General features: G+C 50.8%; 57 protein-coding genes, 1 other RNA gene and 2 pseudogenes (1 of these 60 cut by a window edge). 23 read left to right on the forward strand and 37 right to left on the reverse strand.

Annotated features, from left to right (window positions below):
• Positions 1-149: 149 nt before the first annotated feature.
• The 9 genes from ABVM99_RS06730 to ABVM99_RS06770 form a co-directional block, all read right to left on the reverse strand.
• Positions 150-998, reverse strand: a complete 849-nt coding sequence (locus ABVM99_RS06730; RefSeq protein ID WP_001650757.1) for a hypothetical protein — start codon at positions 996-998, stop codon at positions 150-152.
• An 87-nt stretch (positions 999-1,085) separates the two neighbouring features.
• Entirely contained in the window at positions 1,086-2,747 is a 1,662-nt protein-coding gene (locus tag ABVM99_RS06735) for a terminase large subunit (RefSeq protein WP_001650758.1), read from the reverse strand.
• On the reverse strand, positions 2,731-3,087 hold the full coding sequence (locus tag ABVM99_RS06740) for a phage terminase small subunit P27 family (RefSeq protein ID WP_001137908.1): 357 nt from the start codon (positions 3,085-3,087) through the stop codon (positions 2,731-2,733). The genes ABVM99_RS06735 and ABVM99_RS06740 overlap by 17 nt, the downstream gene beginning before the upstream one ends.
• 140 nt (positions 3,088-3,227) lie before the next feature.
• Positions 3,228-3,671 carry an HNH endonuclease signature motif containing protein gene (locus ABVM99_RS06745; protein WP_023165946.1) on the reverse strand — a complete coding sequence of 148 codons (444 nt, stop codon included), beginning with the start codon at positions 3,669-3,671 and terminating at the stop codon, positions 3,228-3,230.
• Positions 3,672-3,962, reverse strand: a complete 291-nt coding sequence (locus tag ABVM99_RS06750) for a head-tail connector protein (RefSeq protein ID WP_001650759.1) — start codon at positions 3,960-3,962, stop codon at positions 3,672-3,674. It abuts the gene before it with no gap.
• Positions 3,955-4,293 carry a phage head closure protein gene (locus ABVM99_RS06755; protein WP_001201223.1) on the reverse strand — a complete coding sequence of 113 codons (339 nt, stop codon included), beginning with the start codon at positions 4,291-4,293 and terminating at the stop codon, positions 3,955-3,957. The genes ABVM99_RS06750 and ABVM99_RS06755 overlap by 8 nt, the downstream gene beginning before the upstream one ends.
• Positions 4,290-5,519 carry a phage portal protein gene (locus ABVM99_RS06760; protein WP_023195108.1) on the reverse strand — a complete coding sequence of 410 codons (1,230 nt, stop codon included), beginning with the start codon at positions 5,517-5,519 and terminating at the stop codon, positions 4,290-4,292. The genes ABVM99_RS06755 and ABVM99_RS06760 overlap by 4 nt, the downstream gene beginning before the upstream one ends.
• 1 nt (position 5,520) lies before the next feature.
• On the reverse strand, positions 5,521-6,081 hold the full coding sequence (locus tag ABVM99_RS06765; protein ID WP_023195107.1) for an HK97 family phage prohead protease: 561 nt from the start codon (positions 6,079-6,081) through the stop codon (positions 5,521-5,523).
• 44 nt (positions 6,082-6,125) lie between these two features.
• Positions 6,126-7,280: a phage major capsid protein gene (locus tag ABVM99_RS06770; protein ID WP_001650762.1), complete on the reverse strand. Its 1,155-nt coding sequence runs from the start codon at positions 7,278-7,280 to the stop codon at positions 6,126-6,128.
• A 273-nt stretch (positions 7,281-7,553) separates the two neighbouring features.
• Between ABVM99_RS06770 and ABVM99_RS06775 the strand changes: the two genes are divergently transcribed.
• Positions 7,554-8,027 (forward strand): hypothetical protein, encoded by a 474-nt coding sequence (locus tag ABVM99_RS06775; protein WP_000138190.1) that lies wholly within the window; start codon positions 7,554-7,556, stop codon positions 8,025-8,027.
• A 36-nt stretch (positions 8,028-8,063) separates the two neighbouring features.
• Here the strand turns inward: ABVM99_RS06775 and ABVM99_RS06780 are convergent, their stop codons facing one another.
• The 12 genes and pseudogenes from ABVM99_RS06780 to ABVM99_RS06835 all read right to left on the reverse strand — a co-directional run bounded on the left by ABVM99_RS06780 (position 8,064) and on the right by ABVM99_RS06835 (position 16,519).
• Positions 8,064-8,324, reverse strand: coding sequence for a hypothetical protein (locus ABVM99_RS06780; RefSeq protein WP_001123052.1), 261 nt, complete (start codon positions 8,322-8,324; stop codon positions 8,064-8,066).
• 566 nt (positions 8,325-8,890) lie between these two features.
• A complete protein-coding gene (locus ABVM99_RS06785; protein ID WP_000365968.1) occupies positions 8,891-9,382 on the reverse strand; it encodes a hypothetical protein in 492 nt (163 codons plus the stop codon).
• Between the two features lie 438 nt (positions 9,383-9,820).
• Positions 9,821-11,240, reverse strand: a pseudogene (locus ABVM99_RS06790) (helicase RepA family protein).
• A complete protein-coding gene (locus ABVM99_RS06795; protein WP_000727198.1) occupies positions 11,237-11,536 on the reverse strand; it encodes a DUF4222 domain-containing protein in 300 nt (99 codons plus the stop codon). Before ABVM99_RS06795 ends, ABVM99_RS06790 begins: the two are co-directional and overlap by 4 nt.
• A gap of 4 nt (positions 11,537-11,540) precedes the next feature.
• Positions 11,541-11,765: a hypothetical protein gene (locus ABVM99_RS06800; RefSeq protein WP_001133617.1), complete on the reverse strand. Its 225-nt coding sequence runs from the start codon at positions 11,763-11,765 to the stop codon at positions 11,541-11,543.
• Entirely contained in the window at positions 11,758-11,976 is a 219-nt protein-coding gene (locus ABVM99_RS06805; protein ID WP_001284750.1) for a hypothetical protein, read from the reverse strand. The genes ABVM99_RS06800 and ABVM99_RS06805 overlap by 8 nt, the downstream gene beginning before the upstream one ends.
• Positions 11,969-12,217: a host cell division inhibitor Icd-like protein gene (locus tag ABVM99_RS06810; RefSeq protein ID WP_000764070.1), complete on the reverse strand. Its 249-nt coding sequence runs from the start codon at positions 12,215-12,217 to the stop codon at positions 11,969-11,971. Before ABVM99_RS06810 ends, ABVM99_RS06805 begins: the two co-directional genes overlap by 8 nt.
• A 10-nt stretch (positions 12,218-12,227) precedes the next feature.
• Positions 12,228-13,067: a hypothetical protein gene (locus ABVM99_RS06815; protein WP_001650766.1), complete on the reverse strand. Its 840-nt coding sequence runs from the start codon at positions 13,065-13,067 to the stop codon at positions 12,228-12,230.
• A 10-nt stretch (positions 13,068-13,077) separates the two neighbouring features.
• A pseudogene (locus tag ABVM99_RS06820) lies at positions 13,078-13,284 on the reverse strand (helix-turn-helix domain-containing protein).
• Positions 13,285-13,342: 58 nt separating this feature from the next.
• Positions 13,343-14,026 carry a hypothetical protein gene (locus ABVM99_RS06825; protein ID WP_023195105.1) on the reverse strand — a complete coding sequence of 228 codons (684 nt, stop codon included), beginning with the start codon at positions 14,024-14,026 and terminating at the stop codon, positions 13,343-13,345.
• Positions 14,023-15,447, reverse strand: a complete 1,425-nt coding sequence (locus tag ABVM99_RS06830) for an integrase family protein (RefSeq protein ID WP_001650768.1) — start codon at positions 15,445-15,447, stop codon at positions 14,023-14,025. The genes ABVM99_RS06825 and ABVM99_RS06830 overlap by 4 nt, the downstream gene beginning before the upstream one ends.
• A gap of 304 nt (positions 15,448-15,751) precedes the next feature.
• On the reverse strand, positions 15,752-16,519 hold the full coding sequence (locus tag ABVM99_RS06835; RefSeq protein WP_001650769.1) for a siderophore-interacting protein: 768 nt from the start codon (positions 16,517-16,519) through the stop codon (positions 15,752-15,754).
• 231 nt (positions 16,520-16,750) lie between these two features.
• On the opposite strand from ABVM99_RS06835, the gene ABVM99_RS06840 reads away from it, so the two are divergent.
• Positions 16,751-17,398 (forward strand): PadR family transcriptional regulator, encoded by a 648-nt coding sequence (locus ABVM99_RS06840; protein ID WP_000983434.1) that lies wholly within the window; start codon positions 16,751-16,753, stop codon positions 17,396-17,398.
• On the opposite strand, the gene ABVM99_RS06845 is transcribed toward ABVM99_RS06840, so the two are convergent.
• Together ABVM99_RS06845 and ABVM99_RS06850 are read right to left on the reverse strand one after the other, a co-directional pair.
• On the reverse strand, positions 17,395-18,963 hold the full coding sequence (locus ABVM99_RS06845; protein WP_023195103.1) for a methyl-accepting chemotaxis protein: 1,569 nt from the start codon (positions 18,961-18,963) through the stop codon (positions 17,395-17,397). The genes ABVM99_RS06840 and ABVM99_RS06845 overlap by 4 nt on opposite strands.
• A gap of 386 nt (positions 18,964-19,349) precedes the next feature.
• Positions 19,350-20,870 (reverse strand): PAS domain-containing methyl-accepting chemotaxis protein, encoded by a 1,521-nt coding sequence (locus ABVM99_RS06850; RefSeq protein ID WP_001582503.1) that lies wholly within the window; start codon positions 20,868-20,870, stop codon positions 19,350-19,352.
• Positions 20,871-21,299: 429 nt separating this feature from the next.
• Between ABVM99_RS06850 and ygjG the strand changes: the two genes are divergently transcribed.
• Both ygjG and ABVM99_RS06860 read left to right on the forward strand, forming a co-directional pair.
• Entirely contained in the window at positions 21,300-22,679 is a 1,380-nt protein-coding gene (ygjG, locus tag ABVM99_RS06855; protein ID WP_001520281.1) for a putrescine aminotransferase, read from the forward strand.
• Between the two features lie 170 nt (positions 22,680-22,849).
• Complete coding sequence (locus tag ABVM99_RS06860) at positions 22,850-24,868, forward strand: NADPH-dependent 2,4-dienoyl-CoA reductase (protein ID WP_023195102.1); 2,019 nt, start codon at positions 22,850-22,852, stop codon at positions 24,866-24,868.
• Positions 24,869-24,948: 80 nt separating this feature from the next.
• On the opposite strand, the gene rlmG is transcribed toward ABVM99_RS06860, so the two are convergent.
• On the reverse strand, positions 24,949-26,085 hold the full coding sequence (rlmG, locus tag ABVM99_RS06865) for a 23S rRNA (guanine(1835)-N(2))-methyltransferase RlmG (RefSeq protein ID WP_000019989.1): 1,137 nt from the start codon (positions 26,083-26,085) through the stop codon (positions 24,949-24,951).
• 85 nt (positions 26,086-26,170) lie between these two features.
• Between rlmG and ABVM99_RS06870 the strand changes: the two genes are divergently transcribed.
• The 14 genes from ABVM99_RS06870 to ABVM99_RS06935 all read left to right on the forward strand — a co-directional run bounded on the left by ABVM99_RS06870 (position 26,171) and on the right by ABVM99_RS06935 (position 36,575).
• On the forward strand, positions 26,171-26,668 hold the full coding sequence (locus tag ABVM99_RS06870; protein ID WP_000202969.1) for a M48 family metallopeptidase: 498 nt from the start codon (positions 26,171-26,173) through the stop codon (positions 26,666-26,668).
• A 151-nt stretch (positions 26,669-26,819) separates the two neighbouring features.
• Positions 26,820-27,512: a vancomycin high temperature exclusion protein gene (locus ABVM99_RS06875; RefSeq protein ID WP_000951045.1), complete on the forward strand. Its 693-nt coding sequence runs from the start codon at positions 26,820-26,822 to the stop codon at positions 27,510-27,512.
• A gap of 88 nt (positions 27,513-27,600) precedes the next feature.
• Positions 27,601-28,599: a Gfo/Idh/MocA family protein gene (locus tag ABVM99_RS06880; RefSeq protein ID WP_023195101.1), complete on the forward strand. Its 999-nt coding sequence runs from the start codon at positions 27,601-27,603 to the stop codon at positions 28,597-28,599.
• 269 nt (positions 28,600-28,868) lie between these two features.
• A complete protein-coding gene (locus ABVM99_RS06885; RefSeq protein WP_001098833.1) occupies positions 28,869-29,837 on the forward strand; it encodes a TerC family protein in 969 nt (322 codons plus the stop codon).
• A gap of 254 nt (positions 29,838-30,091) precedes the next feature.
• Positions 30,092-31,336 (forward strand): serine/threonine transporter SstT, encoded by a 1,245-nt coding sequence (sstT, locus tag ABVM99_RS06890; RefSeq protein WP_000235363.1) that lies wholly within the window; start codon positions 30,092-30,094, stop codon positions 31,334-31,336.
• A 449-nt stretch (positions 31,337-31,785) separates the two neighbouring features.
• The gene (gene yqjA, locus ABVM99_RS06895) at positions 31,786-32,448 is read left to right on the forward strand and encodes a DedA family general envelope maintenance protein YqjA (RefSeq protein WP_000422143.1); all 663 of its coding nucleotides are present in this window, start codon (positions 31,786-31,788) and stop codon (positions 32,446-32,448) included.
• A 3-nt stretch (positions 32,449-32,451) separates the two neighbouring features.
• Positions 32,452-32,835, forward strand: a complete 384-nt coding sequence (mzrA, locus tag ABVM99_RS06900) for an EnvZ/OmpR regulon moderator MzrA (RefSeq protein WP_000917516.1) — start codon at positions 32,452-32,454, stop codon at positions 32,833-32,835.
• Positions 32,836-32,979: 144 nt separating this feature from the next.
• On the forward strand, positions 32,980-33,348 hold the full coding sequence (locus ABVM99_RS06905) for a DUF1090 domain-containing protein (protein ID WP_000877297.1): 369 nt from the start codon (positions 32,980-32,982) through the stop codon (positions 33,346-33,348).
• A gap of 41 nt (positions 33,349-33,389) precedes the next feature.
• Complete coding sequence (locus ABVM99_RS06910) at positions 33,390-33,695, forward strand: YqjD family protein (protein ID WP_000031219.1); 306 nt, start codon at positions 33,390-33,392, stop codon at positions 33,693-33,695.
• 2 nt (positions 33,696-33,697) lie between these two features.
• Positions 33,698-34,096, forward strand: a complete 399-nt coding sequence (locus ABVM99_RS06915) for a phage holin family protein (RefSeq protein ID WP_000785626.1) — start codon at positions 33,698-33,700, stop codon at positions 34,094-34,096.
• Positions 34,093-34,392 (forward strand): YqjK-like family protein, encoded by a 300-nt coding sequence (locus ABVM99_RS06920; protein WP_000095496.1) that lies wholly within the window; start codon positions 34,093-34,095, stop codon positions 34,390-34,392. The genes ABVM99_RS06915 and ABVM99_RS06920 overlap by 4 nt, the downstream gene beginning before the upstream one ends.
• A gap of 247 nt (positions 34,393-34,639) precedes the next feature.
• Positions 34,640-35,032 carry a DoxX family protein gene (locus ABVM99_RS06925; RefSeq protein WP_001592732.1) on the forward strand — a complete coding sequence of 131 codons (393 nt, stop codon included), beginning with the start codon at positions 34,640-34,642 and terminating at the stop codon, positions 35,030-35,032.
• A 67-nt stretch (positions 35,033-35,099) separates the two neighbouring features.
• Positions 35,100-36,086 carry a glutathione S-transferase family protein gene (locus tag ABVM99_RS06930; protein WP_000531162.1) on the forward strand — a complete coding sequence of 329 codons (987 nt, stop codon included), beginning with the start codon at positions 35,100-35,102 and terminating at the stop codon, positions 36,084-36,086.
• Positions 36,087-36,209: 123 nt separating this feature from the next.
• Complete coding sequence (locus ABVM99_RS06935) at positions 36,210-36,575, forward strand: DUF805 domain-containing protein (protein ID WP_000384139.1); 366 nt, start codon at positions 36,210-36,212, stop codon at positions 36,573-36,575.
• Positions 36,576-36,613: 38 nt separating this feature from the next.
• Here ABVM99_RS06935 and yhaJ read toward each other — a convergent pair whose 3' ends face one another.
• A complete protein-coding gene (gene yhaJ, locus ABVM99_RS06940) occupies positions 36,614-37,510 on the reverse strand; it encodes a DNA-binding transcriptional regulator YhaJ (RefSeq protein WP_001041026.1) in 897 nt (298 codons plus the stop codon).
• Between the two features lie 104 nt (positions 37,511-37,614).
• On the opposite strand from yhaJ, the gene ABVM99_RS06945 reads away from it, so the two are divergent.
• Together ABVM99_RS06945 and ABVM99_RS06950 are read left to right on the forward strand one after the other, a co-directional pair.
• Positions 37,615-38,316: a pirin family protein gene (locus ABVM99_RS06945; RefSeq protein WP_000633555.1), complete on the forward strand. Its 702-nt coding sequence runs from the start codon at positions 37,615-37,617 to the stop codon at positions 38,314-38,316.
• A gap of 23 nt (positions 38,317-38,339) precedes the next feature.
• Positions 38,340-38,504 carry a hypothetical protein gene (locus tag ABVM99_RS06950; RefSeq protein WP_000039326.1) on the forward strand — a complete coding sequence of 55 codons (165 nt, stop codon included), beginning with the start codon at positions 38,340-38,342 and terminating at the stop codon, positions 38,502-38,504.
• Between the two features lie 112 nt (positions 38,505-38,616).
• Here the strand turns inward: ABVM99_RS06950 and ABVM99_RS06955 are convergent, their stop codons facing one another.
• The 8 genes from ABVM99_RS06955 to tdcA all read right to left on the reverse strand — a co-directional run bounded on the left by ABVM99_RS06955 (position 38,617) and on the right by tdcA (position 50,013).
• On the reverse strand, positions 38,617-39,927 hold the full coding sequence (locus ABVM99_RS06955; RefSeq protein ID WP_000463070.1) for a serine dehydratase subunit alpha family protein: 1,311 nt from the start codon (positions 39,925-39,927) through the stop codon (positions 38,617-38,619).
• Positions 39,928-39,952: 25 nt separating this feature from the next.
• Entirely contained in the window at positions 39,953-41,284 is a 1,332-nt protein-coding gene (locus ABVM99_RS06960; protein WP_000443189.1) for an amino acid permease, read from the reverse strand.
• A 314-nt stretch (positions 41,285-41,598) separates the two neighbouring features.
• Entirely contained in the window at positions 41,599-42,963 is a 1,365-nt protein-coding gene (gene tdcG, locus ABVM99_RS06965) for an L-serine ammonia-lyase (RefSeq protein WP_000622083.1), read from the reverse strand.
• Positions 42,964-43,032: 69 nt separating this feature from the next.
• Positions 43,033-45,327: a formate C-acetyltransferase gene (pflB, locus tag ABVM99_RS06970; protein WP_000867326.1), complete on the reverse strand. Its 2,295-nt coding sequence runs from the start codon at positions 45,325-45,327 to the stop codon at positions 43,033-43,035.
• 33 nt (positions 45,328-45,360) lie between these two features.
• Positions 45,361-46,569, reverse strand: coding sequence for a propionate kinase (tdcD, locus tag ABVM99_RS06975; RefSeq protein ID WP_023195100.1), 1,209 nt, complete (start codon positions 46,567-46,569; stop codon positions 45,361-45,363).
• Positions 46,570-46,635: 66 nt separating this feature from the next.
• Complete coding sequence (gene tdcC / locus ABVM99_RS06980) at positions 46,636-47,967, reverse strand: threonine/serine transporter TdcC (protein ID WP_023195099.1); 1,332 nt, start codon at positions 47,965-47,967, stop codon at positions 46,636-46,638.
• Positions 47,968-47,987: 20 nt separating this feature from the next.
• Positions 47,988-48,977, reverse strand: coding sequence for a bifunctional threonine ammonia-lyase/L-serine ammonia-lyase TdcB (gene tdcB / locus ABVM99_RS06985; RefSeq protein WP_000548368.1), 990 nt, complete (start codon positions 48,975-48,977; stop codon positions 47,988-47,990).
• 97 nt (positions 48,978-49,074) lie between these two features.
• Complete coding sequence (gene tdcA, locus ABVM99_RS06990) at positions 49,075-50,013, reverse strand: transcriptional regulator TdcA (protein ID WP_001094907.1); 939 nt, start codon at positions 50,011-50,013, stop codon at positions 49,075-49,077.
• A 598-nt stretch (positions 50,014-50,611) separates the two neighbouring features.
• On the opposite strand from tdcA, the gene ABVM99_RS06995 reads away from it, so the two are divergent.
• Positions 50,612-50,815 carry a hypothetical protein gene (locus tag ABVM99_RS06995; protein WP_136059008.1) on the forward strand — a complete coding sequence of 68 codons (204 nt, stop codon included), beginning with the start codon at positions 50,612-50,614 and terminating at the stop codon, positions 50,813-50,815.
• Between the two features lie 484 nt (positions 50,816-51,299).
• Here ABVM99_RS06995 and rnpB read toward each other — a convergent pair.
• From rnpB to garL, 4 genes are all read right to left on the reverse strand, one after another.
• An RNA gene (gene rnpB / locus ABVM99_RS07000) (RNase P RNA component class A) lies at positions 51,300-51,674 on the reverse strand.
• Positions 51,675-51,706: 32 nt separating this feature from the next.
• Complete coding sequence (gene garK / locus ABVM99_RS07005; RefSeq protein WP_023195678.1) at positions 51,707-52,852, reverse strand: glycerate 2-kinase; 1,146 nt, start codon at positions 52,850-52,852, stop codon at positions 51,707-51,709.
• A 97-nt stretch (positions 52,853-52,949) separates the two neighbouring features.
• A complete protein-coding gene (garR, locus tag ABVM99_RS07010) occupies positions 52,950-53,840 on the reverse strand; it encodes a 2-hydroxy-3-oxopropionate reductase (RefSeq protein WP_000178106.1) in 891 nt (296 codons plus the stop codon).
• 25 nt (positions 53,841-53,865) lie between these two features.
• The gene (garL, locus tag ABVM99_RS07015) at positions 53,866-54,636 is read right to left on the reverse strand and encodes a 2-dehydro-3-deoxyglucarate aldolase (RefSeq protein WP_023195677.1); all 771 of its coding nucleotides are present in this window, start codon (positions 54,634-54,636) and stop codon (positions 53,866-53,868) included.
• A 529-nt stretch (positions 54,637-55,165) separates the two neighbouring features.
• On the opposite strand from garL, the gene garD reads away from it, so the two are divergent.
• A complete protein-coding gene (gene garD, locus ABVM99_RS07020) occupies positions 55,166-56,737 on the forward strand; it encodes a galactarate dehydratase (RefSeq protein ID WP_023195676.1) in 1,572 nt (523 codons plus the stop codon).
• Positions 56,738-56,994: 257 nt separating this feature from the next.
• On the forward strand, positions 56,995-57,671 hold the 5' portion of the coding sequence (locus tag ABVM99_RS07025) for a tagatose bisphosphate family class II aldolase (RefSeq protein WP_023195675.1). Its footprint extends 178 nt past the window's final position; the window shows 677 of its 855 coding nt (coding positions 1-677); the start codon lies at positions 56,995-56,997; its stop codon lies off the right edge, out of view.

The raw sequence follows: 57,671 nt of genomic DNA on the forward strand, positions 1-57,671 counted from the left end.
TATGCTTGCCTTGAGTGGCTTGCTAATGACGCTAAGCAATATTGGTCTAAGCCCATTTGTTGCTCTGCCAGTTAGTGTTGCTCTTGTCTATGTATTACGTAAGTAACAGCGTAACAAGCCCGGCCCGGCGAAAGCCGGGCCACCCACTCTTAGAGTGCTTCATCCTCACTTAACATTTCTGGCGCTAAATCCAAAAGTTCAGAGACTTCACTTAATCGCTTCTTAGAAAACATCCAAGCTTTCCCACCCCAACGAACAGTTATCCATTTTCCGCTCAGTTCTTTAAGTTGTTCCGCATAATCATTTGTGTCTCCTACCACTACAAACGCCTTTTCGGTGTAATCAATTAAGCGGATCTCATTAGAGCTAGTAGTTTTTTTTACCTTAGCTTTTGGGCTCGAAGTAGCAAGCGTAGAGCTATCGGCATCAAATTTCTTATCTTCGTGACTTTTCGCTGCCTTGACAGCTTTCACATCCACCACTGTGTTAACTGAAACTTCTCGCAAAACGATTGTTAACTGACGCGATAGCTTCATTTTAAGCTCATCAACATTCGTATATTGCTCTTGTATCCCTTTGTCTCTGATGCTTTTTTTAAATTCTTTTAATTTCTCAAGCTGTTGTGTATCAATAAGATCGAGATCCACTTGTTTTTTTGAATAGTAAAGCATCACTGGTTTTTGTTGTTTCAAAAACCACTTAATCTCCTCAACGGTGCCACTTTCTTCAACACCTGTTGGAGACCCTAAACGAGTCCAAAAAGCACCAATTAACATATCGCAGTTTCTAACCACCTGATTGTTAATGATGCCCTGCGGCCTATCCCCCATTGTTGGAGCACTGTGGGACTCCCACCTTACTGGTAACAATACAAAACCAGTCGTTTGTGAATTTAAGGCATTCCATTCATAAAGACTCTCTGTAATAGCTTCCCTTTCTTCAGGTACATCTGATGGAGATGCAATTAGCACATTCAACACAGTTGCCGAAAATGACATTTTAATTTCCTCATCGTTCTAAATATGCAGTAACGAGTAACGTTTTTACATTCATGCTTTTACGTTTAAATTAACATCAAAAGCATTCTATATACCATTGAACTTCAACAATCTTTCTTTGTGAAACATGCTCATATCAAAAGCGAATTCTTCATGCTCTGCCTGGAAAGTACCGAACGCCATCAACGCTGCGACCGCAGGATCGATCTTGTTACCGGATTTCTTTTTGTTAGGTTTTATGTTGGCGTTAGCGTCGGACTCCATCACCACGTTACCCATAGCCCAGGACAGAACCGGATCGCCACGATGGCGTAATACCTTACGGTTAACGAACACCTCAAAAGATTTAGCAACCGGGCTGAACCGCAGATAAGTTTGCTGGAAAGGCTCCACATCGAGCCCCGCCCCCTGTAACTGGGTACGCAAATGCGTCGCGTTCCACGTATCAAAGCCCACCAGCCGGATACTGAATTTTTCAGCATCTCGCAGGATATCATCACGGATGCGGTCATAGTCGATACAGTCGCCGGGCGTGGTGCGTATCCAGCCCGCGTTCACCCACTGGCGATAGATGGTGCGGTTTTTGTTAGCGACGTTAAGCAGCTGCGCTTCCGGCAGATAATGACGGGTAAGAAGTCGGATCTCCCTGTCGAACGGGAAAGCGTAACTTACACTGGTAATATCGCTGGTTGAGGACAGATCAAACCCGGCGTAACACTCCATTCCGGCCAGATCTTCTTCAGCATAATCGAGTGCACAGGCATCCCATGCCCCGGCCCCCATCCACGGCGTGGATCCCTGACACCAGATATTGAAACGTTTGGTCAGCATTTCCACCCACTGCGACGGTATGCTACGAGCTTTCTGGATGGTGGATTCCAGTTTCGCGGCGTCAACGGACACATGCAGGTTAGGGTTAGCCTTGCTCCACATTTCCGGCTGTTCAACCTCGCTTTCGTCGTCCAACTCGTAGATCAGGACAAACAGAGAATCGTTGCTCTCTTCCCCGGCCAGAATCTGGCAGCAGTAGTCATAATGCTGTTTACAGGCGGAAACGACGTTACTCCCGGCAGTAGTGATGGCGAACAAAATCGCCTCAGGACGTGCGCCCATACCCAGCTCAAGCGCGGAATAAACTCCGTTATCCGGATGAAGGTGGTATTCATCGACAATCGCCAGGCTTGGGTTAGTCCCTTCAATAGTGGCCGCTTTTGCCGCCAGCGGTTTTAACAGGCTGTTGCTCTTCGGGAAAATGATCTTGTGCGCCTGAATATTGACGCGCTTTTTCAGCGGTTTTGACAGCAGGCACATCTGGCGGGCATCGTCGAACACGATACGGGCCTGATCCCGACTCACCGCCGCCGTGTAAATATCCTGCTGGCCTTTTTCCATTACCAGGAACCAGTTAGCCAGCATGGCGGCCACAGTGGATTTGGCATTCTTGCGCGGCACTTCGATAAAGGCGCTGCTGTACTTTCTGCGACCTGTCTCCCTGACCTTAAAGCCCAGCAGATTAGCGAAGGCGAATTGCTGCCACGGTTCCAGCGCGATTGGCTGGCCGCGCAACGGACCTTTGACGTGAGGGCAAAGTCGCGAGAACGCGATAAACCGCTCTACTGTCGCCGTATCAAACTCATAACGGAGATCATTCAGGTCTGAAAAGTACCTTTCGACGGCCTGTTTTACCCGCTTACAGGCCGGAATTTCGCCAGATTTAATAGCGCTGGCGTAATCATTCCATACGGTCAAGTTCGTCTTCCTCTTCAGTTTCAGGCGGGTTACGGCGACGGCTCACCGGATCAAAGCCCAGCAACGACGACATTTTTATGAGAATTTTTTCGGCATCAGCCTTTGCGCTCAGTGCCGGGTTCCGGCTCTCACCGCCCTGGCTGTTCACAATGCTGAATCCCCGTGTGGCAAGGTCTTCCACAGCTTTGCGGTACATCGAATAGTTGACGCAATAAAGCTCAAGGTTGTTCCAGTCGGCAGGCGTCAGATCACCACGTTCCGCCAGTTGCTTCGCCTTTGCTTTCCACTGCTGCGCCGCGATTTCATCAAGGTAAGCGGGCGGTTTCGGTGGTCTTGGCATAAATCACTATTTTCCTTTTCGTTTTATTTTCAAAAAAATCACTGTGCATAAAAATTTGAGGGAGCGGGTGGTTCCTCGCCGGGAGGGGGTTGTCTTTGAAACCTCCCCCACCCCGTTCACGCTGACTCATGTATTCCTGTTCACTCATGAGCAACCTCATAGACCCAGTCGTTGCGGCGCTGCGCTGCTTCTTCCTGTTCCCGGAACATTCCGGCTTTACGCTGCTGCTTAGTTAGCGGGTCCGTTGTGGCTGTCTTGCGACCATGACAGGCAGCACATAACGGCTGGTGGTTACTGGATGGCCAGAACAACACATCACCTTCGCCCTCAATAGGTATGATGTGATCAACGATAGTTGCCTGCTTATAGACGCCAGCACTATGGCAGTGGGCGCACAGCGGATTAGTCTTCAGAAAGAGGAGCCGGTATTCTCCCCATCGGTTGGAGTAACCGCGTTCTGTGCGTGTGCCTCGTCGGCTATCACTCTGCCGTTGTGCATTCCGTTTGTGTTCATCACATTTGCCGGACTTTACCCGTTTATTACATCCGGGCTCTGTACAGCGTCGTAAAGGTTGCCATGGCATTTAATACACTCCAGGTTCCCGGTAGTAGTTCCACAATGACGAAGTGCTAAAGGGAAGCTCGGACGTTTTTTCCGCCGCTATTTCCCGGTGCTCATACCAGTGACCGACCAGTAGCAGACACCCGACCTTCAGCGCAGGATTAAACTCGAGTCCGTCATCAAAACGCCTGCCGATATGTTTCTGGCAAATCTCCAGCGCGGCGACGATATACCCGTTTATCAGGGCGTTCTCATCATCCCCGTCGATGCGGCAATGCAGTTTTACTTCTTCCAGAGTTATTAATTCAGCCATTGGCCACGCCTCCTTTACAAAGGAGCTCAAGACTGGTGCGGTCGTTATCCGGGAGGGCCGCCTCTATACCGTAAATATCACCACTGACTGCGGGTGACAGATATTTCACCCTGTGTCCCTGCTTAACATCACTGCGATAGCGTATCCATATTCTGACTGTGGCCTCAGAGGACCACGAACCGGTAGCCAGAAGCTCCCGGCCAGAGATACCTTTTACCTCAGCCCAGATCGTGGCGTAGTCCACCCAGCGTTTTATCGGTTCTCCCAATGGCCCCTGACTTTGTTCATAGCGCTGCAGCGTTATACGATGTTTTAATCCTCCGGCTCTCATTCGCTACCCTCCTTACTTTTATTGTTATTTACTTCGATCTGCTGCTTCCATGCCTGGCTGAATTCGTCCCCACCTTCACGCGGTGGCATCCCCTCACGTTCGCGGGCTTCATTCGGATTCATAATCCCGTTTTTAATACCGCGTTCGTAAGTGGCGTAGCGTTCGGTTGGTGTAGCGCGGAGAAGGTCAGCAGAATCGAACTCAACCTGGTAACGGGTACCGGATGCAGGACGGGCCACCAGCAAAGCGGATTTGATTTGTTGTTCGAAATTCGCCAGCCAGGGACGCATGGTCATAGTGAGAAATGCGCGGCTCGCTTCGCTGAAGTTGCTGTAGGTACTGTTGCTGTATTCCTGAAGAAAGATCGGAGAAACATTAAACATACGGGCAATGTCTTCAATGGAAAAACGCCGGGAAGCCAGCCATTCAGCATCCTGATTACTCATGCCCAATTTTTCGTAATCCATTCCTCCTTCAAGAATGGGCGTTTTCCCGGCATTTCGTGCACCCTTGTACCGCTCCAGTGCATCCAGGGCTTTTTTACCGTTCACGCCGTCAAGCCAGTCTTTTGCTTTGACAATGCCCGCCGCCATCATGCCCTCTTTCATGATGTTAGCGCCGTGGCGCTGCTGGGCCAGTCCAAGGCCCAGCGCTTCCCGGCAGATGGTTATCGGTGAGCGCCCCAGAAAACCATCGTCCGTGGCATAACGCAGATGCAGAATCTCTTCCTGAAGATAAGTACGGGTGATTCCGCTAAAGGGTTCAGTAATAGTGTATTTGTAACGGTGTCCGGACAGACGCTCCGGAACTACGGTCCCCGGTGCATATGGATGCAATGATTCAGGCTGTCCATCACGGCCCCAGCGGATCACCGCATAAGCGTTACCGTTCAGCAGACAGTGCCGCATCATCGTGCGTTTAAACTGGTACGGTGTCTGACAGTCGTTCGGCTGCTCATTCAGCAGATAATCAACCGGGTGATTACTCAGCCACTCCCGCGCCTCACGCCCTTTATCATTCGTTACCCGGTAGAGATAACAGGGCATGGTTGCCACTGCTTCACTGATGACCGATACGGCGTTCATGACAGCCGGCAGAGATTCCGCCGTCCCCGCAGATACATATTCGCCGGATCCGGTATTAGGTATGCCCACCATCGCCAGCCATTCATCGATGGCCATGCTGCGTTGTTCTGCCTTACGGCTGAAAGGCCAGAGAGTCCACATATCAGATCTCCACCAGTTCGGCCCAGCGTCGGCGGTTATCGCCATCGCGGCGTAACTCAGGATACTGGGAATAAAGCGAGCGGTGTGCAATTTCCACACCGGACTCCGGGTAAGCAGGCAGAGAAGTGATCGTAATTTCTCGCAGTTCAGCAGCGGTGACGATACGCAGATAAGGCGACTGGGTAATATCCCAGTTCTCTTTCAACGCCCGGAATCCAAACGACATGCCTTCTATATCGCCCCGTTCCACCAGCTCCAGCACATCATTACCTAACTGAGTATTAGGTGGTGTTAGTTCAAATCGCAGACCCGTATCATCTTCCGACAGTATCAGCGTGCCGGATCTGGTACGCCCCAGCAGTTGGGTATAGTCATGTTCAAATAAACAGCGCACATCATTACCGGATGCGAGATAGCCAGCAAATGCTCCCGGCGTAAACTGTTCGCGGAATTCGTCACAGATAATTTCTGACAGGCTGTTCCAGCGCACCGCATAGCCCACCAGCCTGCGCTCTTTGGCGATAAGTTCAGAGGTGCGGATTTCAAAATTAACGGTATCCATAACGGACTCCATAAAGACCAGAAAGGGGCCGAAGCCCCTGTGAATTATTTGGTGGAGGAAGCAGAGATTTCGAGCAGCTTGATGGCGCCGGAATCAACCACACCACCGCCCAGGTATTTATCCGTATGAATTTTGATAAAGCCCGGTTCGGTGATGTTATCCGGGCGGGTGCGGGTGCCTGTCTCATGGTCAACGATGAAATAGCCACGTTTAAAGTCGCCAATACCGATCAGGTCGTCCGGCATGGTTTCGAGATATTCAACCGGGAGGCCCAGCAGCGTATCTGGATCACCTGCCTGTAAACGGTCGCGCCAGATGTAATCCCCGTTACCGTTTTTCAGTTTCTGAACGGAGGCCGCCGTGGTGGAGTTCGTTACCCATACGGCATTTTTGCGGTACTTCGCACGAAGTTTAAATTTCAGGTCAATCAGAAAATCCGCATTAAGTACACTCACGGTGACCTTCTGGATTGTGCCGAACGGACGCGTTTTGTCACCGTCCGGGCTGAGTGGGTAAGAGAGAAAACCCTTCGCTTTTTTCACGCCGTCTCCGGATGCCAGATCCGCTTCTTCGGTATCGACGAAAGCATCGCCAATTTCAGAGGACAGCCAGCCCATGATATCCACACCAGAAAAATCGATAATTTCCTGCGTGGTCTTCGGATAGGTGTAAACCGGGAACAGGCGGATACTGACTTCTTCCAGTTTCGGCGTAGTTGTCTCACCACGGGCTTTTCCTTCCTCGCCGTGGTTCACCCCCGCTCCGCCCACAGAGACAAGCTGTTTAAACTCGTTACTGCCGATTTTTTTCACGGTGCAGATTTTGCGCATAACGGACTCATCGTTAAGCTGCTGCATAATCTGTTTGTTAAGTTCAGGAATAACGGTATAGCCACCGTCCTCCGGAATGCTGGTAGACAGGCTGCGGGCTTCCCCGGTCAGAATGTAGGTACGTAGTTCGTCGTTGCTTACGCCGTTTTCGTTCACCGGGTGGCCTGGCTGGTTACGTTCTTCGCTGGCTATGGCTTCGTAGCGACTGATTTCAGTATCGAGTGTCCCGGCGCGGATGCGGAGTTCGTCAAACTGCGTGCCTTCCTCATCGGTCAGGCTGCGTTTTTCGCTGTCGGCTTTTTCAAGCAGGTTACGCATCTGCGTTTTGATTTCGGTTTTTTGCTGACGTAATTCGAGTAATTTCTTCATGGAGTGGTTTCCGTAACAATTAACGTTGAGACGTGAAACCAGCGCTTTAAGGGATGTCCACCCGGAGAGAAAACCGCGGATCTGCCGGAAGAACCGGGTGGACAGTGGCGGCTCACGTCTGAGGGCCACTCTTCAAGATATGGATCAAATTATCGTTGTAAATGATGTATTTTTACTCCGAACAGTCTTGAAAGATGACGCACAAATAATTTACAAAACAAGCGAGTAAAATTATTATGCGAGACGGAAACCATTAAATTAATAAGGGATTTTATGACTGAAAATGACGTTATGGGTGCCTTGTTCGCTCAGCAAAGGATACAGATTCTTCACATTGGCAAGCATCATGATGAATTTAGCGACGCATATCTCCACGCCTGGGAGTCCGGCGTTTACCCATTGATGAGCGATACCGATGGCAGCGTCCCCCGTAAACCTCACGAGTTTTATGCTCAGTATTTCACCGCATCAAAAGAGAAAGTAGAGTTTCTGTTAAAGCGTCTTGATGATGCTTGGCGTAAAAATGAAGGGCTCACATTTTATGACCTGGAGGATGAATTAGGCGTTCGAGGCTACAGCTCTAAAGGATGGAATAGAGGTGATTTAATCGATATTTGCCGATATCTGTACCTTGACGGTTGCTACGATAATGAGTTTTGGTCTGCGCTAGTTGAGAACGGGAAATGCCCGAGCGAGGCGCTTAGTCTAACTTCAAAATTTCAAAGAGAAGTTGATATCGACTTCTGACTGATTACAGGCCTGGCACTAGTCCAGGCCTGTTGTTTACTTCTCGCTCATCCACATCGGGGGATCTGGTAACAGAGCCCTGTATCCTTCCAAATGCTCAAGTAAGGCATCAAGTTGTTCTGTATTTGTGACGATACGTTCCCCAGAAAGGGTATGCATAATGAAACCGTGCGGATCGTCCCAAAAAAAAGCTTCTTGTTCTAATGCCTCCCGGTAATCAGCAGTAGGCATTGTGTCCAAACTGGTTAGATTAAACTTTTCCATATGTTCAATACGTTCTTCATTTGTGATTGGCATGTCTCGACTCCAGACCTATAAAATTAAATAAATATCCCTTAAACCACTAACCTTTCTGATTTTGAAAATTAACCAATAAATTCAATGCATTAAAAAACAAAGCAAACTTTAAAGTATGCGATACTGTCTATTATATCAATTGACTGATAAGTGGTTGATTATTTAGCTAAGTAGATCCGCTAGATAATTTATCTTATAGAAGGATGTTTTGAATACAAAAAACCCGACCGAAGTCGGGTTGATTTCAAAGCAACTAACACTTAGCAGTTGCACACGGGGATAGCAAATACCTTCGCCCGTTTAGGATAACTCAGGGTCCCGTCAGGGTTGCGTTTGTAGGGTCTAAATATGACCTCACAAGCGTTACCACATTTTGGACAGATTCCGTTAGCCATAAACATTACCTGTTTTTATGTACAAGCTGTAATCCTATCCAGCCTTGTAACTACGCAGGTTAACCGCTATTCTTAAGTTCTCACGCTTAAAGAGCTGCGGTTAATCTGCACTCTGGAAGAAAATCCATTTTCTTCCCCCTAAAGCCCTGCTACCAAGCAGGGCTTTTTTGTTTAGTCGTTTGCTGGTTGTGAAACCGCAAAGGACTCAATAATGGTACTGATCCTTCTCGCCTCGTCTTTGGTCAAATCACGAGGAAGATTACCAATGATTACGGTAAGTTCGTCACGAAGAGGAATCGGCAGTTCAAAGGTTTTGACTAAAGTATTCTGCAAACTGACCGGCGATGATTGGCTGTTTTTCACAGGCGATCTACGCTGCTTCACTGTCACATCTTCGCCTTTCTCATACGCAATAAATTTTGCGACAGCTCCGTTAAAGCGGCTGATGTAGGATTTTTGCGTATCCTCAGCAATACCATTGGCCATAACGTAAGTGTTAATAATGCCGGTCGTATCCCACTTATCTGCAGGTACACTGTCAGAAAGGGACTCTTTAACCAAATAGCAAACGCTACGGACGTTACCTGCAGTACTTGGCGACGCGCCAGTTATGTCAGCATATTGGTCGATAAAACTGTAAAAGTTAGCCTTGGACAAGTCCATAATTCTAACCTCCTTAAGCAGATAGAACTCAACTTGTAAGGATAATGGCACAACATTTCTCATTGCGCAAGATCACAACACACAAGATCTTTAAAAGATCTGTAGAATTAGCATAGTATTGTGAATTGGAGTGATGAGGAGTGAATAGCGATAATGTAGTACGAACAAGCTGAATCAAAGTGTACATAGTACCTTTGCTCGCTTACGTTCTAAAATCCAAATCACCCTTGCCGCTCTTTGCGCATTTCACGCCGCATTTTCTTTTGCCGCATGTGAGTGCGGCAAGCAATATGGGTTAAAATGGCACAAACCCAGTGCTCATGCGGAGTTAAGGACATATCAACTTACCGCCGCACTTTTTCCAGGTATATATGAAAGAAGTGCGGCAACAGCACAGATTTTAAATAATTAGCGCACCAACCGCATTTGCTGCCGCAATTATTCGCCTGAGAGTAGTGTAATCACGCCTTGATAATCGACCTCTATTAGCCCATCGCGGATCAGTTTCTCCAGCCATTTGGTGAAAGGATTTTCTAGCCTTATCTCCCATCATGGCCTCCATATCATCACGCAAAACAGCTTTGTTGCATGTTTCTCCTTTTGCTTTCCTGCTGCGAATACTCTGCCAGAGTGCTGCATGATTGCCCGTCAGATTCTTAATCTCCGCCAGTTCAGGGTCCAACTCCCTTGCTTCACGTGGTATATCACGAACAACCAGCGACGAGACTATTTCACCATCGCGGTCGGTGAACAGTTCTACCGTACGCAAATCGAAAGCAGCTTGTTTGGGTTCTTCTGCATCTTTCATCTTGGTGTAGGTAAGAATTATTGCCCCACCTTCCCCCTCACGCCGAATGTTAAACTCTGCATCAAGTGCAGCCCTGAATGCGCTGGAGCCCCGAGCTCCCTTTGTATCATCCTTACCAGAATGGTGGACCACTAGTAATGTGGCACCGGTTTCACGCTTTATAACGTCGCAGCCTTCAATAAACGCCCCCATATCCCGGGCATCATTCTCATCATTACCGCCAAAACAACGGGCCAGCGTATCTACGACGATCAGGCGTACCGGCTGTCCCGTTCGGTATTTCACATCCTTTGCAGCTTTTATCATCTCTTCTGTTTCCTCACGACGCACCGGGAAGACAGGACGATTGACCAGAAAAAGATTATCCAGCTTCACATGATGCAATTTCTCCCATGCTTTAATACGGCGTGGAACACCGATCCCCCCTTCTCCAACAACGTACATCACAGCACCTGGTGAGACAGATTTTCCAGCCCATTTAAATCCCCCCGCAACATGGCAGGCCCAGGATACAGCTAGAAAACTTTTGTAAGATCCACTGGGGCCGTAAATACTGCTCAGGCTGTTAGCAGGGAGATAGCTTTTTAGCGTGTAATCTTGTTCTTGGTCATATCCATCAGATCCAACGCTCAGCGGCAAACTATGACGCATAGAATCCTCTAGTACAGAATCCTCAATCCGTTCGCGCAAACGTGAAAGATACTCTTTCCAGTTCTCCGGCTGGTGGTCGGGAATCCCCTTGTATAGCTTGGCATCTTGCACTCCTGCCTGCGCCAGCTTCTCGCCAATGGCGTTTATCAGTCTCGGTTCAATGTTCCCTGCCAGATATACACGAGCACTATGCCGCCCCTTATCAATAATTTGCAGGTTATCCAGTTCCGCCAGTTGCTTAGGCCCCAGCCAGACAGGAGGCGTTGTATCTTCGGCAATTTGTTTACCCAGGCCCTCTTCCCATCCCTTTGCATGAGCGTAAGCATCAGCCCCGGCAAAAATGATTGCCTCTGTGAATTTTTCCTTTGGCAGAAATTTTAAGTTCGGAGCACGTTTCATTTGCCAGCTCTCTTAGCAGCAATTAAAGCCCGCAAATACTGAATTTTTTCTACTGTGTTGTTTGACTTGCACCATTCGCTGAATGTCTGACGTTTCACCAGGCTGAACTCCCTTTCAAACCGTTCGACCGGGAAAACACACTCTCCGGAATAACCCTCCCTGATATACGTAATCCGGTTATCAGTAACCATTTTCACCGTTACCCGTTCGCCCCGGTTATCCTTGAAAATATCGCCCGGAAGGATTTCAGGCCGAGTCTGACCACCAGCAGTTAAGCTGTTAATTTTCTTTTTCATGGCGTTAGTCCTTTTTGACTGGTGTTACGCGATAACCGGCGCGTTCAAGAATCAGCTCAAAGAGTTTAGGAGTACCCACAATTTCGTCTGCCATTAATGTCCTAACCGATACCAATCCGTTTAGCGTATAGACCATATAGCGATTGCCAGATGAGATATGATTCATAACCATCCCATCAGACCGACGAACCACGTCAAAAATTTCGTAAACTTGTGGCTGGTTAGGCATGACGCACCTCCATTTTGCCAACATTCTCGAGTTCCCCAGCCACGTGGTAAACCAGATGCCGTATGCCACACATCGCGGCAACAACATCGTCCTTATCCATTTCATGAGCAGCCAGCTCAAGCGCAATTTGTAGGGACAAAACCTGCCCCAACGCGCTATCAACTTCCTGCCAAATGGGGAGGTCATTTATCAGGGTGGTTTTGTTAGCCATGAAGTACCTCCTGTCCGGGAATCGTCAACTCATAGGCGCCGTTGACGTACTGGTACAGCAAACATTCAGAGCGAATCTTTGTAACAAAGGTCAGATCCCTGCGGAAATACCACTCGTGAGCTTCTTCTTCGGTGTCGGCAGCGATGCGGATAACTACAGGCGTGCAGGTCTGTCCTTTCGTTATACCGAGGAATAGCCATGTAAATTTGGGGTGAGTTTGGGTATGCTGTTTATCAGCCATAACTGTTACCTCAACTAACGGTTTGGTTAGACGCCCTGTATGTGTTGCGAGCACTACGGGGCGTTGTTTTTATAGACTCACACATGTTATTGTATATGCCTATTTGAGTTAACCATAAACCTATAGGCATATACATGTCAATATCTCGAGATAAACAACCTAAGGGTGGCGGCAAGTCACCAATGCTACCAATCCGCATTCCTGCTGAACTACGCAAACAATTTGATGAGCTAGCGCAAGCTGAAAACACCAGTACCAGTAACTGGCTAAAGGAGTTAGGTAGAGCGGAGTTACGGAGACGTGGTATTGAGCCAAAAAATTGAATCACGCTTATAATATTGAGATAATTAGTAATGAAAAAATTCAGAACCATCTTTTTCAAGATACTTGGTGCAAAAACATCACTAATCCTATTAATTGTATTCTGCGGTGCAAGTTTTTTATTTGGGCAATATCTTAATGACATGAATTTATTTGCAAGCTCTGGAGCGATCATTTCAGTATTCGGATTACTGTATACAATAAAATTCACAACTTTAAAAAAACTATCTAACCGCGAAGCTGAAATTAACTCACGTAGTGGGGTTACAGGTCCTCCGCTAAGTCCTGAAGAATCTAAGAGAATGAGAGAAGAAAATATTTCAAAAGCTCGCATTGAAGTACGAGAAGAAATAAAAGCAGAGGTCATCGGTGTCGGTTTAACAATATTTGGCACATTTGTTTGGGCATATGGAGGATACATAAAAATCATTGAGCCTATCTCATTATGGATGCATAAGATGTTATAAATAGAAATGAACATCTTAGATAAATAGCGGCCCGGCATGGCCGCCTTTGTTTTATGTGCCATATCCAGCTCCTTAAACCGTCTGCGTTCTGCGGGTGGAATCCAGATAAGCATCCAGATCAGACTTGAAGTAAATGACCTTCCTACCGACCTTATGAAAGGGAATTTTTACCTTGCCAGTATGCGCCCAGTTCGCCAGCGTCTATGGGTTCACACCAAGATGAGCTGCGGCCTCATTACGAGTGAGTCTTTTAGAATAATTCGATTCAACCAAATGCATAAGTAGCTCCGTGTATGTCTGGTTAGCAACGGAGCTACTATAATTTTTTGATTTTTTTCTATAAGGTGAGTACATGATTATGGGGGTGAGGAGCTACTTCCCCCCCTCCCTCAAATATTTTTTTGCTGGCATATTCTGGTGGGATAACCAGATCTGAATTTTTGTTCTGTCTGGGTCTTGGTGGAGCCAGTTTTCCTTTTGTTATCCAATCTTTTAGCGTTTTTTCATCCACTTTATCTTCATAACGTATCAATAATTTTGAGATCATTTTTCTTTTTGAAAGTGCCGGATTATGTTTCCAGGTAGATTTCATAATTGCCACGATTTCATCATATAGGCGGTGTCGTGGGCCAGATGCCGCAATGCTACGCTGCTTAAATGCTGATCCCTCAGCAATTTCTTTATATATAATTTTCTGACAGCGCTCTTTTATATTTCTTCTTTCAATAACTAAAGCCATATCTTCCGCTAATGTAGTAAAATCATGAGCCTCCAATATAAAAAACACCTTGGCCAGTGTTTGCTCTTCAAAATCAGCATCATCCTTTGACGGTTTATCTTTGCGCATTTTTTGTAAAATAGACTTCAAATGCCCACGAGATATTCTGTTGATATCTTTTTTTAGTTCGTTACCTAAGTCTCTTTTATAGTTAAATTGTAGATCTCCAAAATTTCTAGCAGTGCGCATGAAAACATCAACAAAATTTAGCCGTCCAGAATCTAAGTATTTTTCCAGGCTCATGATTTTTCCTCAGCATTGTTAGAATTCAGCAGATCAAATAAAAGCTTACGTTTATCTTCATCACTTAAATTTTCCATGACGGACAGTAACTGAGCATCTATTCCTCTTTTACTTTCCACCAAGCCAGCATATTCAATAACAGCCCGTTCAATTCTGATAGCTGGCTCGAGTAGTTCATCAACACCAAAATGAAGATAGCCCTGAGTAACATCTGCACTTCTCATCGTTCGGTGGTTCATTAGTCGCTTGAGGATATAACTACCAACGCCCACCAGCTCGGCAACTGTACCGAATGTACGGCGGGCATCGTGCCATTTGAATGGGATTGGCTGGAGCAAATCAGGATTGGGGTCTGGGACGGTGGCGGCACTGATTCGATCAATTACATGGCGATATTCTTTAATGACTCCTTTAACTCCAGGAAACACTAAAGCCTCATTTCCGTTTTTCATTTTCAGTCGGCGCCGGAACAGATTCAGCAGAGTTTCAGTGATCGGAAGCTCGAGCGGATCGCCGTTCTTGGTGGTATCTATCCAGAAATAACGACCGCCAATATTTACCCGATTCCAGGTTAGTTCGAATATTTCAGATTTACGCAGCCCGGTGAACATCGACATTTCTACAGCGTCACATATTGCGGCAGCTACATCATCTCGTCCTTCTTCGGCCTTATCACGAACTACAGCGACGGCATTTAACCAACGAGCAAAGTCATGGGTGCGGATGCGCTCTGTCTTTCTGATCGTGCCATGCCACTGACGCTTTGTACTCAGCACCTGTGTTGGCGGGTCAGGTAACAGCGTTCTCCCTTCTTCATCACGATAATGATCATGTGCGAAACGATATACGGCGCGCAGAGCTCTGGCCCACAGGTCAGCCTGAGCTTTGCTACCGCTTCCTACCCCAGCCCTGAGCGTTTCTTTATCAGCGCCAAACCAGACTGAACCATCAGTTACTGCTTTGTGACGATGCTCAACACGATCACGCGAAATAGTAGCGAGGGACTGTTTCATCCAGTCGCCGGAGTAATTTTGCAAGATAGCGCGATATTGCTTTTCGGTTGTGGGTTTAAGGCGGTGGCCACGGTTCTTAATATAGGCATCCAGCGCATCAGCAAGCGTGACAGATGCCTTCTCATTGACACGCTTTTCCACATTAGGATTTTTCCCGGTGGTCGCTACGTCACCCAACATTTCGAGTGCCTTTGCCCTGGCATTATCAATAGTAAGATCCGGAAAACGGCCCAGCGTGGCCCGGATGAATTTTCCATTTCTCTTACGTGAGATACAGAAGCTTTTCACACCACTGGTGCCAATACGGATGCGCAGACCATTAACGATGGTATCGCCGTACTCAACCTGGCCACGTTCGGCAGGTGGGAGGTTTTCGAGCTTAGTTTTCGTAAATTTGAATGTTTCCACAAACACTCCACACCAAGCGATCGGGGTATCCTGAAAATCGCTTGTTTTGCTCTAGGATACCTATAGGATACCGCAAAGGAGTATTTTAGAGTATTTCTGGTTATTTATACAGTATTTTCATATCAATTAAGTTACTGAAAATTATAGATAAGTATTTTCAGGTAAGAAGTTGCATTCTAACTCATAATCGCTTGGTCGCTGGTTCAAGTCCAGCAGGGGCCACCAAATTTTAGCTTTAAAATCATACAATTAAGCCACTCGATAGAGTGGCTTTTTTGTTTCTGACAGGGCTCGCCCCATACCGCTATTTACGATGCCAATAGGCTGCCGCACGTACCAGGTGTGGATCAAACCCCTTTTCAAAGCACTGACTTAAACGTTTTACCGTTTTGCCTTCGCCAGTAATCCAGATGAAATAGTCTGATTCTGGTATTGCCAGCTGCGACAGGCGCGTTTGCAATGCCTGTTCATCGCCGCCAACAACATATTCCACAGTAATATCCGTCAAATGGGCGAGATAATCGCGATATGCGGCATCCTGAATGCTCACCAGCGCGGTTACCGCAGGGCGCGCAGGCAGACGACTAAGCGATTCCAGACGACGACGTAGCGCAGGCATACCGGACTCATCGCAGACATAAACCTGACAGGCATAATCTTCCGGCACCACCAGCGAACCGCGCGGCCCGCCGATCGTCAGTATATCGCCTTCACGGGCTTCCATTGCCCAACGGCTGGCTACGCCGCCATCGTGGATAAAGAAATCCAGCGCCAGCTCGCGACGCGCCTCGTCATACAGCGGCGTGTAATCCCTGGAGACCGGACGAACGCCCTCCCCCCAGATAATGCCTTCCTCAGTGACTGTCGGAGGCGTAAAGCGACAGCCTGGCTCAGGGAAAAAAACTTTCGTGTGATCGTCAAAGCCCAGGGAGGTGAAACCGTCCAGCGCCTCGCCGCCAAGTACGATCCGCTGAAATCCTGCGCTAATACGTTCTACCCGCAGAACGGTCAGCTCGCGAAAACGCAGTTCATTACGAACACGCTGTGGATAGCGTGCGGATGATGTCGTCATTTTTTGCCTTCGTGAAGTAATACGATATATCTAAATTAAAGTTTTAAATGATAATGATTGTTAATCAGTAAAAATGCAACTGTTTTTTGATAGTGTTCTGGCAACGCGTCGCTAACTATAACCTTAGAATAAAATGTTATAAATTAATAGATTATATCAACAATGGCTTTTACCCTTGCTAAAACCCATCATTTAGATATAAATTAGATATATCTAAATAAGCAGGAGGCAATGATGCAAAATCAACATGAAGGGTGTTGCAAAAACCGGGATCATAAGCACGACGGCTGCTGTAAAGATCGAGAACATCAGCATGAAGGCTGCCATAGCGCGCATCAGCATGAGAACGCCAGTTGCGGCGGCGAACACCGTCACGGACACGGCTGTGGTCGTCATGGACAGGGCGGTGGTCGACGCCAGCGATTTTTTGGCCACGGGGAACTTCGGCTGGTCATTCTTGATATCCTGACCCGGGACGCCAGCCACGGCTATGAACTGATTAAAGCGATAGAAAACCTGACGGGGGGCGGCTATACGCCAAGCGCTGGCGTGATCTACCCTACGCTGGATTTTTTACAGGATCAGCAATTTATCACGATTAGCGACGAAGAAGGCGGGCGGAAAAAAATCGCGATTACCGCGAACGGCGCGCAATGGCTTGATGAAAATCGCGAACACCTGACGCATATTCAGGCGCGGCTAAAAGCCCGTTGTGTGGGCATGGAGTTACGTAAAAATCCGCAGATGAAGCGGGCGCTGGATAACTTCAAGGCCGTGCTGGATCTGCGGATAAACCACAGCGATATCAACGACGCGCAAATCAAACGCATTATCGGCGTGATTGATCGCGCGGCGCTGGAAATCGCCGAACTGGATTAAGCGGGCTGCGTGTCCTCTTCGCGGACGCGGAACACGTTAACCAGCTCTTTTAAATGTAACGCCTGTTCGTTCAGCGACGCTGCGGCGGCAACAGACTCTTCCACAAGGCAGGAGTTTTGTTGCGTGGCGGCGTCAATCAGGCCAATCGCGCTGTTAATCTGCGAAATACCGTCAGTTTGCTCGCGGCTGGCCTGCCCAATCTCACGTAATATCACATCCATCTCTTCGACGTTATCCACCATGCCATTAATCAGGGCGCTGGCTTTCTCCACCAGGTGCATCCCTTCCTGAGTCTGACTGGTTGAATCTTCAATCAAATTACGGATTTCACTGGCCGACGAGGCGCTCTTCTGCGCCAACTGGCGAACCTCTCCGGCGACAACGGCAAAACCACGTCCATGTTCGCCCGCGCGCGCCGCTTCAACCGCCGCGTTCAGCGCCAGAATATTGGTCTGAAAGGCAATAGAATCAATGATATTGATGATATCTGACATACGATTTGCCGTATCGTTAATGACGCGCATTTTCTGCGTCACTTGATTCATCATCTCCCCATTGTTTTTCACCACGCTGGCGGCGCCGGCAGAGAGTTTGGTCGCTTCACTGGTATGATCGGCTGTGTTTTTAACCGTGGCGGTAATCTGTTCCATTGACGCCGCCGTTTCTTCAACCGAGCTGGCCTGCTCTTCCGTACGCGCCGCCAAATCCTGGTTACCGGCGACAATTTGCGCCGCCGCCGTGGAGATACTCTCCGAACCGTTTTGCACTTCCTGTACGATATCCAGCAGACGCGTTTTCATCGCCATTAACGCTTGCAGTAGTACGCCTGTTTCATCTTTATAGTCGGTGGTGATATGACGAGTCAGATCGCCATCGGCAATCGCCTCGGCAAAGCGTACTGCGTCATTAAGCGGCCGGGTAATAGAACGCACAATATACCATCCCATTACGCCTCCGGCGGCGATGCTTATCAGCGCCAAAGTGATTAACAGCGTCCGATTATTTTTAAAATCCTCTTTGACCTGCACGCTCGCTTCATGCATCTGAGCGTCCTGAACAGCGATAAGTTCCTGGACTTTGTCCTTATAGACTTTTTGCACCTGCACCGTTCTGGTCATCATCTCCTGAATGGCCGCCTGACGATTATTGCTTTGAATATCTTTCAAAATACGGAATCTGGACTCCAGGTATTGCTGGCGCGCTTCACGGATCTCATTAATGATTTTCTGTGAATCCGCATCGTGACTATTTTCCCTGGAAAGCTCATCCAGTAACGCCGAAATACGCTGGCTTATCTCACTGAGTTCTTTCTGCGAGCTTTGGCTCCAGCGCCCCTCTTCATCCAGTAACATGAGCTGCTGCGCGATGATGAAATCATTAAAATTATCGATTAACAGATTGGCTTTTACCGTGGTGGGATAATCATTGGTAATAATGTCCTGCATACCCGTATTAGCCCGATCAAGGCTAAACAAAGACAGAGCGGAACTCACCACCATGAGAACAATGAATAAGCCAAAGGCCATAAATAATTTTGAACGTATTTTAATGTTATGCAAAAACATATTTTCTCCCTGGGATTGCATATCCTCATACAGGAAGATTTATCGGCAATAATGTTACTAACTTTATGATATTGATCGCTTTTTATTTCGGAACATTATTAGTAAGTAATATTTATTGTTCACAGAAAGATGAACCAAAAGTGACATAAATTGGCACTAATAATGAAAGAAATACGCTAAAAGGTTAACCATTTCTTATTTATCAACTGAGCTTATACCTATTAATAGGTAGACAAGAAGAAGGAATAAATATCACATTATTTTTAACATCACAGGCCACTGATACTCTCTATGATGGCAGGCACCGCCTTCTATCAGAGCGCATCCGCCCGGTAAGCTTGTTGCTACCGGGCGGATGTCATTACCGTTGCTACCTACAAATAAACTTAATGCAGTACCGTGACCGCATCCTCCAGCCGGCTGGCACGGTGTTTTACCATCGCGGAGACTTGTGCGCTCTCTTCCACCAGCGCCGCATTTTTCTGGGTTATGCGGTTCAACTCGTCCACGGCGCGAGTCAGGCTGGAAAGCCCATCTGTCTGTTCCTGCGTCGACTGGCTGATCCGTGCGATAAGCAGGGTGACATTTTGCACCTGGGCTACAATGTCATCCATGGTACGGCCTGCGGCGTGAACCTGCTCGGAGCCTGACTGCACCTTTGTTGCGCTGGCGTCAATTAATTTACGAATATCGTTCGCCGCATTAGCGCTACGGCTGGCAAGATGACGTACCTCGCCAGCAACCACGGCAAACCCTTTCCCCTGCTCGCCCGCTCTCGCCGCTTCTACCGCCGCATTCAGCGCCAGGATATTCGTCTGAAAAGCGATATCGTTAATTAGCGTGGTGATCGTCCCGATACGTTGCGTACTGTGAGCGATATCATCCATCGTTTTAATCACCGTATCCATCGCCTCACCTCCCTGAGTCGCCGCACTACTGGCCGCCATGGAAAGCTTATCCGCAGCGGAAGCCGTCTCGGAATTGAGCTTCACGGACTCCGCCATCTGGTTCATGGTCGTTACCGTTTCCTGAACATTCTCCACGGTCTGACGGGTGTGTTCGTTCAGATCATTGTTACCCTTCGCCAGCCTTTCACTGCCGTTTCTGACGCTGGAAACCTGACTTGATACGTCATTGATCAGCCAGCGGCACATCAAGCCAAGCTGCCCCACGGCCCTCAGCGTCAGCCCCAACTCATCGCTACGATTAAGATGTTGTACGCTGTTGCGTTCGCCGGTCGCCACTTTCAGCGCCTGCGTCGCCACATTTTCAATGGGACGCACAATTTGCCATTCCAATAGCGCCGTACCTGCCAGCATCGCCAACGCGCCCAACAACAACGCCTGCCATGAGGCATCCGTACCAAACAGCGCCAAAGCCAGCATTACGGCCATTAGCCCCATAATGCTACGCACTCGCCAGCGAACAGGCATAGCGGGCAGTTTGCCCAGCAAGCCCTGACGAACCACCAGGCCTTTATGAATACGTTTACTACACCGCCCTTCATTTAGCGCCTGATATAAAGGCTCGACGGCGGCAATCTCATCATCCGTGGCGCGGGTACGGATCGACATATATCCCGTCACACGCCCTTCACGTATCATCGGTACCGCGTTGGCCCGCACCCAATAATGGTCGCCGTTTTTACGCCGGTTTTTCACAATGCCGCTCCACGGTTCGCCCTGTTTTAGGGTGTACCACATATCTGCGAAGGCAGCTTTCGGCATATCCGGATGACGCACCAGATTATGTGGCTGCGCCAGTAACTCGTTTAACTGATAGCCGCTCACCTGGACAAAAGTGTCATTGGCGTGAGTGATATAGCTTTCCAGGTCGGTCGTAGACATCAGAGTGGTATCATCATCCAGCGGGGTATTTAGCTGGCTGACGTAGGGATGAGAAGACATGATAGCGTCCTGTGCAGGTTATCTGGATGTTAATTTTTCGCTCAGATGTTATTTCGGCGCTAATCTATTTATCTTTAGTTGTTAAAATTGCTCTGGATCGCAATTTGCGATTAATCCTTAATATTTGTACGATTTTCACCTCATCCTGCGCCTTATTTTCATTATGAAATTGTTTAGCGTGGACAACCTTTTTCTTTAAAATCTGCCCTGGCTCACCTTTTTCTCACGCTGCCGCTAACGCAACACACCGTAAACCGTAAAACAAGATCTGCTCAAAATGCATCCAATTGTTAACGCATGACATTAAATGTTGTGTAAATGTGATTATTCATGGTGTTTATCCCGATTTTCACTATGGGCTTAGACCCCCGCTAATCCCTGCAATACTTAATTCAGTATCATGTGATACACGGCCCTCTGGAGCTCATTTTGAACAGGTTACCTTCCAGCGCATCGGCTTTGGCCTGTAGCGCGCACGCACTGAATCTCATCGAGAAGCGAACGCTAAACCATGAGGAAATGAAAGCACTAAACCGAGAGGTCATTGACTACTTTAAAGAGCATGTAAATCCAGGATTTCTGGAATACCGGAAATCTGTTACCGCCGGCGGGGATTACGGAGCCGTAGAGTGGCAAGCGGGCAGTTTGAATACGCTTGTCGACACCCAGGGGCAGGAGTTTATCGACTGTCTTGGGGGGTTTGGCATCTTTAACGTGGGGCACCGTAATCCTGTTGTGGTATCCGCCGTCCAGAATCAACTCGCAAAACAACCTCTCCACAGCCAGGAGTTACTTGATCCCTTGCGGGCGATGCTGGCAAAAACGCTGGCGGCGCTGACACCGGGGAAACTCAAGTACAGCTTTTTCTGTAACAGCGGCACCGAATCCGTCGAAGCGGCGCTAAAACTGGCAAAAGCGTATCAGTCGCCGCGCGGCAAGTTTACCTTTATCGCCACCAGCGGCGCATTTCACGGCAAATCATTGGGCGCGCTCTCCGCCACGGCCAAATCCACCTTCCGCAGACCCTTTATGCCTTTACTGCCGGGCTTCCGCCATGTGCCGTTTGGCAATATCGACGCGATGAGCATGGCATTTAGCGAAGGCAAAAAAACGGGCGACGAGATAGCAGCCGTGATTCTGGAGCCTATTCAGGGTGAAGGCGGGGTGATCCTACCGCCGCAGGGATACCTGACAGAGGTACGTAAGCTCTGTGATGAATTCGGCGCGCTGATGATTCTGGATGAAGTACAAACCGGCATGGGGCGTACCGGCAAGATGTTTGCCTGCGAGCACGAAAATGTGCAGCCTGATATTCTGTGTCTGGCGAAAGCCCTGGGCGGCGGCGTGATGCCGATTGGCGCCACCATCGCGACTGAAGAGGTGTTTTCGGTTCTGTTCGACAACCCCTTCCTACATACCACCACTTTTGGCGGTAATCCGCTGGCTTGTGCTGCCGCGCTGGCGACCATTAACGTCCTGCTGGAGCAAAATCTCCCGGCCCAGGCGGAACAAAAAGGCGATACGCTCCTGGATGGTTTTCGACAACTTGCGCGTGAATATCCCAATCTGGTACACGATGCGCGCGGCAAAGGTATGTTAATGGCCATTGAATTTGTCGATAACGAAACGGGCTACCGTTTTGCCAGTGAGATGTTCCGTCAACGCGTGCTGGTCGCTGGTACGCTGAATAATGCGAAAACAATTCGTATCGAGCCACCGCTCACGCTAACCATTGAACTGTGCGAACAGGTATTGAAATCAGCGCGTAATGCGCTGGCGGCGATGCAGGTGAGCGTTGAAGAGGTTTAAAGACGATGCCGGATGGCGCTATGCTTATCCGGCCTGTTTTCCCCGGGTCGCGGCCTCTTTTTTGAATCCCATCACAATCACCACATTCCCCTTTTCCCTTTTACCTCGCGACGGCTACAGTAGTAACTCATCCGACCACATAACAATAATTTTACATACTGGATACGCTTATGAGCTACCCGTCGCTGTTCGCCCCGCTCGATCTGGGCTTTACTACTCTCAGAAACCGCGTGCTGATGGGATCGATGCACACGGGTCTGGAAGAACATCCTGATGGCGCCGAGCGCCTGGCGGCATTTTATGCCGAGCGCGCGCGACACGGCGTAGCGTTAATCGTCACCGGCGGTATTGCGCCCGTTCCCTCCGGGGTCGTGATGACCGGCGGCGCGATGCTGAACGATGCCAGCCAATTAACGCCTCACCGCGTGGTGACCGATGCCGTACATGCGCAAGGCGGTAAAATCGCGCTGCAAATTCTGCACACCGGGCGTTACAGCTATCAGCCGCACTTGGTCGCGCCGTCGGCAATTCAGGCGCCAATCAACCGCTTTATGCCGCATGAACTGACGCATGATGAAATCTTGCAGTTAATCGACGACTTCGCGCATTGCGCGCAACTGGCGCGGGAAGCAGGCTACGACGGCGTAGAGGTGATGGGATCAGAGGGCTATCTGATTAATGAATTTCTCACCCGGCGAACTAACCATCGCGATGACGAATGGGGCGGCGAGTATGCCAGCCGTATGCGCTTCGCGGTTGAGGTAGTACGCGCGGTACGCCAGCGGGTAGGGAACAACTTTATTATTATCTATCGCCTGTCGATGCTCGATCTGGTGGAAAATGGCGGCACGTTCGACGAAACGGTACAACTGGCGCAAGCCATTGAAGCCGCAGGAGCAAGCCTAATTAATACCGGCATTGGCTGGCATGAGGCGCGAATCCCGACCATCGCCACGCCAGTACCGCGTGGCGCCTTTAGCTGGGTGACGCGGAAACTCAAAGGTCATGTGTCGGTTCCGCTGATCGCGACCAATCGCATTAACGATCCGCAGATCGCCGAGACGATCCTGACGCGCGGCGATGCCGATATGGTGTCGATGGCGCGTCCCTTCCTTGCCGATGCCGAATTCCTGACTAAAGCGCAATCCGGACGCGCAGATGAGATCAATACCTGTATCGGCTGTAATCAGGCCTGTCTGGATCGGATCTTCATCGGCAAAGTGACCTCCTGTCTGGTGAACCCGCGCGCCTGTCACGAAACCCACATGCCGATAGCGCCGGCCATACGCAAAAAGAATCTGGCCGTTGTCGGCGCAGGCCCGGCGGGGCTGGCTTTCGCGATTAACGCCGCGTCGCGCGGCCATCATGTCACGCTGTTTGACGCCCAGAGTGAAATTGGCGGTCAGTTTACTATCGCCAGGCAGATCCCGGGTAAAGAGGAGTTTTACGAAACGCTGCGCTACTACCGTCGAATGATCGATGTTACTGGCGTTACGCTGAAACTGAACCAACGGGTGAACGCAGAGGATCTTCAGCCGTTTGACGAAGCGATCCTCGCCTGCGGAATAGTACCGCGCCGCCCGCCGATAGACGGTATCGATCATCCAAAAGTATTGACCTACCTGGAGGTATTGCGCGATAAAGCGCCGGTTGGTAAGCGAGTGGCGATCATCGGCTGCGGCGGGATCGGTTTTGACACGGCCATGTATCTGAGCCAGCACGGCGAATCCACCAGCCAAAATATTGCTGAGTTTTGTACGGAATGGGGAATTGATACCAGCCTGCAGCAGGCAGGCGGTCTGCGTCCGGAAGGCCCGCGCCTGGCACGTAGTCCACGGCAAATCGTCATGCTGCAACGCAAAGCCAGCAAGCCGGGCGAAGGATTAGGAAAAACCACCGGCTGGATCCATCGCGCGACGTTACTGGCGCGCGGCGTGAAGATGATCCCGGCGGTCAGTTACCAGAAGATCGACGACGACGGATTACATCTCTTGATCGGCGGCGAACCGCAGTTGCTGGAAGTGGATCATGTGGTGATCTGCGCCGGACAGGAACCTCGCCGCGAGCTGGCGGACCCGTTACGCGCCGCAGGTAAAACGGTACATCTTATCGGCGGATGCGATGTCGCGATGGAGCTGGATGCCCGACGGGCGATTGCCCAGGGCACCCGACTGGCGCTGGAGATTTAACGACTTTGCCTGATGGCGCTGCGCTTATCGGGCCTATGCCGTCATACCGGTTTTATAGGCCGGTATGACGCTTGAGCGCCTTATCGACGGCGTCCCTGCTTCACCGCTTTCAAAATAACAAACTTATTGTTGGTTGCTATCGTCGCGCAATTACCGAAAATCTTCTTCAGCTTGTGGAAATAGTCCAGATGGCGGTTCGCCACAATATACAGTTCGCCGTTGATTTTCAGGCAGCGGCGGGCGTGATGGAACATCTCCCAGGCGATATTGTCCGTCAGCGCATGTTTCTGGTGGAACGGCGGGTTGCAGAACACAGCGTTAAAACGGAACGGCTCCACGCCGGAGAGCGCGTTGTTGATCATAAATTCGCAGCGTTCGAATGCTTCCGGCAGGTTCGTTTCTACATTCAAACGGCTGGAATCTACCGCCATCGGCGATTCATCGACAAATACCACGTTCGCCTGCGGATTTTTCGCCAGTAAGCTCAGGCCAATCACCCCATTGCCGCAGCCGAGATCGACAATCTCCCCGTCGAGGTTTTCCGGCAAATGCTGCATAAAGAAGCGCGCGCCGATATCCAATCCGGTACGAGAAAACACATTCGCGTGGTTGTGAATCGTCCAGCCTGTATCTTCCAGTTTCCAGCTTAGCGTTTGCGGCGCGTCGGCCAGTTGCGGATGACTGAAGGTACAGTTAATCAGGCGCGCTTTCTTCCACGCCAGCGTCGTCGTGGTTGGGCCCAGCACTTTTTCAAACAGTTCCAGCGTAGAGGTATGAATATCTCGCGCTTTCGCGCCGGCGATAATACGCGTTTGCGCCGTAACGACCTTACGCAAAGCGCGTAACTGCTGTTCCAGCAACGCCAGCGTTTTCGGTACCTTAATCAATACCACGCCCGGCGCCTGCGGGTAGTCAGCGGTACTGTCGAGAAACGTTACGCTGGACTCCGCGATGCCGTTATGGCGTAAATTCTCTCGCGTACCCAGTTCGCTTAAATACGAATCGCCAATACTGTATGGCGAATGCTCCGCCAGCGCACAGCTTAGCGCGCCAAACGTATCATTCAGGATCAGCACCGGGCCGCGAATTTCCGTCTCATCTAACTGTTGCAGCAGATACTCATCGGCCGCCTCCCACGCCAGAAGCGGGTTAACATCATCCGTTTGCGGAAAACGTTTCAGCGTCAGTGAACGGAAACCGTCGTCTACGTGGCTCATTAGGCCTCCTGAATGGTAAAATTGCGGCGTTATCCCTGAAAAGGGTGCGTGAGTATACACTTTTTATCAGCAACATGGAGCTTTGATGACCTCACTAACTTACCTTCAGGGGTATCCGGAACATCTCCTTGCCCAGGTGCGCACCTTAATCGCCGAGCAGCGCCTGGGAGCGGTGCTGGAAAAACGTTATCCCGGCGCGCATGATTACGCCACTGACAAAGCGCTATATCACTATACTCAGGAACTGAAAAGTCAGTTTCTGCGCAATGCGCCGCCCATCAATAAAGTGATGTATGACAGCAAGATCCATGTGCTGAAAAATGCGCTGGGACTGCATACCGCTGTCTCGCGCGTTCAGGGCGGCAAGCTCAAGGCAAAGGCGGAGATCCGCGTCGCTACCGTGTTTCGCAACGCTCCGGAGCCATTCTTACGGATGATTGTGGTTCACGAGCTGGCGCACCTGAAAGAGAAAGATCATAACAAAGCGTTTTATCAGCTCTGCTGCCATATGGAACCGCAGTACCATCAACTGGAGTTTGATACGCGACTGTGGCTGACGCATCAGGCGCTGTCGGCACAATAAATTCTGAAAATGCCCCTTCCCCCGTATCTTTTTAACGGCGTGGGCATAAAATCGGCGCGTTCACATTTCGCTCATTGCCTGCCGCCACGTCAAGGATGACGATCTGTAGAGGGTATTTTTTATCCACCGCCAACGGAACCGCGCAACAACCATGCTCTCACAATGTGCCCGTTTTATCCGCCGCCTCTGTTTTACACGCCGGGCGTTAACAGTGGCGTGTTTTCTGCTTGTCGCAGCAGGCGTCGCGCTTTTCTATTCCAACTGGCTTATCGTCAACGCCTCGCAGCATCTGACATGGAATGACATTCAGACCGTTCCCGCCCGCAACGTCGGGCTGGTGTTAGGCGCTAAACCCGGCAATCGGTATTTTACCCGGCGGATTAATACTGCCGCCGCGTTGTATCACGCCGGTAAAGTGAAGTGGCTGTTAGTCAGCGGCGATAATGGCAAAAAAGAGTACGATGAACCTTCGGCGATGCAGCAGGCGCTGATAGCGAAAGGTGTGCCGGAAGCGGCCATTTTTTGTGATTATGCCGGATTCTCCACGCTGGACTCCGTAGTTCGCGCCCGGAAAGTGTTTGGCGAAAGCCGCATTACGATTATCTCGCAAGCATTCCATAATCAACGGGCGATCTGGCTGGCGCAACAATATGGCATTGACGCTATCGGCGTTAACGCGCCGGATCTGAATAAAAGGCACGGAACCTACACACGACTTCGGGAAAAGCTGGCGCGGGTTAGCGCGGTGCTGGATGCCAAAATTTTGCACCGTCAGCCTAAATATCTGGGCGCTGGCGTCACTATTGGGGCTGATAGCGCACACGGGTGCCCTTCTCGCCAGTAAAATGCCAGAGTGCGTCGCAGCGCACTGGCAAGGGCGGAAAGGCGTGCTACATTGACGAAAAATCCCTTTCTGGAGTCCGCTGACGTTTATGATACGTTTCGCTGTAATTGGGACTAACTGGATCACGCGCCAGTTTGTCGACGCCGCCCATGAAACCGGCAAATTCAGGCTCGCCGCCGTTTACTCCCGTAGTCTTGAACAGGCGCAGTCTTTCGCAAATGATTATCCCGTCGAGCATCTGTTTACCTCGCTGGAAGCGATGGCGCAAAGCGACGCGATTGAGGCGATTTATATCGCTAGCCCGAACTCCCTGCATTTCTCCCAGACACAGCGCTTTTTGCAGCATAAAAAACATGTCATGTGCGAAAAGCCGCTGGCTTCTAACCTGGCGGAGGTTGATGCCGCTATCGCCTGCGCGCGCGATAACCAGCGGGTACTGTTTGAAGCCTTTAAAACCGCCTGCCTGCCCAATTTTCTGCTGCTGCGGGAATCGTTGCCGAAAATCGGCAGAATGCATAAAGCATTACTAAATTACTGCCAGTACTCTTCACGTTATCAGCGCTATCTGAACGGTGAAAATCCGAATACGTTTAATCCGGCCTTCTCCAATGGTTCGATTATGGATATCGGGTATTACTGTCTGGCGTCGGCGATCGCGCTATGGGGCGAGCCGCGCAGCGTTCAGGCGTCGGCGAATTTGTTGGAAAGCGGAGTAGATGCGCACGGCGTCGTGGTTATGGATTACGGCGATTTTAGCGTCACGCTACAGCATTCCAAAGTCAGCGACTCGGTACTGGCCAGTGAAATTCAGGGCGAGAGGGGATCGCTGGTCATTGAAAAGCTGTCGGAATGCCAGAAAGTGTGTTTTGCGCCGCGCGGCGCGCTGATGCAGGATCTGACCCAGCCTCAGCATATTAATACCATGCTGTATGAAGCCGGGGCGTTTGCCCAGCTTATTGAAAACCATGCCGTGGAACATCCGGGGTTGTCGCTAAGTCGCGCCACGGCAAAATGGCTGACAGAAATACGCCGTCAAACCGGGGTCATCTTCCCGGCGGACGATCTGACCCATCCCCTTACTGCGTAAAATTATGTAAATTATATGTTACAGGTCATTGACTCTACGCGTGGCCTGTCATACTTTGTTACGCGCAAAGGGGAGTAACTTCATTGTCGGTCGATCGTCATTACGATGTGTGCAAAACCACATCCGGTCACCGGGCAGCCATAAAGGAATGCGTCAGCGTATTCCTTTATTGTTGTAAGTGAGACCTTGCCGAATGGCAAGGTCTATGCATAAAAGCAGCGGCTAATGCCATTCGGCGTTAGCCGTTTTTTTTTGCATAGGGAGAAATAATGAATACTGTTGGTACGCCATTATTATGGGGTGGATTCGCGGTTGTTGTGGTGATAATGCTATCCATCGACCTGTTGTTGCAGGGACGCCGTGGCGCACATGCGATGTCGATGAAACAAGCAGCAGGATGGTCAATCCTGTGGGTAACGCTCTCGCTACTGTTTAACGCTGCTTTCTGGTGGTATCTGGCTGAAACGCAAGGGCGCGAAGTTGCTGACCCGCAGGCATTGGCGTTCCTTACCGGCTATCTGATTGAAAAGTCGCTGGCCGTAGATAACGTCTTTGTCTGGCTGATGCTGTTTAGCTATTTCTCCGTCCCTCCGGCTCTGCAACGCCGGGTGCTGGTGTATGGGGTTCTTGGCGCGATCGTGTTGCGTACTATCATGATTTTCGCCGGTACCTGGCTTATCACTCAGTTCGAATGGCTGCTGTATGTGTTCGGCGCCTTCCTGCTGTTTACCGGCGTAAAAATGGCGCTGGCGAAGGAAGACGAATCCGGCATTGGCGAAAAACCGATGGTGCGTTGGCTGCGCGGGCATCTGCGTATGACCGATACGATCGAGAACGAGCACTTTTTCGTACGTAAAAACGGCCTGCTGTATGCCACGCCGCTGCTGCTGGTGCTGATTATGGTTGAGTTCAGCGATGTAATCTTCGCCGTTGACAGTATTCCGGCGATCTTTGCGGTCACCACCGACCCGTTCATCGTACTGACCTCTAACCTGTTTGCCATCTTAGGACTGCGCGCGATGTACTTCCTGCTGTCCGGCGTGGCGGAACGCTTCTCGATGCTGAAATATGGTCTGGCGGTCATTCTGGTCTTTATCGGCATTAAGATGCTGATCGTCGACTTCTACCATATTCCTATCGCGATTTCGCTGGGCGTAGTGTTTGGCATTCTGACCATTACGCTGGTGATTAACGCCTGGGTTAACCATCAGCGCGATAAGAAACTGCGAGCGCAATAATCTTTTATCGGGGTAAACCTGCCCCGTCAAAAACGCCCGGCAGCGCGCACCTGCCGGGCGTTTTTGTTTAACATGTCACAATACTGTTAATATAAAGTTATAAAACATGATCGCAGCAAAAAATCCAGGATATTTCGCTTCCCGAACCTTCAACTTTCCTTATACTCAACCAGGCAAACACTTTATTACATCCTGAAAGATGCGCCGTAAGAGCGTGCAGGGGATGACCAGCAACACAATACAAGGAACATGAAATGGCTACGCAACGAGCATCAGGGCTACTGCAGCGTTTAGCGCAAGGCAGTCTGGTTAAACAAATTTTAGTGGGTCTGGTACTGGGGATTTTACTGGCATGGATTTCTAAGCCTGCGGCAGAAGCGGTTGGCTTGCTTGGCACCCTGTTCGTCGGCGCCTTAAAAGCGGTCGCCCCCGTTCTGGTGCTGATGCTGGTCATGGCCTCGATCGCCAACCACCAGCACGGTCAAAAAACCAATATTCGCCCTATTCTCTTTCTTTACCTGCTAGGCACCTTTTCAGCCGCGCTGGCGGCCGTTGTGTTCAGCTTCGCCTTCCCTTCAACCCTGCATCTGTCCAGTAGCGCCCAGGATATCGTGCCGCCGTCCGGCATTGTAGAAGTCCTGCGCGGTCTGCTGATGAGCATGGTGTCGAACCCCATCGACGCGCTGCTGAACGCTAACTATATCGGGATTCTGGTGTGGGCCGTCGGTCTGGGATTTGCCCTGCGTCATGGCAATGAAACCACCAAAAACCTCGTGAACGATATGTCTAACGCCGTGACCTTTATGGTGAAACTGGTGATCCGTTTCGCGCCAGTCGGTATTTTTGGTCTGGTTTCATCAACGCTTGCAACCACCGGCTTCTCCACCCTGTGGGGCTATGCGCACCTGCTGGTCGTCTTGATTGGCTGTATGCTGCTGGTCGCGCTGGTGGTCAACCCGCTGTTGGTATTCTGGAAAATTCGTCGCAACCCTTATCCGCTGGTGTTCGCCTGCCTGCGTGAAAGCGGCGTTTATGCCTTCTTTACCCGCAGCTCTGCCGCCAATATTCCAGTGAATATGGCGCTGTGCGAAAAACTGAATCTGGACAGGGATACTTACTCCGTTTCCATTCCGCTGGGCGCCACCATCAATATGGCCGGCGCGGCAATTACCATTACGGTTCTGACGTTGGCGGCAGTCCATACGTTAGGCGTCCCGGTGGATCTGCCTACAGCGCTGCTGCTGAGCGTGGTGGCCTCGCTGTGTGCTTGCGGCGCCTCCGGCGTGGCAGGCGGTTCATTGCTGCTGATCCCGCTGGCGTGCAACATGTTTGGCATCCCGAACGATATCGCGATGCAGGTAGTAGCGGTCGGCTTTATTATCGGCGTATTGCAGGATTCGTGTGAAACGGCGCTGAACTCATCTACCGATGTTCTGTTCACTGCGGCAGCCTGCCAGGCAGAGGACGAACGTCTGGCGAATAACGCCTTGCGTAGCTAAGTGATTATCGATGCCGGATGGCGTATGCCATCCGGCGTAACGATAGATCTGAATCTCCCAATCCGTAGGCTGTGACGTAAAGCGAATTTATATCCACACGCAACATCCTCGCGTAACGTTATATGTAGATGGCGTCTGCCGCGGCGCTCGGTCAGCGTAAAGTATAAAGTGTCAGCCTGTGTAAATCCTCTCGCCACCCTCCTTTGCGATAAGCAAAATCAAAGCTCAACGACGCGTAATTTCTATAACGGACTTCGTTGACCTTTGTTACAATTAGATGCATTTTGAATTTTTGTGTGTTAGTGCTTGCTTACTTCACAACTTAACAAGGAATAGTTCAGGCCGCGAATTTGCCGTTTCCGCAACGCTGATAAAAACTCCAACTCTGTTGCGGCAGTGCAAACCTCAGATCACCGGCGTGACGTTAACCGATTCTCCAGGAATACTGAATGGAACTACTGACTCAATTGCTGAATGCCCTGTGGGCTCAGGACTTTGAAACACTGGCCAATCCTTCCATGATTGGCATGTTATATTTTGTGTTATTTATGATTTTGTTTCTGGAAAATGGGCTGCTCCCTGCCGCCTTTTTGCCTGGCGACAGCCTGTTGATCCTGGTCGGCGTGCTGATCGCCAAAGGCGCGATGGGTTATCCACAAACCATTTTGCTGCTTACCGTCGCGGCCAGCCTGGGTTGCTGGGTCAGCTATATTCAGGGCCGCTGGCTGGGGAATACCCGCACCGTGCAAAACTGGCTCTCTCATCTCCCCGCACATTATCATCAACGCGCCCATCACCTTTTCCATAAACACGGCCTGTCGGCACTATTGATAGGCCGTTTTATCGCGTTTGTCAGAACGCTGCTGCCCACCATTGCCGGCATATCCGGCCTGAATAACGCGCGCTTTCAGTTCTTCAACTGGATGAGCGGCTTGTTGTGGGTGCTTATCCTGACGTCGCTGGGCTATCTGCTGGGCAAAACGCCCGTCTTTATGAAGTATGAAGATCAGCTAATGTCATGCCTGATGCTGCTGCCCGTGGTGCTGCTCTTTTTTGGCCTGGCGGGTTCGCTGGTCATGCTGTGGAAAAAGAAGTATGGGAGCCGGGGATAACTTATGCTTAAACCACGCATAACTGCCCGACAACTCATTTGGATCAGCGCTTTTCTACTGATGCTGACCATACTCATGATGACGTGGTCAACGCTGCGTCAGCAAGAGTCGACGCTGGCCATTCGCGCGGTTAACCAGGGCGCCAGTATGCCAGACGGCTTCTCAGTTCTGCATCATCTGGATGCGAACGGCATTCATTTTAAAAGCATTACGCCTAAAAATGACATGTTGCTCATTACCTTCGATTCCCCTGCGCAAAGCGCCGCAGCAAAAACAGTGCTTGATCAAACGTTACCACACGGTTATGTCGTCGCTCAGCAGGACGATGACAACGAAACGGTACAGTGGCTGTCCCGCTTACGGGAAAGCTCACACCGCTTTGGCTAATCTCCAGGAATCCGAATCATATCACTCACTTTGGTGATTTCATTGTTTAATGACTATGATTAATAAAGCGGTGTTTAACCCACCGCGTTATTATCGGGATCACCGCCCCGGACAACGGGTCCGAACATAAGGGAAAGTTCAGGAATGAAATACCGCATCGCTTTGGCTATCACGCTTTTTACACTTAGCGCCGGTAGCTACGCTAATTCGCTTTGTCAGGAAAAAGAGCAGGATATACAAAAGGAAATTAGCTACGCTGAAAAGCACAACAATCAGCGCCGTATTGAGGGTCTGAACAAGGCGCTCAGCGAAGTACGCGCCAATTGTACTGACAGCAAGCTGCGCGCCGAGCATCAGAAAAAGATCGCTGAGCAAAAAGAAGAGGTAGCCGAACGCCAACGTGATTTAGCCGAGGCAAAAGCAAAAGGCGATGCGGATAAAATAGACAAACGTGAACGTAAGCTGGCCGAGGCTCAGGATGAGCTAAAAAAACTTGAGGCCAGAGACTACTAAATTAACGCCGAATGTAAATACTCACTCACCTGGAGAAAACTATGTCGAAAGATAACACTACGGAACATCTGCGCGCTGAGTTGAAATCCCTGACCGATACGCTTGAAGAAGTGCTGAGCTCTTCGGGCGAAAAGTCGAAAGAAGAGTTGAGTAAGATTCGTAGCAAAGCCGAGCGCGCGCTGAAAGAGAGCCGTTACCGCCTGGGCGAAACGGGTGATGTGATTGCCAAACAGACTCGCGTCGCCGCCGCCCGTGCCGATGATTATGTGCGCGAAAATCCCTGGACAGGCGTAGGCATTGGCGCCGCTGTCGGTCTGGTGTTGGGCGTACTGCTGACGCGTCGTTAATTATGGCGGACTCTCGACAGGCACAAGGACCAGGCAAAAGCGTACTGGGTATCGGGCAGCGGATTGTCACCATTATCGTTGAGATGGTGGAAACCCGGCTGCGACTGGCGGTAGTAGAACTGGAAGAAGAGAAAGCGAACCTCTTTCAGCTTTTGCTGATGGTAGGTCTTACCATGCTCTTCGCGGCGTTTGGCTTAATGAGCCTGATGGTTCTGGTCATCTGGGCTATCGATCCTCAGTACCGTTTGAACGCGATGATCGCTACCACTGTTGTGCTGTTAGTGCTTGCGCTAATCGGCGGCATCTGGACTTTGCGCAAAGCGCGTCAGTCCACGCTATTGCGCCATACGCGGCACGAACTGGCTAACGATCGGCAAATTCTGGAGGACGATCAGTCGTGAGCAGCAAAGGCGAACGCGAAAAACGTAAAGCGCTGCTTCTCAGTCAGATCCAGCAGCAACGGCTGGATCTGTCCGCCAGCCGTCGCGACTGGCTGGAGACCACCGGCGCGTACGATCGCGGCTGGAATACGGTGTTAAGCCTGCGCTCCTGGGCGCTGGTCGGTAGCAGCGTAATGGCCATCTGGACCATCCGTCATCCTAATATGTTGGTACGCTGGGCGAAACGCGGCCTGGGTATCTGGAGCGCCTGGCGCCTGGTAAAAACTACCCTCCGTCAACAACAGCTCCGCGGTTAATATCTTTTCTTTTATAGCATCGTGCCATCAGGTTATCGCCCGATTACACCTGGTGGCGCGATACTTTTATGCATATCGTCTCTTTATCAATTACTCAAATTTTTTGAAAAAATTTGGCAATTTTCCTTGCTAACAATTCCTGCACGCCACGTTTATGATTCTCTCCAGCGATAACAATGACGCGCTAAACCGCGCCATTGCTCATGAAAATAGCAGCAGCAGCCGAATCGGCCTCCTGGAGAATAAAATGAAAAAATTAGAAGATGTTGGTGTACTGATAGCGCGTATTTTAATGCCAGTTCTGTTTATTACCGCAGGATGGGGAAAAATTAGCGGCTATGCGGGCACACAACAGTATATGGAAGCGATGGGCGTACCAGGATTCCTGCTGCCGCTCACCATACTGCTTGAGTTCGGCGGCGGTCTGGCGATTCTGCTGGGGTTCCTCACCCGCACCACTGCGCTTTTCACCGCTGGTTTTACGTTGCTGACGGCATTGATCTTCCATAGCAATTTTGCAGAAGGTGTAAACTCGCTGATGTTTATGAAAAACCTGACCATTGCCGGCGGATTCTTATTACTGGCGTTAACCGGGCCTGGCGCGTTCAGCCTTGACCGTCTGCTGAATAAAAAGTGGTAAGCAATCTATACTCAATTAAAAAAGCGAGGGAATAGCGCCTCGCTTTTGTCATCTGAAGGAGAGAGACATGGGACAACTGATCGATGGCGTCTGGCACGATACCTGGTATGACACCAAATCTTCCGGGGGGAAATTTCAGCGTTCAGCGTCGGCTTTCCGCAACTGGCTTACCGCTGACGGCGCGCCCGGACCTTCCGGCGAAGGCGGATTCGCCGCAGAAAAAGATCGTTACCATCTGTACGTTTCCCTTGCCTGCCCCTGGGCGCATCGCACGCTCATTTTCCGTAAACTGAAAGGTCTGGAGCCGTTTATTCCGGTTTCCGTCGTGAATCCATTGATGCTGGAAAACGGCTGGACGTTTGATGATACTTTTCCGGCGGCCACCGGCGATACCCTCTATCAGCATGAATTTCTCTACCAGTTGTATCTGCACGCCGATCCACACTACAGCGGCCGCGTCACCGTACCGGTCTTATGGGATAAAAAAAATCATACTATCGTCAGCAACGAGTCCGCCGAAATCATTCGTATGTTTAACTCCGCCTTCGATGGGCTGGGCGCTAAAGCCGGGGATTACTATCCCCCCGCGCTGCAAAGCAAAATTGACGAGTTAAACGGCTGGATTTATGACAACGTTAATAACGGCGTTTATAAAGCAGGCTTCGCCACCAGCCAGCAAGCGTATGATGAAGCGGTAGAAAAGGTGTTTACTGCGCTGGCGCGCCTGGAGCAGATTCTCGGACAGCACCGCTATCTGACGGGCGACCAGTTGACCGAGGCGGATATCCGCTTATGGACGACCCTGGTACGCTTTGATCCGGTTTACGTGACTCATTTCAAATGCGACAAATACCGAATCAGCGACTACCTGAATCTGTACGGTTTCCTGCGCGATATCTATCAAATACCGGGCATTGCTGAAACCGTTAATCTTGACCATATTCGTCACCACTATTTCCGTAGCCATAAAACGATTAACCCCACAGGCATCATTTCCATCGGACCGTGGCAGGATCTGCTCGAACCTCACGGGCGCGACGTACGCTTTGGCTAATTTCAGGCGTCCTCCGGGACGCCTTATTAATAAATACCACAAATATTTACCAACATTTCATTCGCGGCTATTCTTAGTTTGATTACTTTAAAAACAAGTGATTGAACCATTATTGAGGCGAAAATGGATTGGTATTTAAAGGTTTTAAAAAATTATCTGGGATTTGGCGGCCGCGCGCGACGCAAAGAGTACTGGATGTTTATTCTGGTCAATATCATCTTTACCTTTGTGTTGGGCCTGCTGGACGCCATGCTTGGCTGGCAACGCGCCGGGGGTGAAGGCGTTCTGACCACCATTTACGGCGTTCTGATCTTTTTACCGTGGTGGGCCGTGCAGTTCCGTCGTCTGCATGACACTGACCGCTCCGCATGGTGGCTACTGTTGCTACTTATCCCCATTATCGGCTGGCTTATCATCATCGCGTTCAACTGCCAGAATGGTACGCCGGGCGACAACCGCTTCGGCCCCGATCCGAAACGTTTTTCCTGAGGGCGGCGCGGCGCCGCTTTTAAAGCGCCGCGCGCTATTTATTTTCCGGCGAATAGCTTAGGTATTTCCCGCAGGCACCAGGCTTTTGCCTCTCCCATACTGTCGCGCCGCCAGGCCATAATAATATCGATTTCGCTGGTCGATTCCGGGCTGACCACGCGTAGCCGCCCTTCGGCAATATCCTGTTCCACCATCGAATATGGCATGGTCGCGACGCCAAGCCCGGCCAGCAGCGCCTGACGTTTATCTTCAATCGTGCTTACCGTCAGACGTGGCTGCTTATCCAGCAGTTGCACCGTTAATACCGGCCGCTCGCGCGCGGTATCCGCTACCGCTACGCCGCGGTATTTAACCCGCGTCACTTCCGAAAGCGGCTCCGGCTCCTGATGAATAGGGTGGTCAGGCGCGGCGACATACACATTCATTAACGTATACAACTTACGGGAGTTAATTTCCGACGACGATCGAAAATGCATATCCGGGGCGATAACGATATCCGCCCGTCCCTGCTCAAGCCGCTCCCATGCGCCAGCCAGTACTTCGGTAATCAATGAAAGCTGCGTATTGGCTTTAGCGGCCAGCCGGTCGATCAGCGGAAAAAAAGCAGGCGTCGGTACCAGAGCTTCAGTGACCAGCGTCAGATGCGTTTCCCAACCGCGGGCCAACGCTTCAGCATCCGTCGTTAACTTGTCTGCCGCTTCCAGCAATACCCGCCCGCGTTCCAGCAGCATACGTCCGACGTTGGTGAATTTTGTACGATGGCCGGAGCGATCGAACAGTACAACGTCCAACTCTTCTTCCAGCTTCTGCATGGTGTAACTCAGCGCGGAGGGCACCCGCCCCAACTCATCTGCCGCTGCAGCAAAACTGCCCCGGCGGTCAATGGCGTCCATCACACGCAATGCTTCAAGCGTCAGCGCTCTCTCTTTAGCCATAACGTTCTCATTCAGGAAATTTGAACATACCGGGCAGAATATCTGGCTAACAATGCAGCGTCCAGCCCCTTAACATAAAAGGAAGTAAAGAGAGGTTAATAACGATGATTACGACCCGAACCGCCAAACAATGTGGACAGGCAGACTATGGATGGCTACAGGCCCGCTATACCTTCTCCTTTGGACACTATTTCGACCCTACACTGCTGGGCTACGCGTCGTTGCGCGTACTGAACCAGGAAGTGCTGGCGCCGGGCGCCTCTTTTCAGCCTCGAACTTATCCAAAGGTGGATATTTTAAACCTGATTCTGGACGGCGAAGCGGAATACCGCGACAGCGACGGCAACCATGTACAGGCTAAAGCGGGCGAAGCGTTACTGCTCGCCGCGCAGCCGGGCATTAGCTACAGCGAACATAATCTCAGCAAAGTTAAGTCGTTAACCCGAATGCAACTGTGGCTTGACGCCTGTCCTGAACGGGAAAACGCGCTGGTACAAAAAATCCCACTCCTGGCGGCGCAACAACAGCTTCTTGCCTCGCCCGACGGTGAGCAAAACAGCTTACAACTGCGCCAACAGGTATGGGTACATCATATTACGCTGGAGAAAGGCGAATCGCTTAATTTCCAGCTTCACGGGCCGCGCGCCTATTTGCAGTCGATTCACGGTACGTTCCACGCGATGACGCACAACGAAGAACGCGAGGCATTAACCTGCGGAGATGGCGCATTTATTCGTGATGAACCTAACATTACGCTGGTTGCCGATACGCCGCTGCGCGCATTACTGGTAGATTTACCGGTGTAGCCAGCCAGAAAAGGAGTCGCAAGATGAGCAAAAAATCGGCGAAGAAACGTCAGCCCGTGGTAAAACCTGCCGTACAGGAGGCGATGAGCGCCACTGTGCCGCTGGGCTATGAAGAGATGCTAACCGAACTGGAAGCCATCGTGGCGGACGCCGAAGCCCGGCTGGCAGAAGAAGAGGCCGCAGCCTGAAATCATGCCGGATGGCGGCGCAAGCGCCCGATCCGGCTGATAACAGGTAGACCCGATAAGCGCAGCGCCATCGGGCAACACGCTGCCCCGACGTCATGCCGGGGCGTTATTATTAATGCGCTTTACTGGCCATAATCTCGATGATCTGCTTGTCTGTCTGCTGCATTGAGCGACACGCCAGCGAACACAAATTCGCAATAGATTGTTCGACATTGTGCGCCACAATCCCTTCGTTTCCGGTCACCGCCGTATCATCCAACGCCATCAGTACGGCTTTCCACGCCGCCGACGCGCTGGTAGAGACTTTCATCGCGCAGCTATTCGACGCGCCATCGCAAATCATCCCGCTGACATCGCCGATCATACTGCTGATAGCCATTGCGATAGTGTCATAACGACCATCTATCAGCCACGCCATACCCGCCGCCGCGCCCATCGCCGCCGTGGTTGCCGCGCACAGCGCCGACAAACGCGGAAGCTGATGGTGAATATAGATAGCGCTCAAATGCGATAACATTAGCGCGCGCGCCAGACGCTCGTCATCGGCGCCGACATGTTCAGCAACCACCATGACTGGCACCGTGGCGGTAATCCCCTGGTTGCCAGAGCCGGAGTTGCTCATCGCGGGCAACGTGGCGCCGCCCATTCTGGCGTCTGACGCCGCGCTGGTACGGATCAAAATCGCCGTGGAGAGATCTTTCGCCAGCAGACCGCGATCGCACTGTTTGGCCAGCGTCGAACCGATATGCAGCCCCCAGGAACCACGCAGTCCCTCCTGCGACAACGCGCCGTTTAGCCTGGCCGCATCCAGAATAAAGCGGATAGCGTCAAAGGGCACCGCATTCACAAACGCCAGGATCTCTTCCAGCGAGGTATGAGACAGCACTCCCAGCGGCGAGGTTTTTTCTTCTTCCTGCGCATTATCGGCCTGGGTAAATACCACGCCCTTGTCGGTTTCTATCCGCACAATGTTTGTATGATCGCCGACGATCGTGACACATGCCCAGCTATCGCCGCTATACACTTTCGCCCGTGAAAACAGGATATCGTTACATGGCTCCTGCAACATCACTGCGACATGTCCGGCGGCCAGCATCGCTTTTGCATCGGCAACGGCTTTAGCGGAAGCGTCTTTTAACACCTCCAACCCGGCTTTCGCATCACCGCCCAACGCGCCAAGCGCCGCGGCGATCGGCAGCCCTACCATTCCCGTTCCTGGAACGGTAACGCCCATACCATTTTTCATCAGATTAGGCGAAACCCACGCGTCAATGCGTTCAACTGTGCCGTCAAGTTCAGCCGCCGCCGCCGCTGCCGCCAGCGCCAGTGAAATTGGCTCAGTACACCCCAGCGCCGGTTTTACTTCTTCCTGTACGGCCAGGATAAAACTTTGCCACAATGGATTTATTTTAGATTCAAACATAACAACAACCTTAATCTCAGGTATATCAAGAGAATGCCAGGAACGGAGAAACGCATAGCAGCAGACCGGTAATAATAATCAGGTACAACGAAGCGCCTTTATATTTGTGCAATGCGGGAACCTTGTAGACCAACCATGCCGGAATTAAACAGCCCACCATACCGAAGATAGGGCTACAAATAGAGGTGAAGCTCAGTACCGGCGCGTTGAGCACAATGGCGCTCCAGGCCAGCAAAATAGCGAAAATCATAATGCCGCGCTGTACCAGATTTTCCTTAATCTTCTCGGCGGGCATTTTGCGGCGCAGGATATTCATCACAATGCCTTGCGTCGCTTCGCGGAATCCTAAGTAAACGCCAAAGAAGGCGGTCATGACGGCAAAGATGTTCAGAATTACGCTAACCACTTTGACCCAGCCTGCGCCATCGCCGCTAATAAATTGCGCGGCGATCGCCAGGGCGGAAATATTCTGCTCATAGGCTTTCACCGCTTCGTCATGCCCCATCGCCAGGGTAAAGGAAACCGCATAGAAAAAGACGGTAACGAACAGGACGCCAAACGCGATATTCATGGCGCGCAGCGCTTTATGACGTGCGACCTCAATAGATTTTTCGCGTGAACGGTAAGAGATCACCATTGGGCTTAACGTCTGGATAAACAAAATCGAGGTCAGCGTAAATGGCAGGGTAATAATGGCGTTTTTAATCAGCAGGGCCATCGGCGGCAGCGCGCCAATGTTATACAGATGCCACATACCCACCATAGAGACGCCCAGCGCCGCCACTACCAGTAGCTTGGTCAGCACCATGCCGGTGGAGATTTTGAACAGTAATTTTTCACCGCGTGAGGAAATCGCTACAAGGATGCAGATCAGCACCAGACCATAAAATGGACTATCGGAAAGTAATCCTTCCGTTACGCCGAAAGTATGCAGATAAGAGGCGCTGTCGTTAGTAATCGCCGTAGAATAGACGAACATCCAGATGACGAGCATCACAAAGTACAGCGCGCCTAATAAAATACCCCAGTTTTTGCCCAGATAGCCGCTGATCACGCTGGGGTAGTCTTTACATTCCGGGGATTCCGCCAGCGTATTAATAAACAGCCGCTGGAACAGGTACATGGCCGGATAGCCAATAATAGAAGAGAGTAAAAAGACCCAAAGTCCCATCAGGCCAACCTGGACAGGAAGAAAAACGATCCCTGCGCCAATCGCCATCCCGATACTCATAATGACCCAACCGGTGTCGGTACTATCAAATTTGATGGCTTCACGCCATTCGCTTTCTGTCATCCCTGCCCGACGCGCCGGGGCTGATGCGTCGAGGATTACGCTGGTATTACTAGCCGATTCCATAGAATTCTCGCTCAATGTGTAGGTAGAGGTTTTTTTATTTTTCGTGCCGCAGCAAGGCGATATGCAGAACGTGAGGTGCAGGTACTTTCTTGTAATAAGAAAATCATACGCGCACGATAAGAGAAAAACTTACCAATAAAACGCCTGTATTTATTGTGGGTTAAGAATTATTTTCTATTTACTATTGGTTTAATATTGTTATTTTCTCTATTTGACGCGTATCACAACAAAAAAGGACGCACTTTGGTGCGCCCTTTTCTCATCTTCTGTCTTCTGCGTTATCCCATAGCCTGCTCACTCTGCGCCTGTCGGGCCTATCCACAAACGACTTTAATCGCCAGACCGCCGCGCGACGTCTCGCGATATTTGTCGTTCATGTCTTTACCCGTTTCGTACATGGTTTCGATCACTTTATCGAGCGAAACACGCGGCTCAGAGGTACGGCGTAGCGCCATTCGCGCCGCATTTACCGCTTTAACGGCATTAATCGCATTACGTTCAATACAAGGGATTTGCACCTGACCCGCCACCGGGTCACAGGTGAGGCCAAGGTTATGCTCCATCGCAATTTCCGCCGCAATACAGACCTGCGCCGGGCTGCCGCCCAGCAGTTCTGTCAGCCCCGCCGCCGCCATCGAACACGCGACGCCAACCTCGCCCTGACACCCCACTTCCGCGCCGGATATCGAGGCGTTCATCTTGTACAGCATGCCAATCGCCCCCGCCGACAGCAGATAGCGGGCGATAGAGTTGGCATTGACCGGGCGACGGAATTTGTCGTAATAGGCCAGCACCGCGGGAATAATGCCGCACGCGCCGTTGGTCGGCGCGGTGACCACTCGCCCGCCCGCCGCGTTCTCTTCGCTCACGGCCAGGGCGAACATGTTAATCCAGTCGATGACGTTCATCGGATCGCGGGAGAGATTATCGCTGGAGACCAGCAGACGCCGTAACGCTACCGCGCGGCGTGGAACGTTCAGCGGCCCCGGCAGCACGCCCTCAGTATTCATGCCACGTTCAATTCCGGTCGCCATCACCTGCCAGATGCGGGCAAAGCCAGCGTCAATCTGCTCTTTGCTCCGCAACGCCAGTTCATTTTGCATCATCAGACCGGAAACCGAGAGCCCCTGCCTTTCACACAGCGTCAGCAGTTCGCTGGCGGAATGAAAATCATACGGCACCGATTTTTCTACATCGTGCGACTGACCAAAGCGTTCCTCTTCGACAATAAAGCCGCCGCCAATAGAGTAATACGTTTTGTGTAAAAGCGGCGTTTGCCCGTGCCAGGCGGTAATTCGCATACCGTTTTCATGGCGCGCCAGGGTTTCAGCGTGAAAGAGAATACTGTCGGCGACGGGAAAATCCACCACATGCGCGCCACCCGCCACCGATAAACGGCTGCTGCGGGCAACCTCCTGGATAAACGCCGGAATGCTATCAATATTGACATCCTGCGGCGTATTGCCCGCCAGGCCCATAATGACGGCGGTATCGGTCGCGTGGCCTTTGCCCGTCAGCGATAGCGATCCGTAAAGATCAACCGTGATGCGCGTCGTTCGCGGCAGGTCGCCGCTGTCGATCAGCCGATCGATAAAACATTTTCCTGCATTCATTGGCCCAACGGTATGGGAGCTTGAAGGTCCAATGCCAATCTTAAAAATATCAAATGCGCTAATCATATCTCCCCCTAAGATTACCGTTCAGTGAAGATCCGTCGCGGGGCGATCCACACGATCGCCCCGTTCACGTTACATCGCCTGAGTAAAGGTGCGCGAAATAACGTCCTGTTGCTGCTCACGAGTCAGCGCATTGAAGCGCACGGCATAGCCGGAAACGCGGATCGTCAGGTTCGGGTAGTTTTCCGGATGTTCAATCGCATCCAGCAACATTTCACGGTTCATGACATTGACGTTCAGATGCTGCCCGCCTTCTACCTGTGCTTCATGATGGAAATAGCCGTCCAGCAGGCCGACAAGATTGGTTTTCCGCACCGCATCTTCTTTCCCGAGCGCCGCAGGCACAATCGAGAAGGTGTACGAAATACCGTCTTTGGCGTAGGTAAACGGCAGTTTCGCCACCGACGTCAGCGAGGCTACCGCCCCTTTGCGGTCACGACCATGCATCGGGTTCGCCCCCGGCGCGAACGGCGTTCCGGCGCGGCGTCCATCCGGCGTATTGCCGGTCTTCTGCCCGTACACGACGTTCGAGGTGATGGTCAAAATGGACTGCGTCGGCACCGCATTGCGATACGTCGGCAACACGCTAATTTTTTGCATAAAGCGTTTCACCAGGTCGCAGGCGATGCTGTCCACGCGCTCATCGTTGTTGCCGTACTGCGGATACTCGCCTTCAATAGCAAAGTCGATGGCAAGGCCGTTTTCGTCGCGGATCGGCTTCACCTGAGCGTACCTGATAGCGGACAGGGAATCCGCCGCCACCGACAGTCCGGCGATGCCGCACGCCATCGTCCGATACACATCACGGTCGTGCAGCGCCATCAGCGAAGCTTCATAGCTGTACTTATCGTGCATGTAGTGAATGATGTTCAGCGCGCTAATGTACTGCACCGCCAGCCAGTCCATAAAATGGTCGAGGCTCTCCATTACTGCGTCATAATCCAGCACCTCATCCGTTAACGGCGCGGTTTTCGGCCCGACCTGGATTTTCAGTTTCTCATCAACGCCGCCATTGATAGCGTACAGCAACGTTTTGGCAAGGTTGGCGCGCGCGCCGAAGAACTGCATCTGCTTACCGATGACCATCGGGCTGACGCAACAAGCGATGGCGTAATCGTCGCTGTTAAAGTCGGTACGCATTAAATCGTCGTTTTCATACTGCAAAGATGAGGTCACGATGGAGACCTGCGCAGCATATTTCTTGAATGCCACCGGCAACGCTTCTGACCACAGTATGGTCAGGTTCGGCTCCGGCGCTGGCCCCATCGTGTGCAGGGTATGCAGATAACGGAAAGAGTTCTTCGTCACCAGCGTGCGGCCATCAAGCCCCATCCCGCCAATAACTTCGGTGGCCCAGATCGGATCGCCGGAAAAGAGCGAATCAAATTCCGGCGTGCGCAGGAAGCGCACCATGCGGATCTTCATGATGAAATGGTCGATCAGTTCCTGCGCCTGCTGCTCTGTCAGAAGGCCCGCGTTGAAATCGCGCTCAATGTAGATATCAAGGAACGAGGCGGTTCTTCCCAGCGACATTGCACCGCCATTTTGCGATTTTACCGCCGCCAGATAAGCGAAGTAGAGCCACTGTACCGCTTCCTGCGCGTTCCGCGCCGGGCGGGAGATATCATAGCCGTATTTCGCCGCCATCTCTTGCATTTGCAGCAGCGCGCGACGGTGCTCCGCCAACTCCTCACGCAGGCGAATCGTCGCCTCAAGATTCTGTCCCCGCTCCAGATTCGACTGCAGGTCGGCGAATTGCAGCTCGCGTTCGCGCACCAGATAACGGATGCCATACAGCGCGACGCGGCGATAATCGCCAATAATGCGCCCGCGACCATAACCATCCGGCAAACCGGTTAATACGCCGGATTTACGGCAGCGCAGCATATCCGGCGAGTAAACATCGAATACGCCCTGATTATGGGTTTTCCGCAGGTCGGTAAAGGTATATTCAAAATCGGCGTCCATTTCGCGGCCATAAGCGTGGAATGAACTTTTGATCATGTTAACGCCGCCAAACGGATGCAAAGCGCGTTTAAGCGGCTTATCCGTTTGTAAACCGACGATTTTTTCCAGCTCTTTTTCAATATATCCCGCATCGTGCGCGGTAATCGTCGTCGCGATGTTGGTATCGAAATCCACCGGCGCATGGGTCGCGTTCTCGATACGTATTCCCGCCATCACCTTTTCCCACAACGCCGTGGTCGCTGGCGTCGCGTCGGCGAGAAAAGATTCATCCCCCTCATAGGGCGTATAGTTATGCTGAATAAAATCACGGACATTAATTTCTTCTTTCCAGTCCGTACCTTTAAAATCACGCCATGCTTCGGCATACAGCATATCGCTGGTATCGATATTTACCTTCATGAAAAATAATCTCTCTACAGAACAGCCGTTAAGTTATGCAAATTCCACTGGTGCTTTCACGTTGCCTAAATGAATGGCATCAAGGGCAATCATTTTCTCTTCATTCGTGGGAATAACAGCGCAAATAACCTGAGAAGGGTTAGCGGAAATAATGCGCTCGCCGTGAGAATTCGGCTGCTTATTCATTTCAACGTCTAACGTAAGCCCCAGTACGCCCAAATGTTCAATGACCAACTGGCGAATTAATACTGAATTTTCACCAATACCGCCGGTAAAAAGAATGCCATCCAGCCGATGTAACGATGCCGCGTGTCCGGCAATATGACGGGCGATACGGTGGACAAATGTTTTTATCGCTAACCGGGCGCGCTCATGTCCTTCGTGCCAGGCTTTTTCCAGGACTCTAAGGTCGGATGACAACCCGGAGATGCCGAGCAAACCGGACTCTTTATTCACCACTCGCTCCAGATCGCTCAACGTCTGCCCGGTTTCTTTGGCTATCCACGCCATCGCGCCGAAATCAACGTCGCCGCTGCGAGTGCCCATCATCAGCCCCTCAAGCGGCGTCATCCCCATTGAGGTATCCACGCTCTGACCATTGCGTACCGCGCAGATAGACGCCCCATTGCCCAGATGCGCGATAATCAGACCCGAGTTTTTTTCATCGAGGTCAAGCAGTTTATACGCGCGCCGCGAAACATAGCGATGCGACGTACCGTGAAAGCCGTAGCGACGCACACCCAGGCTGGAAAAATATTCCCACGGCAATCCGTATAAATAGGCTTCCGGCGCCAGCGTCTGGTGGAAACTGGTATCAAATACCGCCACCTGACACACGGCCGGGAAAAGGTGCCGCGCCGCGTCAATGCCGCTTAAATTAGCGTAATTATGCAGCGGCGCTAAAGGCGATACCCGACGAATATTATCGATAATCTCATCGGTAATAATGACGGACTGCGTAAATAGCTCTCCACCGTGCGCGATACGGTGACCAATTAATGCCACGCTATCCGTTAAATCACGTTTTTCCAGCTCAAAGGCAATGGCTTTTAACGCGTCCTCATAATTAGAGTGCGCGAGGTTTATCGGCTTATCGCCATTAATAGATAAAAAAGCGTTTTCAGTATTCATTCCATCTGCTATTCCCGCCATTAAAACATCACAGGTAGCGACATCCAGTACAGAGAATTTGATAGAAGATGATCCGCAATTAATGACCAGAACGACCGGAAATTCATTCATGTAGTGCCTCCGTCGATGTCAGCCTGCGTCCACGCCCTGGGGCGGAACGCAGGCTAAACGTGAGGATTAGAACAATTTGTAGACAATATTCAGGATGGTCAGCAGACCAATCAGGGTGACGAACACGTTATCCAGACGACCACGGTACTTCGCCAGCGACGGCGCTTTACGAATGGCGTACATCGGCAGCAGGCATAACAGCGAGGCGATAATCGGCGCGCCCATCGCTTCAATCAGGTCCAGAATGTTCGGGTTTGCGTAAGCTACGACCCAGGTAGACCCCATAATGAAGATCATGCTGATGGTGTTAAGCTTGCCCATAGAGACTTTGGTTTTATCGCCTTTATAACCGAATTTCAGCACCAGACCGTTCAGCCCTTCCAGCGTCCCCAGGTAGTGGCCGAAGAAAGATTTGAAAATAGCAACCAGCGCGATGATAGACGCGCCATACTCCAGCACCGTTGCAAAATTGGATTTTGTCCCCGACAAAGAGGCGAAATGGTTGGCCAGGTAGGAAAGTACCGGAATGTTCTGCGCTTTCGCATCCGCCATGTTCTGCGGGGAGAGCGTAAACAGACAGCTAAAGGCGAAGAACATCACCACGGCGACCATCAGCATACTGGCGCGCGAGATGATCTGTGAACATTTACGCTCGGTAAATTCGCGACCAAACTCTTTCTCATACTCTTCACGCTTAGACACCACGAAGGAAGAGACGATGGGCGAAAAGTTAAAGGAGAACACCATGATAGAGATGCCCAGCCACACCGTAACCAGTATGCCATCGTGCCCGGTCAGCGCGATATTACTGAGATCAACCTGATCGATAACCGCCGAGTTCCAGTAAGGAATCAGCGATAATGAGATTAGCACCAGACTGGCGATAAACGGCCATACCAGGTAACTCATCACCTTAACCATCAGATCTTTACCAAACCAGATCACAAAGGCCATCAGCAGCAGCAAGAACAGCGCCACGAAACCGCGGTTCAACGCTGGCATCTGCAACTGGTTTTCCCAAAACGTCATGAACGTGTTAGTGATGGTGACGCCATAAATCCACAGCAGCGGACAAATCGCAAAGAAGTAAAGGAACGTGATAACTACCCCGCCCGTTTTACCAAAGTGCTCTTCGACCGTTTCCGTAATATTGCCGGACGGATTAGACCCGGATAAACACAGACGCGCCAGCGCCCGGTGACAATAGAACGCAATGGGGTAAGCTAAAACCAGCATCAGCAGAATGGGGATAAGCCCGCCAAACCCGGCGCGGATAGGGAAAAACAGCACCCCGGCGCCGATGGCGGTACCAAATAAACCCAGCGTCCACGTCGTGTCCGATTTACGCCATGACGACTGTTTTGCCTGGCTGGATACAATGCTATCAGTAGTACTCATATCCTATCCTCACGAAAAGATTAAGCGTCAACTAAACCCGTAATTTGTGATACACGAGAAAGATCGATATTGCCGCCAGAAATAATACTGACCGTTTTTCTGTTCTGAATATGGCTATCTAATTTCCCGCTTAATAGTGCGGCGCAGGCCAGAGCGCCAGCGCCTTCAGTAATAACCTTATTGCGCTGAATTAAAGCGATCATGCTGTTACGAATTTCATCTTCGCTAACCAGAACAATGTCATCGACTAATTCACGAACAATTTCATAGGTTAAATTACCCGGGCGGGAGACATCACAACCATCCGCCAGGGTGCCGGTCGTTCGGTGCGTGGTTATTTCGCCAGCGTAATAAGACGCCGCCATACCGTGAACATTTTCGGCCTGTACGCCGATAACTTTAATGGTCGGGTTAATCGATTTAATCGCAATGGCAATACCTGCAATTAAACCGCCGCCGCCAATAGGCACGATGACATTATCGACATCGTACAGATCTTCCATAATTTCCAGACCAATAGTGCCCTGTCCGGCAATGACTTTTGGATCGTCGTAAGGCGGAATAAAAATGCGGCCTTCGGTTTCGACAATTTCACTCACCTTAGCAATGGTGTCATTGAAGTTGTCACCGTGGAGCACCACTTCCGCCGAATAATCACAGGTGGCCGCCACTTTTGACTTTGGCGCGCCCTTCGGCATCACGACTTTGCCGTCAATACCCAGCATTGCGCAAGAAAGAGAAACGCCCTGTGCATGATTACCTGCGGAACAGGCCACGACGCCTTTACGTTTTTCCGCCTCCGTTAACGAGCTAAGTTTGTTAAAAGCGCCACGAATTTTAAATGAACCCGTACGCTGCATATTTTCAAACTTGAGAAATATTTCGCCTTTGCAACGTTCACTAAAATAGTTAGAGCGAGGCATTCCCGTTTTATATATCTTCCCCGCCAGTCTTTTTTTCGCTTCGAGGATATCTTCAATTGCAACCGGGAGATCGTATGTAATGTGCATTATAACCTCTTAACCTAGGTATTAAAAATAAGTTACCGTTGTCCACTGTTTAAAAGAAACAGGTGACGTCAATTTCGCTAAATATGTTTATTCCATATCATTCAATTTCTATTAACTGCCTGCGTCTGCATCCATTATATGATGAATATTGCTTAGCCAATTCTACTAATACTGAAGCGGCTTTTTTGATACGATAATTTTTAGACCATACCGCCGCATAACGTGCGACGGGTAATGTGTCTTTGATTGGTATCGTGATAAATTGATTAGAGCCAAAAGGCGTGGTCATATCGCAGGGAATAACAGTTAAGAAATCAGCATTGAGAACAAGATTATATATTGTGACAACGGAATCTGTTTTAACAATGTTTTCGATGCTGATACCATTTCGTTGTAGAGTGGTGAGTAATTCGCTGTAGTAGCCCATATTCGTTTGCGGCAACACCCACTGTTCGTCTTTTAACGATTCCAGTGTGATGGTGCCGGTGCATGTTCGGGACTTGCTGGCTACCAGGACAAACTCTGATTCAAACAGCGGCTCGACATGCAGATCCTGTAGTTGCATTTCATTACTGAGCGTACCGATAGCAAAGTCCAGCCGCCCGTCGCGCAGGGCCGGCAGGAATGAAGAGAGCTGGGCTTCGTACATGGATACCTGCGCTTTTGGAAATACCTCTTTGAACTTATGAATCATATCGGACATGAAGGTAAAGCCAATCAGCGAAGGAAAACCAAACGAGACGTCGACAACGGTATTGCACGTCATACTGTTCATCTCGTTGATCATGTTTTTCATTTCGCGGGTGATAGATTCAGACCAGGAAAGCAGTACCTGTCCCGCTTCGGTCAACGTAACGCCGGTATTTTTACGTACAATTAGCTCAACGCCAAAATAGGCCTCAACATCGCTAATGATTTTACTGACGGCGGGCTGGGTTAACCCTAACGATTTTGCGGCAGAACCGATAGAACCACTTCTAATGACTTCCTGAAAGACCACCAAATGCTGTGTTTTAGGGAGAACAAGAGTATTCATATCTACCGCTCTGAAATAACATTGTGAACGGCAGGAAGTGTAGCAAATTAAATCTTAAAGGTTATGTGCGACCACTCACAAATTAACTTACCGCAATTTTTACATGGTCTTTATTAAATAAATAAAACCTATTACTTCAATGGGTTACAAAAATAAAACAGCAACTTAGTCTGATTTCAATCAAAAAACAGGGGCGGGATAACGATATATTATGGCGATAACCAGTCTATTTTACCTCCTATTTTCGACATCCTATGAAGACGATATTTCAATCAATTACGGGACATTTTATCGACAATTCAAGCGTTAAATTTAAAACGTAATTTCTCAAATTTAAGTATAAACCGAAGGTAAATGCGCTTAAAAACCGTTACGCGTCACATTTTTTTACCTTATTTGTTTGTAAAGAAACATTTAATAAAATTTTAACCAAAATATTTCATACATTTAATTTTCATTTACAACAAATAATTTACACCGCTTTCTTGCTGTTTTTCAGAATGTAATTTTGTGAAAGAAATCGATTGCTTTTCACTTCAACTAAAAAGAGCGCAATCCATAGCGTTTTGTGTTTCTCATCACAAAAACGAATAATATTATGTCACCACGGCTGTCAATTAATTGCCGGATGGTGATGCTGGCGTCTTCTGCAACCTCTATACCCTTCACCGGCCTGATAAGCAAAAACCCGCCAGCTTACACTGACGGGTTTTATGAAGAGGTGAAACTGACCGATAAGCCGCTTTCTTTCGGGTATAGCGTCGTGGACAGCCATTCATCCTGCCGCCCGGTAAAAGCATAAACCCGCCAGCTTACACTGACGGGGTTTATGAAGAGGTGAAACTGACCGATAAGCCGCTTTCTTTCGGGTATAGTGTCGTGGACAGTCATTCATTCTGCCGCCCTGTAAAAGCAAAAACCCGCCAGCTTACACTGACGGGTTTTATGAAGAGGTGAAACTGACCGATAAGCCGCTTTCTTTTGGGTATAGTGTCGTGGACAGTCATTCATCCTGCCGCCCTGTAAAAGCAAAAACCCGCCAGCTTACACTGACGGGTTTTTGCATGAAGAAGTGAAACTGACCGATAAGCCGCTTTCTTTTGGGTATAGCGTCGTGGACAGTCATTCATCCTGTCGCCCTGTAAAAGCAAAAACCCGCCGAAGCGGGTTTTATGAAGAAGTGAAACTGACCGATAAGCCGCTTTCTTTTGGATATAGCGTCGTGGACAGTCATTCATCCTGCCGCCCGGTAAAAGCAAAAACCCGCCGAAGCGGGTTTTATGAAGAAGTGAAGCTGACCGATAAGCCGGGTTCTGTCGTGGACAGTCATTCATCTAGGCCAGCAATCGCTCACTGGCTCAAGCAGCCTACCCGGGTTCAGTACGGGCCGTACCTTATGAACCCCTATTTGGCCTTGCTCCGGGTGGAGTTTACCGTGCCACGGACTGTTACCAGCCGCGCGGTGCGCTCTTACCGCACCCTTTCACCCTTACCTGATCCCACTTACGTGGGCCATCGGCGGTTTGCTCTCTGTTGCACTGGTCGTGGGTTTCCCCCCCAGGCGTTACCTGGCACCCTGCCCTATGGAGCCCGGACTTTCCTCCCCTCCGCCCGTCTCCCCGAAAGGACGACGACGAAGCGGCGACTGTCTGGTCAGCTTCGGCGCGCAGTATAGAGGGTTCGCGCGACTTTGTCACCCTGCGCTGCGCATTCCTATCGCCAGAGCGGCAGCAACATTTCTGGATGCCCGATAAATATTGTCAAAAGCGCCCCGAAAAGCCTCCTCCAGCGTCACGATGCGCGTGAGTACGCTAAAGACAGCGTCGATGCCATAATGATGCACTATCCCTACATCGTGCGTCAGGCTGCCGGCAATGCCAATCACTGGCTTATGATATTTTTTCGCCACATTCGCGACGCCAATCGGCACTTTACCGCGAATACTTTGGCTATCAATCCGCCCTTCTCCCGTCACCACCAGCGTACAGTCGTGGATATGCTCCTCCAGGTTCAGTGCCGCCGTGACAATTTCGATCCCGCTGCGTAGTTCCGCACCGAGAAAAGCCATTAACGCCGCCCCCATACCGCCTGCCGCGCCTGCGCCGGGCGCCGCCTTTACGTCGACATTCAGCGATTTTTTTATGATGTCGGCATAGTGAGCAAGATTTCTGTCCAGCTCAACAATGTTCTCTTCGGTCGCGCCTTTCTGCGGCCCAAAAATTCGTGATGCGCCGTTGTCGCCGATCAGAGGATTAGAGACATCGCAAGCGACACGAATAGCGCAGAGTTTTAAACGGGGATCGAGATCTGAAATATCAATGTCGCTTAGACAATGAAGGCTTCCGCCACCGTAACCGATATCCGCGCCGTTTGCATCGCGCAGTTTTGCGCCTAGCGCCTGCATCATCCCCGCGCCGCCGTCATTTGTCGCGCTGCCGCCAATGCCGATAATGATATTGCTTGCGCCGCTTTCCAGCGCCTGCAATATCAGCTCCCCCGTTCCCCGCGAGGTAGTAATCAAAGGGCTGCGTTTTTCTGGCGGAACCAGCGCCAGTCCGCTGGCCGCCGCCATTTCAATAAACGCGGTTTTACCATCCCCGGACATTCCCCAGCAGGCTTTCACTTTTTCACCCAACGGCCCGGTCACCCATGCGGCGCGTTCAACGCCCTGCGTCGCGGCAATCATGGCTTCGACCGTTCCTTCGCCGCCATCGGCAACCGGAACAGAGACATATTGCGCATCGGGGAAAATTTCCCGAAATCCTTTTTCTATCGCCTGCGCTACCTCGGCGGCAGAAAGGCTTTCTTTGTAGGAGTCGGGGGCAATTACGATTTTCATAGTGGTAGCCTGTTACTGCACAACGCCGGATGGCGTTTCACTTATCCAGCCTGAAATTCAGGCCCGGATCGCTACACGCCATCCGGGCACAACGTCGTTAGCGAGTGACTTCCACTTTCGCCAGTTTTTCGTAGTAGCACGCCAGCGCGCTATGGTCGTCATTACCGTGTCCATCCGCGCGTAACGCCTGCATCATTTCCATAACGGCGGCGGTCAGCGGGAGCTGCGCGCCAACGCCGTGGGAGGTATCCAGCGCATTCGCCAGATCTTTAATGTGCAGATCGATACGGAAACCTGGTTTAAAGTTTCGGTCCATGACCATCGGCGCTTTCGCATCCAGTACCGTGCTGCCAGCCAGACCGCCGCGAATCGCCTGATAGACCAGATCCGGGTTGACGCCCGCTTTAGTCGCCAGCGTCAGCGCTTCAGACATGGCGGCGATATTCAACGCCACGATCACCTGGTTAGCCAGTTTTGTGACGTTGCCTGCGCCGATATCGCCGGTATGCACCACGGAACCCGCCATCGCTTTCATCAGGTCGTAGTACTTGTCGAAAATGGCTTTATCGCCCCCCACCATCACCGACAGAGTGCCATCAATCGCCTTCGGCTCGCCGCCGCTGACCGGCGCATCCAACATCTCAACGCCCTTCGCCTTCAGCGCATCGCTGATTTCACGGCTTGCCAGCGGCGCGATAGAACTCATATCAATCAATACGGTTCCTGGCTTCGCGCCTTCGATGATACCGTTCTCGCCCAGCGCAACCTCTTTCACATGCGGAGAGTTAGGCAGCATCGTGATGATGACGTCACACTGTTCAGCGATCGCCTTCGCCGTAGAGGCCGTTTCCGCGCCTGCGGCAATGACGTCAGCAATCGCTTCAGGATTACGATCGGACACCACCAGCGAATACCCTGCTTTCAGTAAGTTTTTGCTCATGGGCTTACCCATGATGCCTAAGCCAATAAAGCCAACTTTCATCGTCATAGCGTTCTCTCTTTCCATACCAGGATTATTTTTTAAAGGTGTCGGCAAGCTTCTGCGTGCTGGCGCGGAATGCGCCTAAATCGCTGCCAACGGCGACAAAGGTCGCGCCCCATTCCAGATAACGGCGGACATCCGCCTCTACCGGCGCCAGAATGCCGCACGGTTTACCGTGCGCTTTAGCGCGGGCGAAAATATGTTGAATCGTCTGCTGCACGTCAGGGTGAGAAGCATTGCCGAGATGACCCAGCGCGGCGGCCAAATCGCTTGGGCCGACAAAAATGCCATCAACGCCTTCCGTTGCGGCGATGGCATCAACATTGTCAACACCCAACTGGCTTTCGATTTGAACAATAATGGTGATGTTTTTGTTCGACTGCGCAAAGTAATCAGGCACCGTACCGAACATATTCGCGCGGTGAGAAACGGAGACGCCGCGAATGCCTTCCGGCGGGTAACGCGTCGAGGCGACGGCGCGAGCCGCTTCCTCTTGCGTTTCAACAAAGGGGATCAGGAAGTTATAAAACCCAATATCCAGCATCCGTTTGATAATGACCGGTTCATTGGTTGGCACACGTACCACAGGCGCGCTGGCGCTGCCTTTCAATGCCATTAGCTGCGGAATTAAGGTGGTCACATCGTTCGGCGCATGTTCGCCATCCAGCACCAGCCAGTCAAATCCCGCCAGACCGAGAACTTCGGTGGTGATTGGGCTTGCCAGTGCAGACCAGCAGCCAATCTGCACCTGTTGCGCCGCTAGCGCCGCTTTAAACTTATTCGGGAAAATAGCGTTATTCATCGCTTATACCTTCGCTTATTTCTTTAATTCTCTACATGTGATGCCGCCACCATAACTTATAGCAACGACAATAAAATGCTTATCTGAAATCAGAATGGGTCTCCGCATTCTATTTCTAATGTGGTACACATCCTGTAGCACAATATACCGTTCTGATATCTTTATCGTCTTTTATTATTATCATGGTATTTTCAAATAACTCGTCAGATACACTGAATTCGCCATTCAGTATAAACAGCCTATGGCGGATAATCATTGTGCAAACGCTCATTAAAAAGGGATTATTTAACGCTTACTTTTGAGCATACGCCCATGATACTGGGCGCTAATGCACACATTTACGCTTTACCCGGCCTACATAAAAAATTTCATAATTTGCGGTGATCTGGATCACATTCTTATATTTATACTCCTGTCATTCTTATTTCATTATGCATGAACTTTATTTCTTATATTGAGATTTAACGATTTAACCATAACCAAAATAGATAATCCTATTTCTATCATCCAGGCTGGAGAATGTTGAACAATGGCCAATATCGAAATTCGCCAGGAATCGCCATCGGCGTTTTATATAAAAGTACATGAAACCGATAATGTCGCAATTATTGTTAATGACCACGGTCTTAAAGCCGGAACACGTTTTCCGGATGGCCTGGAACTGACTGAACATATTCCGCAAGGCCATAAAGTCGCTCTGACGGATATCCCCGCTCACGGCGAAATCATCCGTTATGGCGAAGTCATCGGTTATGCGGTACGCGACATCCCGCGCGGAAGCTGGATCGACGAGTCGCTGGTTGAACTGCCAAAAGCGCCGCCGCTGAATACGCTACCGCTGGCGACCAAAGTACCGGAACCGCTGCCGCCGCTGGAAGGCTATACGTTTGAGGGCTATCGTAACGCCGATGGCAGCGTCGGCACCAAAAATCTGCTTGGCATTACCACCAGCGTGCACTGTGTGGCGGGCGTAGTCGATTATGTGGTGAAAGTAATTGAGCGCGATCTCCTGCCCAAATACCCGAATGTCGATGGCGTTGTAGGGCTAAACCATCTGTACGGCTGCGGCGTGGCAATCAACGCGCCGGCGGCGGTCGTGCCGATTCGCACGATTCATAATATCGCGCTCAACCCCAATTTTGGCGGCGAAGTGATGGTGATTGGCCTCGGTTGCGAAAAACTGCAGCCGGAACGGCTGCTGGAAGGCACCGAGGATGTTCCCGCCATCGCCGTTGAAAGCGCCAGTATTGTGCGTTTACAGGACGAGCAGCATGTCGGCTTTAAATCAATGGTCAACGATATTTTGCAGGTCGCCGAACGCCATCTGACGAAACTGAACCAGCGCCAGCGCGAAACCTGCCCGGCCTCCGAGCTGATCGTCGGGATGCAGTGTGGCGGCAGCGATGCGTTTTCCGGCGTCACGGCAAACCCGGCGGTGGGTTATGCTTCCGATCTGCTGGTACGCTGCGGCGCGACCGTCATGTTCTCGGAGGTCACCGAAGTGCGCGATGCCATTCATCTTCTGACGCCGCGCGCCATCAACGAAGCCGTGGGTAAACGCCTGCTGGATGAGATGGCCTGGTACGATAACTACCTTGATATGGGGAAAACCGATCGCAGCGCTAACCCGTCCCCTGGCAACAAAAAAGGCGGCCTGGCGAACGTCGTGGAAAAAGCGTTGGGCTCTATCGCTAAATCGGGTAAGAGCGCCATTGTCGAAGTATTGTCGCCGGGCCAGCGCCCCACCAAACGCGGCCTGATTTACGCCGCGACGCCCGCCAGCGATTTCGTCTGCGGCACGCAGCAGGTCGCTTCCGGCATTACCGTACAGGTCTTTACCACCGGACGCGGCACGCCGTACGGGCTGATGGCGGTGCCGGTCATTAAAATGGCGACGCGTACCGAGCTGGCGAACCGCTGGTATGACTTAATGGATATCAATGCAGGCACCATCGCCACGGGTGAAGAGACAATCGAAGATGTGGGCTGGAAGCTGTTTCACTTTATTCTCGATGTCGCCAGCGGCCGGAAAAAGACTTTCTCGGACCAGTGGGGCCTACATAACCAACTGGCGATATTTAACCCGGCGCCAGTGACCTGATCCAGGCGATGCCATTCTCTGACCAGGGTATAACCGCATAATCTGTAGACCGGGTAAGCGCCAGCGCTACCCGGTATTTTTTCGCCCTTAGTCTGTAGCCTGAAGTATGTCTGCCCGACATGCTTTTTTTACGCCTAACTTTCGATAGCTTCCATTTTATTTCGAAATTTTCATTTATCAGATCAAAATCACAAAAAAACATTCCGAAAGCCTATAAATTCTTTCAAAGAAAACAAACGAAAGATTTCGGAGGAAGGATGTTTATCATTTCAGGCAGAACAATGCTAAAGAAGGCGCAGCAGGAAGGCTATGCTGTGCCGGCGTTTAACATCCACAACCTGGAGACATTGCAAGTGGTGGTGGAAACCGCCGCAGAATTGCGCTCTCCGCTGATTGTCGCCGGTACGCCAGGCACCTTTAGCTACGCAGGCGTCGGTAATATCGTGGCCATCGCCGCAGAACTGGCGAAAAGCTGGAACCATCCTCTCGCGGTACATCTCGATCATCATGAAAAACTGGCCGACATCAAAAGGAAAGTCGCCGCCGGGGTACGCTCGGTCATGATCGACGGGTCGCATTTCCCCTTTGCCGACAATATTGCGCTGGTGAAAAGCGTGGTTGATTACTGTCATCGCTACGATGTCAGCGTTGAAGCTGAACTTGGGCGTCTCGGCGGGCAGGAAGACGATCTTATCGTTGACGGCAAAGATGCGCTTTATACCCATCCGGAACAGGCCCGGGAATTTGCAGAAAAAACGGGTATCGACTCGTTAGCCATTGCTATCGGCACCGCTCATGGCCTCTACACCGCTGAACCAAAACTTGATTTTGAACGACTGACGGAAATTCGTCAGCGGGTTGATGTCCCCTTAGTCCTTCACGGCGCCTCTGGCCTGCCGACCCGCGATATTACCCGCGCTATTTCGCTGGGCAT

The sequence above is a fragment of the Salmonella sp. SJTUF15591 genome (assembly GCF_043356435.1).
GTDB classification, from domain to species: domain Bacteria; phylum Pseudomonadota; class Gammaproteobacteria; order Enterobacterales; family Enterobacteriaceae; genus Salmonella; species Salmonella enterica.

Bases quoted from the DNA above. Each gene is read 5' to 3' on its own strand.
- ABVM99_RS06870 (WP_000202969.1), top strand. From the start codon at position 26,171: ATGACCTCACTAACTTACCTTCAGGGGTATCCGGAACATCTCCTTGCC.
- ABVM99_RS06835 (WP_001650769.1), bottom strand. From the start codon at position 16,519: ATGACGACATCATCCGCACGCTATCCACAGCGTGTTCGTAATGAACTG.
- ABVM99_RS06885 (WP_001098833.1), top strand. From the start codon at position 28,869: ATGAATACTGTTGGTACGCCATTATTATGGGGTGGATTCGCGGTTGTT.
- ABVM99_RS06800 (WP_001133617.1), bottom strand. From the start codon at position 11,765: ATGCCTAACCAGCCACAAGTTTACGAAATTTTTGACGTGGTTCGTCGG.
- ABVM99_RS06905 (WP_000877297.1), top strand. From the start codon at position 32,980: ATGAAATACCGCATCGCTTTGGCTATCACGCTTTTTACACTTAGCGCC.
- ABVM99_RS06765 (WP_023195107.1), bottom strand. From the start codon at position 6,081: ATGGATACCGTTAATTTTGAAATCCGCACCTCTGAACTTATCGCCAAA.
- ABVM99_RS06730 (WP_001650757.1), bottom strand. From the start codon at position 998: ATGTCATTTTCGGCAACTGTGTTGAATGTGCTAATTGCATCTCCATCA.
- ABVM99_RS06815 (WP_001650766.1), bottom strand. From the start codon at position 13,067: ATGGCACATAAAACAAAGGCGGCCATGCCGGGCCGCTATTTATCTAAG.
- ABVM99_RS06875 (WP_000951045.1), top strand. From the start codon at position 26,820: ATGCTCTCACAATGTGCCCGTTTTATCCGCCGCCTCTGTTTTACACGC.
- ABVM99_RS06910 (WP_000031219.1), top strand. From the start codon at position 33,390: ATGTCGAAAGATAACACTACGGAACATCTGCGCGCTGAGTTGAAATCC.
- ABVM99_RS06995 (WP_136059008.1), top strand. From the start codon at position 50,612: ATGTCACCACGGCTGTCAATTAATTGCCGGATGGTGATGCTGGCGTCT.
- ABVM99_RS06755 (WP_001201223.1), bottom strand. From the start codon at position 4,293: ATGAGAGCCGGAGGATTAAAACATCGTATAACGCTGCAGCGCTATGAA.
- ABVM99_RS06840 (WP_000983434.1), top strand. From the start codon at position 16,751: ATGATGCAAAATCAACATGAAGGGTGTTGCAAAAACCGGGATCATAAG.
- ABVM99_RS06825 (WP_023195105.1), bottom strand. From the start codon at position 14,026: ATGAGCCTGGAAAAATACTTAGATTCTGGACGGCTAAATTTTGTTGAT.
- pflB (WP_000867326.1), bottom strand. From the start codon at position 45,327: ATGAAGGTAAATATCGATACCAGCGATATGCTGTATGCCGAAGCATGG.
- ABVM99_RS06745 (WP_023165946.1), bottom strand. From the start codon at position 3,671: ATGCCATGGCAACCTTTACGACGCTGTACAGAGCCCGGATGTAATAAA.
- ABVM99_RS06810 (WP_000764070.1), bottom strand. From the start codon at position 12,217: ATGGCTGATAAACAGCATACCCAAACTCACCCCAAATTTACATGGCTA.
- ABVM99_RS06850 (WP_001582503.1), bottom strand. From the start codon at position 20,870: ATGTCTTCTCATCCCTACGTCAGCCAGCTAAATACCCCGCTGGATGAT.
- ABVM99_RS06935 (WP_000384139.1), top strand. From the start codon at position 36,210: ATGGATTGGTATTTAAAGGTTTTAAAAAATTATCTGGGATTTGGCGGC.
- ABVM99_RS06795 (WP_000727198.1), bottom strand. From the start codon at position 11,536: ATGAAAAAGAAAATTAACAGCTTAACTGCTGGTGGTCAGACTCGGCCT.
- tdcC (WP_023195099.1), bottom strand. From the start codon at position 47,967: ATGAGTACTACTGATAGCATTGTATCCAGCCAGGCAAAACAGTCGTCA.
- ABVM99_RS06740 (WP_001137908.1), bottom strand. From the start codon at position 3,087: ATGCCAAGACCACCGAAACCGCCCGCTTACCTTGATGAAATCGCGGCG.
- sstT (WP_000235363.1), top strand. From the start codon at position 30,092: ATGGCTACGCAACGAGCATCAGGGCTACTGCAGCGTTTAGCGCAAGGC.
- ABVM99_RS06770 (WP_001650762.1), bottom strand. From the start codon at position 7,280: ATGAAGAAATTACTCGAATTACGTCAGCAAAAAACCGAAATCAAAACG.
- yhaJ (WP_001041026.1), bottom strand. From the start codon at position 37,510: ATGGCTAAAGAGAGAGCGCTGACGCTTGAAGCATTGCGTGTGATGGAC.
- ABVM99_RS06750 (WP_001650759.1), bottom strand. From the start codon at position 3,962: ATGGCTGAATTAATAACTCTGGAAGAAGTAAAACTGCATTGCCGCATC.
- ABVM99_RS06805 (WP_001284750.1), bottom strand. From the start codon at position 11,976: ATGGCTAACAAAACCACCCTGATAAATGACCTCCCCATTTGGCAGGAA.
- ABVM99_RS06760 (WP_023195108.1), bottom strand. From the start codon at position 5,519: ATGTGGACTCTCTGGCCTTTCAGCCGTAAGGCAGAACAACGCAGCATG.
- ABVM99_RS06785 (WP_000365968.1), bottom strand. From the start codon at position 9,382: ATGGACTTGTCCAAGGCTAACTTTTACAGTTTTATCGACCAATATGCT.
- ABVM99_RS06915 (WP_000785626.1), top strand. From the start codon at position 33,698: ATGGCGGACTCTCGACAGGCACAAGGACCAGGCAAAAGCGTACTGGGT.
- ABVM99_RS06880 (WP_023195101.1), top strand. From the start codon at position 27,601: ATGATACGTTTCGCTGTAATTGGGACTAACTGGATCACGCGCCAGTTT.
- yqjA (WP_000422143.1), top strand. From the start codon at position 31,786: ATGGAACTACTGACTCAATTGCTGAATGCCCTGTGGGCTCAGGACTTT.
- tdcA (WP_001094907.1), bottom strand. From the start codon at position 50,013: ATGAATACTCTTGTTCTCCCTAAAACACAGCATTTGGTGGTCTTTCAG.
- ABVM99_RS06930 (WP_000531162.1), top strand. From the start codon at position 35,100: ATGGGACAACTGATCGATGGCGTCTGGCACGATACCTGGTATGACACC.
- ABVM99_RS06950 (WP_000039326.1), top strand. From the start codon at position 38,340: ATGAGCAAAAAATCGGCGAAGAAACGTCAGCCCGTGGTAAAACCTGCC.
- tdcG (WP_000622083.1), bottom strand. From the start codon at position 42,963: ATGATTAGCGCATTTGATATTTTTAAGATTGGCATTGGACCTTCAAGC.
- rlmG (WP_000019989.1), bottom strand. From the start codon at position 26,085: ATGAGCCACGTAGACGACGGTTTCCGTTCACTGACGCTGAAACGTTTT.
- ABVM99_RS06775 (WP_000138190.1), top strand. From the start codon at position 7,554: ATGACTGAAAATGACGTTATGGGTGCCTTGTTCGCTCAGCAAAGGATA.
- tdcB (WP_000548368.1), bottom strand. From the start codon at position 48,977: ATGCACATTACATACGATCTCCCGGTTGCAATTGAAGATATCCTCGAA.
- tdcD (WP_023195100.1), bottom strand. From the start codon at position 46,569: ATGAATGAATTTCCGGTCGTTCTGGTCATTAATTGCGGATCATCTTCT.
- ABVM99_RS06860 (WP_023195102.1), top strand. From the start codon at position 22,850: ATGAGCTACCCGTCGCTGTTCGCCCCGCTCGATCTGGGCTTTACTACT.
- garR (WP_000178106.1), bottom strand. From the start codon at position 53,840: ATGACGATGAAAGTTGGCTTTATTGGCTTAGGCATCATGGGTAAGCCC.
- ABVM99_RS06845 (WP_023195103.1), bottom strand. From the start codon at position 18,963: ATGTTTTTGCATAACATTAAAATACGTTCAAAATTATTTATGGCCTTT.
- garD (WP_023195676.1), top strand. From the start codon at position 55,166: ATGGCCAATATCGAAATTCGCCAGGAATCGCCATCGGCGTTTTATATA.
- ABVM99_RS06960 (WP_000443189.1), bottom strand. From the start codon at position 41,284: ATGGAATCGGCTAGTAATACCAGCGTAATCCTCGACGCATCAGCCCCG.
- ABVM99_RS06945 (WP_000633555.1), top strand. From the start codon at position 37,615: ATGATTACGACCCGAACCGCCAAACAATGTGGACAGGCAGACTATGGA.
- garL (WP_023195677.1), bottom strand. From the start codon at position 54,636: ATGAATAACGCTATTTTCCCGAATAAGTTTAAAGCGGCGCTAGCGGCG.
- ABVM99_RS06925 (WP_001592732.1), top strand. From the start codon at position 34,640: ATGAAAAAATTAGAAGATGTTGGTGTACTGATAGCGCGTATTTTAATG.
- garK (WP_023195678.1), bottom strand. From the start codon at position 52,852: ATGAAAATCGTAATTGCCCCCGACTCCTACAAAGAAAGCCTTTCTGCC.
- ABVM99_RS06955 (WP_000463070.1), bottom strand. From the start codon at position 39,927: ATGTTTGAATCTAAAATAAATCCATTGTGGCAAAGTTTTATCCTGGCC.
- mzrA (WP_000917516.1), top strand. From the start codon at position 32,452: ATGCTTAAACCACGCATAACTGCCCGACAACTCATTTGGATCAGCGCT.
- ABVM99_RS06780 (WP_001123052.1), bottom strand. From the start codon at position 8,324: ATGCCAATCACAAATGAAGAACGTATTGAACATATGGAAAAGTTTAAT.